Origin of the sequence: Sphaerisporangium sp. NPDC051017, from assembly GCF_040683095.1 — a bacterium.
Lineage (GTDB): Bacteria > Actinomycetota > Actinomycetes > Streptosporangiales > Streptosporangiaceae > Sphaerisporangium.
Genome location: NZ_JBFBCI010000055.1, coordinates 1 through 55,913, shown reverse-complemented (window position 1 = coordinate 55,913; position 55,913 = coordinate 1). Strand labels below are relative to the sequence as shown.

General features: G+C 72.1%; 55 protein-coding genes and 1 riboswitch. Of the genes, 36 read left to right on the top strand and 19 right to left on the bottom strand.

The features are described 5' to 3' along the window. Positions 1-120: 120 nt before the first annotated feature. Positions 121-2,172 carry a spermidine synthase gene (locus tag AB0M95_RS32085; RefSeq protein WP_363772685.1) on the bottom strand — a complete coding sequence of 684 codons (2,052 nt, stop codon included), beginning with the start codon at positions 2,170-2,172 and terminating at the stop codon, positions 121-123. A gap of 21 nt (positions 2,173-2,193) precedes the next feature. On the opposite strand from AB0M95_RS32085, the gene AB0M95_RS32080 reads away from it, so the two are divergent. The 3 genes from AB0M95_RS32080 (at position 2,194) to AB0M95_RS32070 (ending at position 4,057) form a co-directional block, all read left to right on the top strand. Then, the gene (locus AB0M95_RS32080) at positions 2,194-2,397 is read left to right on the top strand and encodes a hypothetical protein (protein ID WP_363772682.1); all 204 of its coding nucleotides are present in this window, start codon (positions 2,194-2,196) and stop codon (positions 2,395-2,397) included. Then, on the top strand, positions 2,385-3,749 hold the full coding sequence (locus AB0M95_RS32075; RefSeq protein ID WP_363772679.1) for a S8 family serine peptidase: 1,365 nt from the start codon (positions 2,385-2,387) through the stop codon (positions 3,747-3,749). Before AB0M95_RS32080 ends, AB0M95_RS32075 begins: the two co-directional genes overlap by 13 nt. Positions 3,750-3,823: 74 nt before the next feature. Further along, on the top strand, positions 3,824-4,057 hold the full coding sequence (locus AB0M95_RS32070) for a hypothetical protein (protein ID WP_363772676.1): 234 nt from the start codon (positions 3,824-3,826) through the stop codon (positions 4,055-4,057). Between the two features lie 38 nt (positions 4,058-4,095). Here the strand turns inward: AB0M95_RS32070 and AB0M95_RS32065 are convergent, their stop codons facing one another. Beyond that, positions 4,096-4,524 carry a histidine kinase dimerization/phospho-acceptor domain-containing protein gene (locus tag AB0M95_RS32065; protein WP_363772703.1) on the bottom strand — a complete coding sequence of 143 codons (429 nt, stop codon included), beginning with the start codon at positions 4,522-4,524 and terminating at the stop codon, positions 4,096-4,098. Positions 4,525-4,861: 337 nt separating this feature from the next. Here AB0M95_RS32065 and AB0M95_RS32060 point away from each other — a divergent pair, with 337 nt between their 5' ends. The 15 genes from AB0M95_RS32060 to AB0M95_RS31990 all read left to right on the top strand — a co-directional run bounded on the left by AB0M95_RS32060 (position 4,862) and on the right by AB0M95_RS31990 (position 18,048). Beyond that, on the top strand, positions 4,862-5,536 hold the full coding sequence (locus tag AB0M95_RS32060; protein ID WP_363772674.1) for a hypothetical protein: 675 nt from the start codon (positions 4,862-4,864) through the stop codon (positions 5,534-5,536). Then, positions 5,533-5,715 carry a MerR family transcriptional regulator gene (locus AB0M95_RS32055; protein WP_363772671.1) on the top strand — a complete coding sequence of 61 codons (183 nt, stop codon included), beginning with the start codon at positions 5,533-5,535 and terminating at the stop codon, positions 5,713-5,715. Before AB0M95_RS32060 ends, AB0M95_RS32055 begins: the two co-directional genes overlap by 4 nt. 463 nt (positions 5,716-6,178) lie before the next feature. Further along, the gene (locus AB0M95_RS32050; protein WP_358514707.1) at positions 6,179-6,430 is read left to right on the top strand and encodes an acyl carrier protein; all 252 of its coding nucleotides are present in this window, start codon (positions 6,179-6,181) and stop codon (positions 6,428-6,430) included. Between the two features lie 46 nt (positions 6,431-6,476). Beyond that, positions 6,477-6,851, top strand: coding sequence for an ectoine synthase (locus AB0M95_RS32045; RefSeq protein ID WP_363772668.1), 375 nt, complete (start codon positions 6,477-6,479; stop codon positions 6,849-6,851). Between the two features lie 112 nt (positions 6,852-6,963). Further along, complete coding sequence (locus tag AB0M95_RS32040; protein ID WP_363772665.1) at positions 6,964-7,914, top strand: pseudouridine-5'-phosphate glycosidase; 951 nt, start codon at positions 6,964-6,966, stop codon at positions 7,912-7,914. Further along, positions 7,911-8,654 carry an HAD family hydrolase gene (locus AB0M95_RS32035; RefSeq protein WP_363772662.1) on the top strand — a complete coding sequence of 248 codons (744 nt, stop codon included), beginning with the start codon at positions 7,911-7,913 and terminating at the stop codon, positions 8,652-8,654. The genes AB0M95_RS32040 and AB0M95_RS32035 overlap by 4 nt, the downstream gene beginning before the upstream one ends. A 45-nt stretch (positions 8,655-8,699) precedes the next feature. Continuing rightward, complete coding sequence (locus tag AB0M95_RS32030) at positions 8,700-10,124, top strand: MFS transporter (RefSeq protein WP_363772659.1); 1,425 nt, start codon at positions 8,700-8,702, stop codon at positions 10,122-10,124. After that, positions 10,121-10,951, top strand: a complete 831-nt coding sequence (locus AB0M95_RS32025) for a hypothetical protein (RefSeq protein WP_363772656.1) — start codon at positions 10,121-10,123, stop codon at positions 10,949-10,951. The genes AB0M95_RS32030 and AB0M95_RS32025 overlap by 4 nt, the downstream gene beginning before the upstream one ends. Before the next feature lie 93 nt (positions 10,952-11,044). Beyond that, positions 11,045-12,556, top strand: coding sequence for an AMP-binding protein (locus tag AB0M95_RS32020; RefSeq protein ID WP_363772653.1), 1,512 nt, complete (start codon positions 11,045-11,047; stop codon positions 12,554-12,556). Between the two features lie 40 nt (positions 12,557-12,596). After that, a complete protein-coding gene (locus tag AB0M95_RS32015; protein ID WP_363772650.1) occupies positions 12,597-13,733 on the top strand; it encodes an acyl-CoA dehydrogenase family protein in 1,137 nt (378 codons plus the stop codon). 26 nt (positions 13,734-13,759) lie between these two features. After that, entirely contained in the window at positions 13,760-14,536 is a 777-nt protein-coding gene (locus AB0M95_RS32010; RefSeq protein ID WP_363772647.1) for a transglutaminase-like domain-containing protein, read from the top strand. Beyond that, positions 14,533-15,315, top strand: coding sequence for a glycosyltransferase (locus AB0M95_RS32005; protein ID WP_363772644.1), 783 nt, complete (start codon positions 14,533-14,535; stop codon positions 15,313-15,315). Before AB0M95_RS32010 ends, AB0M95_RS32005 begins: the two co-directional genes overlap by 4 nt. Before the next feature lie 8 nt (positions 15,316-15,323). Next, entirely contained in the window at positions 15,324-16,304 is a 981-nt protein-coding gene (locus AB0M95_RS32000; RefSeq protein ID WP_363772641.1) for a glycosyltransferase family 4 protein, read from the top strand. Positions 16,305-16,306: 2 nt separating this feature from the next. Further along, positions 16,307-17,626 (top strand): glycosyltransferase 87 family protein, encoded by a 1,320-nt coding sequence (locus tag AB0M95_RS31995; protein WP_363772638.1) that lies wholly within the window; start codon positions 16,307-16,309, stop codon positions 17,624-17,626. Further along, on the top strand, positions 17,623-18,048 hold the full coding sequence (locus AB0M95_RS31990) for a GtrA family protein (protein ID WP_363772635.1): 426 nt from the start codon (positions 17,623-17,625) through the stop codon (positions 18,046-18,048). The genes AB0M95_RS31995 and AB0M95_RS31990 overlap by 4 nt, the downstream gene beginning before the upstream one ends. Positions 18,049-18,105: 57 nt before the next feature. Here AB0M95_RS31990 and rpsD read toward each other — a convergent pair whose 3' ends face one another. After that, complete coding sequence (rpsD, locus tag AB0M95_RS31985) at positions 18,106-18,720, bottom strand: 30S ribosomal protein S4 (protein ID WP_363772632.1); 615 nt, start codon at positions 18,718-18,720, stop codon at positions 18,106-18,108. Between the two features lie 94 nt (positions 18,721-18,814). On the opposite strand from rpsD, the gene AB0M95_RS31980 reads away from it, so the two are divergent. Then, positions 18,815-19,540, top strand: a complete 726-nt coding sequence (locus AB0M95_RS31980) for a DUF2470 domain-containing protein (RefSeq protein WP_363772629.1) — start codon at positions 18,815-18,817, stop codon at positions 19,538-19,540. On the opposite strand, the gene AB0M95_RS31975 is transcribed toward AB0M95_RS31980, so the two are convergent. Continuing rightward, on the bottom strand, positions 19,455-20,711 hold the full coding sequence (locus AB0M95_RS31975) for an ROK family transcriptional regulator (RefSeq protein WP_363772626.1): 1,257 nt from the start codon (positions 20,709-20,711) through the stop codon (positions 19,455-19,457). The two genes, AB0M95_RS31980 and AB0M95_RS31975, sit on opposite strands and share 86 nt — an antisense overlap. 237 nt (positions 20,712-20,948) lie before the next feature. On the opposite strand from AB0M95_RS31975, the gene zwf reads away from it, so the two are divergent. The 6 genes from zwf (at position 20,949) to AB0M95_RS31945 (ending at position 27,906) form a co-directional block, all read left to right on the top strand. Beyond that, positions 20,949-22,397: a glucose-6-phosphate dehydrogenase gene (zwf, locus tag AB0M95_RS31970; protein WP_363772700.1), complete on the top strand. Its 1,449-nt coding sequence runs from the start codon at positions 20,949-20,951 to the stop codon at positions 22,395-22,397. Continuing rightward, on the top strand, positions 22,394-24,310 hold the full coding sequence (gene edd, locus AB0M95_RS31965; protein WP_363772623.1) for a phosphogluconate dehydratase: 1,917 nt from the start codon (positions 22,394-22,396) through the stop codon (positions 24,308-24,310). The genes zwf and edd overlap by 4 nt, the downstream gene beginning before the upstream one ends. Further along, a complete protein-coding gene (locus tag AB0M95_RS31960; RefSeq protein WP_363772620.1) occupies positions 24,307-25,359 on the top strand; it encodes a glucokinase in 1,053 nt (350 codons plus the stop codon). Before edd ends, AB0M95_RS31960 begins: the two co-directional genes overlap by 4 nt. Next, a complete protein-coding gene (eda, locus tag AB0M95_RS31955; RefSeq protein WP_363772617.1) occupies positions 25,356-25,970 on the top strand; it encodes a bifunctional 4-hydroxy-2-oxoglutarate aldolase/2-dehydro-3-deoxy-phosphogluconate aldolase in 615 nt (204 codons plus the stop codon). Before AB0M95_RS31960 ends, eda begins: the two co-directional genes overlap by 4 nt. 437 nt (positions 25,971-26,407) lie before the next feature. Then, on the top strand, positions 26,408-27,289 hold the full coding sequence (locus AB0M95_RS31950; RefSeq protein WP_363772614.1) for an SDR family NAD(P)-dependent oxidoreductase: 882 nt from the start codon (positions 26,408-26,410) through the stop codon (positions 27,287-27,289). After that, positions 27,286-27,906: a TetR/AcrR family transcriptional regulator gene (locus AB0M95_RS31945; protein ID WP_363772611.1), complete on the top strand. Its 621-nt coding sequence runs from the start codon at positions 27,286-27,288 to the stop codon at positions 27,904-27,906. Before AB0M95_RS31950 ends, AB0M95_RS31945 begins: the two co-directional genes overlap by 4 nt. On the opposite strand, the gene AB0M95_RS31940 is transcribed toward AB0M95_RS31945, so the two are convergent. Continuing rightward, a complete protein-coding gene (locus AB0M95_RS31940) occupies positions 27,903-29,333 on the bottom strand; it encodes an MFS transporter (RefSeq protein ID WP_363772608.1) in 1,431 nt (476 codons plus the stop codon). The two genes, AB0M95_RS31945 and AB0M95_RS31940, sit on opposite strands and share 4 nt — an antisense overlap. Before the next feature lie 439 nt (positions 29,334-29,772). On the opposite strand from AB0M95_RS31940, the gene AB0M95_RS31935 reads away from it, so the two are divergent. From AB0M95_RS31935 to AB0M95_RS31925, 3 genes are all read left to right on the top strand, one after another. Beyond that, positions 29,773-30,393, top strand: coding sequence for a cyclodeaminase/cyclohydrolase family protein (locus tag AB0M95_RS31935; protein WP_363772605.1), 621 nt, complete (start codon positions 29,773-29,775; stop codon positions 30,391-30,393). Then, the gene (locus tag AB0M95_RS31930; RefSeq protein WP_363772602.1) at positions 30,390-31,232 is read left to right on the top strand and encodes a bifunctional 5,10-methylenetetrahydrofolate dehydrogenase/5,10-methenyltetrahydrofolate cyclohydrolase; all 843 of its coding nucleotides are present in this window, start codon (positions 30,390-30,392) and stop codon (positions 31,230-31,232) included. Before AB0M95_RS31935 ends, AB0M95_RS31930 begins: the two co-directional genes overlap by 4 nt. Before the next feature lie 83 nt (positions 31,233-31,315). After that, complete coding sequence (locus AB0M95_RS31925) at positions 31,316-31,576, top strand: nitroreductase family protein (RefSeq protein WP_363772697.1); 261 nt, start codon at positions 31,316-31,318, stop codon at positions 31,574-31,576. Here AB0M95_RS31925 and AB0M95_RS31920 read toward each other — a convergent pair. Both AB0M95_RS31920 and AB0M95_RS31915 read right to left on the bottom strand, forming a co-directional pair. Beyond that, positions 31,563-32,429 (bottom strand): hypothetical protein, encoded by an 867-nt coding sequence (locus tag AB0M95_RS31920; RefSeq protein WP_363772600.1) that lies wholly within the window; start codon positions 32,427-32,429, stop codon positions 31,563-31,565. The two genes, AB0M95_RS31925 and AB0M95_RS31920, sit on opposite strands and share 14 nt — an antisense overlap. Before the next feature lie 183 nt (positions 32,430-32,612). Continuing rightward, positions 32,613-33,443 (bottom strand): hypothetical protein, encoded by an 831-nt coding sequence (locus tag AB0M95_RS31915; RefSeq protein ID WP_363772597.1) that lies wholly within the window; start codon positions 33,441-33,443, stop codon positions 32,613-32,615. 230 nt (positions 33,444-33,673) lie between these two features. Between AB0M95_RS31915 and AB0M95_RS31910 the strand changes: the two genes are divergently transcribed. Next, positions 33,674-33,889, top strand: coding sequence for a hypothetical protein (locus AB0M95_RS31910; RefSeq protein WP_363772595.1), 216 nt, complete (start codon positions 33,674-33,676; stop codon positions 33,887-33,889). Between the two features lie 100 nt (positions 33,890-33,989). On the opposite strand, the gene AB0M95_RS31905 is transcribed toward AB0M95_RS31910, so the two are convergent. Both AB0M95_RS31905 and AB0M95_RS31900 read right to left on the bottom strand, forming a co-directional pair. Continuing rightward, positions 33,990-34,268 carry a hypothetical protein gene (locus tag AB0M95_RS31905; RefSeq protein ID WP_363772592.1) on the bottom strand — a complete coding sequence of 93 codons (279 nt, stop codon included), beginning with the start codon at positions 34,266-34,268 and terminating at the stop codon, positions 33,990-33,992. Next, positions 34,265-34,891 (bottom strand): superoxide dismutase, encoded by a 627-nt coding sequence (locus AB0M95_RS31900; RefSeq protein ID WP_363772589.1) that lies wholly within the window; start codon positions 34,889-34,891, stop codon positions 34,265-34,267. The genes AB0M95_RS31905 and AB0M95_RS31900 overlap by 4 nt, the downstream gene beginning before the upstream one ends. A gap of 211 nt (positions 34,892-35,102) precedes the next feature. Between AB0M95_RS31900 and AB0M95_RS31895 the strand changes: the two genes are divergently transcribed. Next, complete coding sequence (locus AB0M95_RS31895) at positions 35,103-35,720, top strand: helix-turn-helix domain-containing protein (protein WP_363772586.1); 618 nt, start codon at positions 35,103-35,105, stop codon at positions 35,718-35,720. On the opposite strand, the gene AB0M95_RS31890 is transcribed toward AB0M95_RS31895, so the two are convergent. From AB0M95_RS31890 to AB0M95_RS31865, 6 genes are all read right to left on the bottom strand, one after another. After that, positions 35,715-35,867, bottom strand: coding sequence for a hypothetical protein (locus tag AB0M95_RS31890; protein ID WP_363772584.1), 153 nt, complete (start codon positions 35,865-35,867; stop codon positions 35,715-35,717). The genes AB0M95_RS31895 and AB0M95_RS31890 overlap by 6 nt on opposite strands. 148 nt (positions 35,868-36,015) lie before the next feature. Continuing rightward, positions 36,016-37,041: a LacI family DNA-binding transcriptional regulator gene (locus tag AB0M95_RS31885; protein ID WP_363772581.1), complete on the bottom strand. Its 1,026-nt coding sequence runs from the start codon at positions 37,039-37,041 to the stop codon at positions 36,016-36,018. A 10-nt stretch (positions 37,042-37,051) separates the two neighbouring features. Then, on the bottom strand, positions 37,052-38,668 hold the full coding sequence (locus AB0M95_RS31880) for a glycoside hydrolase family 13 protein (RefSeq protein ID WP_363772578.1): 1,617 nt from the start codon (positions 38,666-38,668) through the stop codon (positions 37,052-37,054). A gap of 48 nt (positions 38,669-38,716) precedes the next feature. Further along, complete coding sequence (locus AB0M95_RS31875; RefSeq protein WP_363772575.1) at positions 38,717-39,595, bottom strand: carbohydrate ABC transporter permease; 879 nt, start codon at positions 39,593-39,595, stop codon at positions 38,717-38,719. Then, positions 39,592-40,587 carry a sugar ABC transporter permease gene (locus AB0M95_RS31870; protein ID WP_363772572.1) on the bottom strand — a complete coding sequence of 332 codons (996 nt, stop codon included), beginning with the start codon at positions 40,585-40,587 and terminating at the stop codon, positions 39,592-39,594. Before AB0M95_RS31870 ends, AB0M95_RS31875 begins: the two co-directional genes overlap by 4 nt. A 3-nt stretch (positions 40,588-40,590) precedes the next feature. Beyond that, the gene (locus tag AB0M95_RS31865; RefSeq protein ID WP_363772569.1) at positions 40,591-41,901 is read right to left on the bottom strand and encodes an extracellular solute-binding protein; all 1,311 of its coding nucleotides are present in this window, start codon (positions 41,899-41,901) and stop codon (positions 40,591-40,593) included. A 418-nt stretch (positions 41,902-42,319) separates the two neighbouring features. On the opposite strand from AB0M95_RS31865, the gene AB0M95_RS31860 reads away from it, so the two are divergent. Beyond that, positions 42,320-43,609: an ATP-binding cassette domain-containing protein gene (locus AB0M95_RS31860; RefSeq protein WP_363772566.1), complete on the top strand. Its 1,290-nt coding sequence runs from the start codon at positions 42,320-42,322 to the stop codon at positions 43,607-43,609. Positions 43,610-43,617: 8 nt separating this feature from the next. Here the strand turns inward: AB0M95_RS31860 and AB0M95_RS31855 are convergent, their stop codons facing one another. Both AB0M95_RS31855 and AB0M95_RS31850 read right to left on the bottom strand, forming a co-directional pair. Beyond that, positions 43,618-44,247, bottom strand: coding sequence for an amino acid-binding protein (locus tag AB0M95_RS31855; protein WP_363772563.1), 630 nt, complete (start codon positions 44,245-44,247; stop codon positions 43,618-43,620). Positions 44,248-44,398: 151 nt separating this feature from the next. Beyond that, positions 44,399-45,694: a right-handed parallel beta-helix repeat-containing protein gene (locus AB0M95_RS31850; protein WP_363772560.1), complete on the bottom strand. Its 1,296-nt coding sequence runs from the start codon at positions 45,692-45,694 to the stop codon at positions 44,399-44,401. Positions 45,695-45,850: 156 nt separating this feature from the next. On the opposite strand from AB0M95_RS31850, the gene AB0M95_RS31845 reads away from it, so the two are divergent. From AB0M95_RS31845 to AB0M95_RS31830, 4 genes are all read left to right on the top strand, one after another. Continuing rightward, positions 45,851-47,236, top strand: coding sequence for an ATP-binding protein (locus AB0M95_RS31845; RefSeq protein ID WP_363772557.1), 1,386 nt, complete (start codon positions 45,851-45,853; stop codon positions 47,234-47,236). A gap of 60 nt (positions 47,237-47,296) precedes the next feature. Then, positions 47,297-49,429, top strand: coding sequence for an N-acetylneuraminate synthase family protein (locus AB0M95_RS31840; RefSeq protein WP_363772554.1), 2,133 nt, complete (start codon positions 47,297-47,299; stop codon positions 49,427-49,429). A gap of 76 nt (positions 49,430-49,505) precedes the next feature. Beyond that, positions 49,506-50,444, top strand: coding sequence for a glycosyltransferase family 2 protein (locus tag AB0M95_RS31835; protein ID WP_363772551.1), 939 nt, complete (start codon positions 49,506-49,508; stop codon positions 50,442-50,444). 17 nt (positions 50,445-50,461) lie between these two features. Continuing rightward, the gene (locus AB0M95_RS31830) at positions 50,462-51,739 is read left to right on the top strand and encodes a polysialyltransferase family glycosyltransferase (RefSeq protein WP_363772548.1); all 1,278 of its coding nucleotides are present in this window, start codon (positions 50,462-50,464) and stop codon (positions 51,737-51,739) included. Positions 51,740-51,812: 73 nt separating this feature from the next. Here AB0M95_RS31830 and AB0M95_RS31825 read toward each other — a convergent pair whose 3' ends face one another. Then, positions 51,813-53,048: a DUF6716 putative glycosyltransferase gene (locus AB0M95_RS31825; RefSeq protein WP_358514627.1), complete on the bottom strand. Its 1,236-nt coding sequence runs from the start codon at positions 53,046-53,048 to the stop codon at positions 51,813-51,815. Between the two features lie 14 nt (positions 53,049-53,062). Further along, the gene (locus AB0M95_RS31820) at positions 53,063-54,052 is read right to left on the bottom strand and encodes a hypothetical protein (RefSeq protein WP_358514625.1); all 990 of its coding nucleotides are present in this window, start codon (positions 54,050-54,052) and stop codon (positions 53,063-53,065) included. 739 nt (positions 54,053-54,791) lie between these two features. Continuing rightward, a riboswitch (cyclic di-AMP (ydaO/yuaA leader) is annotated at positions 54,792-54,944 on the top strand. Positions 54,945-54,958: 14 nt separating this feature from the next. Between AB0M95_RS31820 and AB0M95_RS31815 the strand changes: the two genes are divergently transcribed. Continuing rightward, on the top strand, positions 54,959-55,651 hold the full coding sequence (locus AB0M95_RS31815) for a CHAP domain-containing protein (protein ID WP_363772694.1): 693 nt from the start codon (positions 54,959-54,961) through the stop codon (positions 55,649-55,651). The last annotated feature ends 262 nt before the right edge of the window (positions 55,652-55,913 follow it).

Here is a 55,913-nt window from a genome sequence, read left to right as displayed (position 1 = left end):
CCGCACGATCATTGCCGCCCGATTTTCCGCGACCCGGCCCGCGCAGCCCGACCTCACGAAAATCGAGGGACGAGGCGCTGACCTGGGCTTACGCAATGGGGTAACGGCCAAACTCGAGTCTTATAGAGCCCTTGCCGTGCGGGGTAGGAGGGCGAAGGCGGCCAGGTACAACAGGCCGGCGACGACCAGGAGGCCCTCGTAGCCGATGATCAGGCTGAGGTACTCCAGGCAGCCGCCGAGGATCGCGCCCAGCAGGTTCGCGCCGAAGGAGACCGTGGCGTCGGCGGTGTCGGCGAAGCGTTTGGCGAACACGACGTTCGCCGCGAAGATCGGCAGGAAGGCGATCACCACCGCGCACACCAGCCGCAGTGGCAGCGGCAGCGAGAGCAGCCACGAGTTGGGCACGACGGCGGCGAGCACGAGGCCGCCGAGCAGGATGGCGTACATCACCGGCAGGGACGGCGTGCGGAAGCGCCGTGTCACCTCCACCGCGGCCAGCACGGCCACCAGCACTCCGGCGAACACGACCGCGTTGACCACCCACGTCGTGCCGAACAGCAGCGCGAAGCCGGTGACGTTCTTGGTCTCCAGCAGCAGGAACGAGACGCCGAGCAGGAACAGGTCGGCGTAGGGGCGCATGCGCCGGAACGGCCCGGCCACGGCGCGCACCGCGACGATGCTGACCAGCAGCACGAGCCCGAGCGTGATGAGGTAGATGGACGGGATGTCGCGACCGTGCAGGTAGAGGAACGGGCGGTCGTCCACGGCCGGGGGCGGCGTGTCGGCCTTGGCGCCCGCCCACTCGGACACGCAGCGCTGCGCGTCGGCGGTGACCCCGGCCGTGATCACGGCCTGCTGCCCGCCGCCGACCTCGTCCACGCAGGGCTTGTGCCCGAAGGCGGCCTGGGCGGTGGAGGCGAGCCGGTCGACCAGCCACTGCTCGCGGTAGTAGTTGTACATCGAGAAGGCGCCGCCCGGCTTGAGGTGGTCGTGGGCGGCCTGCATGGCCTGCTCGGTGAACAGGTAGCTCTCCAGCCGCAGCGAGCTGGCTCCCGAGACCAGGGTGAGCGAGTCGGGCAGCGCGAACAGGATGAGGTCGTACTTCTTGTCGGTGCGCTCCAGGTAGGCGCGGCCGTCGGTGATGTGCGTGGTGACGCGCGGGTCGCGGTAGGGCTGGTCGGGGTGGTAGAGGCCGCCGAGCTCGCGCAGCTTGGGGTCGATCTCGACGGCGTCGACGTGCTTGGCGCCCTTGGACAGCGCGATGGCGACGTCGGTGCCGCTGCCCGCGCCGACGATGAGCACGTCGTCGAGCCGTCCGGCGGCGGTCACGGCCCGCTCGTACGGCACGGCGTACTGGCGTTCGTACTGGAGGCGGGCGGCGGCGGGGACGGCCTGCTGGTGCGGGATGCCGTTGACCGAAATGGTCAGGGCCGGGGCGGTGCCGTAACTCTCATGCTTGTAGGTGACCTTGTAGTACGGCGACCAGAGCGCGCCTGCGGTGAGGGTCTCGGAGCCGAGGGCTGCGACCACCACCAGCGAGGGCAGGGTGACCAGCAGCAGGTAGTTGCTGAGCTTGCGCGGCTGGAGCAGCACTCCGTAGGCGACGGCGGCGATGACGCCCCAGACCATGGGCGGGGCGCCGGCGAACGACAGCAGCGAGAACGCGGCGATGCCGGTGAGGCTGCCGATCAGGTCGTAGCGGTAGGCCTCCAGGCGCGGCAACTCGGGGAAGCACCGGCCGACCAGCTCGGCGGGGCCCATCAGGACGAGCGCCGCCGCGAGGAACACCACGGGCAGGATCGCCCACGCGGGCGGCCCGCTGGTGCTCAGGCTGGTGAAGTACAGCACGCCCTCGGTCTCGCGGTTGACCGTCACCGGGAAGAACAGGACGACCAGGACCAGCAGGGCGAGGACGATCGGCGAGTAGTACGGCTGGGCCTTGCTGCGGCCGACCCGCAGGAAGCCCAGGCCGATGCCGAGGAACGAGCCGAGCAGCACGAAGTTCGTGAAGTAGCTGAGGTGGACGATGTTCGAACCCGTCCAGCGGATCAGCGCCAGCTCGAGGAAGAGCATGAAGGCGCTGGCGGCCACCAGCCTGGGGCGTACCGGGAGCCATTGCTCGACTCCCGTTCCGGACTCTGGACGTGACGGCATGTCGACCTCGGCGATCATGTGTCACAACGTAGCCAAACGATGCCGCTGACGGAAGTCTTCGCACGAGACCGGCTCGGCGCTGGAACGTCCCGAAAAAATTTGGCGCGTTCTTTCGCGGTATCTCGCGACGATTTGGCGACCGACGCCACATTTCTGCTGGTGGACGCGCTGAACGCGATGGAGCAACGTTTGACGCGTTCCTTCCTCGCGCTTCTCAAGGTGGTGTCCTCATGCGGGTCCTGATCCAGCTCCGTCCCTCCCCCGACGTCGTCGCGGCCGTCGCGGCCCCCGGCCTCACCGCGACCACCGCGGACGTCACCGGCGAACTCCCCGGCGTCGCGCTCGACCACTCCTACGCACCGGTCGCCCTCCCCCGCGCCCACCCCGCGTCCGGCGGCGACCCGCTGTCCCTCAACCAGCCGCTGAACTTCTCCATGGCGCCCGAGGAGGCGTCGGTGCTGGTCAGGGGCGAGATCTCCGACGACGAGACCTCCACGCGCATGGCCCTGCTGCCCGGTCGGCACAGCGGCGTGGTGGCGGTCTACGCCGACCCGGTGATCGAGACGAGCCTCACCTGCGGCGGCACCCCGCCCGTCGGCACCTGGCAAGACGTCGAGCGGCTGCTGGCCGTGCCGGAGCTCCAGGCCGAGGGGTACGACGGCCACGACGTCGCGCTCGCGATCTGCGACACCGGGATCAACTCCGCGCACATCACCCGCGCCCTCGGCCGGAGCTTCACGATCGACGCGCGCCGCAGTTGGAATCCCTCGGGCGTCTCCGGGGCCGCCGGGCGGTTCCCCGTCGACCACGGCACGATGTGCGCCTTCGACGCGCTCATCGCGGCTCCCAAGGCGTCGATCCTCGACGTCCCGGTGCTGCTGTCCCGGCGGCAGGGCGACACGGTCATGGACGGCCTGCTGTCGGACGCGATCGCCGCGTTCGCCCACCTGCGCACGGTGCTCGACGACCAGCCCGCGGCCACCCGCTCGCTGGTGGTGAGCAACAGCTGGGGCTCGTTCTCCCCGTCGTGGGACCTGGCACCCGGCCAGCCGGGCAACTACTCCGACAACGCCGCCCACCCGTTCAACATCATCGTGGGCAGCCTGGAACGTGCCGGGGCCGACATCCTGTTCGCGGCGGGCAACTGCGGGACCGAGTGCAAGGACCGCCGGTGCGCGTTCCCCTCCCGGCCGATCGTCGGGGCCAACTCCCACCCGCAGGTGCTGTCGATCGGCGGGGTGGACACCAACGGCGTGCGCGTCGGCTACTCCTCGCAGGGGCCGGGGCGGCTGAGCGACCGCAAGCCCGACGTCTGCTCCTACACCCACTTCGCCGGGTCCGGCGCGTTCGGGGCGGGCACCCCCGATTCGGGCACCTCGGCGGCCTGCCCGGTCGCCGCGGGGCTGGTGGCCGCCATCCGGACCCGCTGGCCCGCCTCGGTGATCTCCCCCGCCCAGCTTCGCACGCTGCTCCACCGCACCGCCGACGACCGCAGCGACGTCGGGTTCGACTACGACTACGGGTACGGCATCGCGGACACGGCGGGCCTGCTGGCGTCGTTGAAGCGGCGGACCGCCAGAACCGCCGCGGTGTGAGGCGCCCCCGTTGACCGGCCCGCCGGTCGGCGCGGTGCCCCGCCGGCCGCGCCGGGACGCGTAACGTGGGGGCCATGGTCCTGGTCACGGTGCGGCTCCCGGCGGGGGCGACGCTGGAAGAAGCCCTGCGGCGGCTCGGCCTGACCGAGGACGACGCCGACACGGCCTACGGCCTGGTGCCGCTCGACCCCGAACAGGGCCTGTACGCGCTGCGCGTCACCGAGGACGCCGGTCGCCGGGTCGGCCAGGCGGGGGGCGGCGGCCCGTTCGCCGACCCGCCGATCGAGCCCTACGGCCCGCCGAGCTGACCGGGGCTTGCCGGACGAGCCCCCGTCCTCGGGGCCGGTCAGCTCACCCGGGCGCCAGGGCCCACAGGTCGAGGCGCGCGTCGGCGGCGAGCGTGCGCAGGTCCATCGGCGCGAGGTCCATGGGCGGCGCGTCGCCGCCCTCGTCGAGGCGGGCGAGCAGCAGCAGGTCGTCGACCAGGCGGGCGAGCCGGGCCGACTCGCTCGATGCGGGCCGTCGCCGGGCCCGCGTCCGGCAGGCCGCCCATGCGGTACAGCTCGGAGAAGCCCGTTATACCGACGAGCGGGGTGCGCAGCTCGTGGCCGACGTCGGCGACGAAGCGCCGCAGCCGCGCCTCCGACTCGGTGCGCGCGGCGAAGGCCCGCTCGATCGGGCCGAGCATGCCGTTGAGCGAGGCCGACAGGCGCCCGACCTCGGTGCCGGGGTCCTCGGGGCCGGGCACCCTGCGGCCGAGGTCGCCGGACGCGATGGCGGAGGCGGTCTCCTCGATGCGCCGCAGCGGGCGCAGCCAGGCGCGGATCGCGAACCGGCACCAGGTTTACCAGAGCATTCGAAGTCCCGTCCGGGGCCGGCGGCGGGCGCCGGCCACGGGAGATGACGGACCGTGACGCCGCGCGCACGCGGAAAGCCCGCCCACGGGCCGTCCGAATAACTTTTATCGGCCGCGAATAATGGTTCGAAAGCGGTTTGACAGGGGTGTACCCCAGATTTGTCCACGAGTAAGTCACGCGAATAGAGCCTGTGATAACGGCCCCTCCCTCAATCCGGCGCCCACGAGCGCGCCGGCCCGCCAAGAGGAGAACAGCATGACGAACTACCCGTGTGAGGCACCCCTGTGCCACCGGCCCGCCTCCGGCGACGCGCGTCCACCCGCGCTGCCGGGCCTGCGGGTCTGCGCCGCGTGCCGCGCGTCCGCGCGCCGTGGGCTGCTGGCGCTGCCGGACCTGCACGAGGCGTGCGCCGAGGCGCTGACCTCCGGCCCGCGGTCCTTCACCGAACGGGTGAGCGGCAGACGGCCCTCGGGGATCAGCCTGAACGAGGACGCGGTGTCCGCGCGCGGAGACGTGGTCGCCTTCCTGGCGTGCTGGACGGCGCTCGTCGCCGACGAGCGCGGGACGCCGGGGCCTCGATCCTCGCAGGTCACGCGGCTGGCCGCTTTCCTGGGCGAGCACCTGGACTGGCTGCTCGGGCACCCGGCGGCGTGTTCGCTGACCGAGGAGATCGCGGAGGTCGCCGCCGCCGCGCGGGCCGCGCTGGAGCCCCGGGACGGGTCCCGGCGTGAGATCGGATCGTGCGCGAACCCCGGATGCTCGCTGTCCCTGTACGCCGAGAGCGGCCCGGGGCGGGCGTCCGAGGTGAGCTGCGAGGCCGGTCACGCGTGGCACCCGCGGGAGTGGCTGCTGATGGGCAGACCGCTGGACCGGGCCCTGCTCGACGGGGCCACCGGCGCCGACCCGGTGCCCGCCGGGGACGCGCTGTGAGCCCCGCGCCGAGGCGGCGGACCGTGCCGACCGACCTCGCCGCCCTGGCGGCCGGGGTGTCGCAGGCGACGATCCGCAAATGGGCGAGCCGGGGAAAGCTGACCCGCTACGGCAGTCCGGGGCGCGCCGAATACGACCTGGACGAGCTACGCCTTCTCGTGGCGCGTGTCAACCCCTGATCCCGCTATCGGGTCCTTTCCGCGCACCCGCCGCGTTCCCCCCGTGAACCGAGGTCCTTCAACGGCGAAGGGCCTCATTCGCATGTCGCCGAACATCCGGCGAGCACGCTCACGAAACCGGTAAGCGAGTTTTCCCGCAGAGGTTGACTCGCGGCCGTACGGGATGTCACGCTTTTCCCACGGCACCGCTGTGCCCGGCGCCGGATCACCGCCCGGCCCTTTTCCAGGGCCTCCCGCGCGAATACCCGCACTTAAAGGCCGGCCTCCTCCCGTCATGCCGGAGGCATTCACCCGGCCGCGCGCACGCGGTATCCGAATGACCCGCGAGAATCGCGTTTTCCAGCCATTTCAGGGAACGGCCGCGCCCCCGCGCGCGGCCGTTCCCGGCGCTGCCGCGCCTCGGCGAGGACGCGCGGGCACAGCGGTGCCGGAACCCCGTCAGAACCCCTGGAAGGAGTGGCCCATGTCCATGGAAGCCGAGATCAAGCAGTTCATCGTGACGAACTTCGCCCCCGACGTGCCCGCCGACGAACTGCCGGCCGATCTGGACCTTCTGGACAAGGGGGTGGTCGACAGCCTCGGCCTGCTGCGCCTCATCGCGTGGGTGGGCGACAGGTTCGACATTCCCCTCGGGGAGGCGAACATCTCCCCCGCGCAGTTCAGCTCGGTGGAATCCATCGAGGGATTCGTCCGGGAAACCCGCAGTCTCGTCTGAACCGCTTCATATCCACGTCATAGATACTAAGGAAAGGTGCAGTGAAATGATCGTTCGCGACAGGTCCGAGGTGAAGTGCGTCGAATGGGGAAACGGCCTCAGCTACCGGTTTCTCCTCCAGACGGACAACATGGGGTTCACGGTCGCCCATACGGTGGTCCGGGCCGGGTCGAAGTCCCCGCTGCACTACCGCAGGCACCTTGAGGCCTGCTACTGCATCGCCGGCAGCGGCCAGGTGATCGCCTCCGACGGGACCGTCCACGAGATCCGCCCGGGCGTGATCTACGCGCTGGACCGGCATGACGAGCACTTCCTGATCGCCGACCCGGGCGGCGACATGGAACTCATCAGCGTCTTCAACCCCCCGTTACAGGGCGACGAGCGGCACAGCTTCGACAGCGACGAGTTCTCGCACTACTGACGGGGCCGTTCCCGGGGGGCGGCGGGCCGTGCCGCACTCGGGGGCGCGACGACCCCCCGGGCCCTTGACGATCCGATCCACGACCTTGACCACGTCAACGGAGGAACTGCCCATGTCCTTTCATGACCGGACGAGCCTGTACTCGATCTCCGAGGAGGTCGCCGACGCCCTCGCCTCGGGACTGCCCGTGGTGGCCCTGGAGTCCTCGGGCATCGTGCAGGGCCTGAAGTACCCCATGAACCTCGAGACCGCCCTTGGCATGGAGAAGACGATCCGGGCGAACGGCGCCGTCCCCGCGCGCACCGGCATCGTGGACGGCCGGTTCGTGATCGGCATGTCCGAGCGGGACATCGAGCTGTTCGCGACCACGCCCACGATCCCCAAGGTCGGCTCCCGCGACCTCGGGCCCGTCCTCGCCTCCGGCGGCCACGGAGGCACGACGGTCTCGGCCGCGCTGGTCGCCGCCGGGTACGCCGGGATCGGCGTCTTCGCGGTCGCGGGCATCGGCGGCGTCCACTTCGACGCGCAGCGGACCTTCGACATCTCGGCCGACCTCGTGGAGTTCACGCGGCACCGCGTGGCGGTGGTCTGCGCGGGGGCCAAGTCGCTGCTGGACCCGGCGCTGACGCTCGAATACCTGGAGACCCAAGGCGTCCCGGTGGTTGGCTACCGCTGCGACGACTTCCCCGCTTACTACAGCGTCTCCAGCGGGCGGCGCAACCCGCGGCGCATCGACGACATGCGAGAGCTGTCCACGGCGATCCGCACGCACTGGCAGGTCGGCAACCGCGGCGCCTTCGTGGTCACCCACCCGATCGCCGCGCACGACGCGCTGCCGTCAGAGGAGATCTACGCGCTCATCCACGAGAAGCAGGCCGAGGCCGAGCGCGCCGGGGTCAGCGGGCCGTCGATGACGCCGCACATCCTCAAGGCGGTGTCCGCGGCCACCGACGGGCGCACCGGGGAGGCCAACCGGTCGGTGCTGCTGTCCACCAGCGCGCTCGCCGCCGAGGTCGCCGCCGCCATGGCCGGGCGCTGGACGCCGGGGGAGAGCGCCGCGTGAACGGCGGCCCCGGGGATTCCGTGGACCCTGCGGACGGTGTGGACGCTGTGGACGCGGTCCTGTTCGACCTGGACGGCACCCTGGTCGACACGCCGGGCGGCATGCTGACGGTGCTGCGTGCGGTCCTCGCGGAGGCCGGGCGCGAGGCGGACGGCGAGCGGCTGCGCGTCACCATCGGCAGGCCGCTGGCGCCCTCGTTCGCCGTCCTGCTGGGCCTGCCCGAGGAGCACCCGGAGGTGACCCGCGCCGTCGCCCGCGCCCGCGAGCTGTTCACCGAGCTGGTCATCCCCCACGCCGCCCGGCTGGTGTACCCGGGCGTCCCGGAGCTCCTGGCCGCGCTGCGGGCGGGAGGACGGGCGCTGGCCGTCGTCACCAGCAAGGTCAGGCCCAGCACCGAGGAGCTGCTCGCGGCCGCCGGGCTGCTCGGCGCCTTCGACACGCTGTCCTGCCACGGCATGACCGAGCGGGGCAAGCCGTACCCCGACCTCGCCCTGCTCGCGGCCGGCGCGCTCGGCGTGCCGCCCGGGCGGTGCGTCGTGGCCGGCGACGCGGTGGACGACATGCGCATGGCCCGCGCCGCGGGAATGGACGGCTACGGGGTCGGCTGCGGCGTCGCCACCGCCGAGCAGCTCCGGCACGCGGGGGCGCGCGCCGTGCTCGGCTCCACGGCCGAGCTGGCCGGCGTCCTCGGCGTTCCCGTCGTCCCGGGTTCCCTGCCGCTCCACCCGTCCCTCACCTGACCCATCCCGACGACCATCCCCCTCGATCTCACACAGGTGATCTTCATGACCCCATCGGCCACCGGTACCGCCGCGCGGCGCCGGTCGGCGGGCGGCGCCCTCGCCGTCCTCGCCGTGGCGCAGTTCCTGATCGCACTCGACTACTCCATCGTCTACATCGCGCTGCCGAGCATCGGCCACGACCTCGCGCTGAGCCAGAGCTCCGTGCAGTGGGTGGTCAGCGGGTACGCCGTGTTCTTCGCCGGCTTCCTCATCGTCGGGGGGCGGGCGTCGGACCGGTTCGGGCCGCGCACGCTGTTCGTCATCGCGATGCTGCTGTTCGGCGTCGCCTCGCTGGCGGGCGGCCTGGCCCCGGGCGCCGCGCCGCTGCTGGTGGCCCGCGCCGTGCAGGGCGTCGCCGCCGCCGTCCTGCAACCGGCGGTGATCGCGCTGATCAATACCTCCTTCGCCACGGGACCGGCCCGCAACCGGGCGCTGTCGGTGTGGGGCACGGTCGGCGCGTCGGGCCTGGCGGCCGGCGTCATCATCGGAGGGCTCCTCACCACGATGTCGTGGCGCTGGGTCTTCCTCATCAACCTGCCGCTCGCCGTCGTCTGCGCGCTGGCCGCGCCGAAGCTGCTGCCGGAGGGCGACCGGGCCACGCGCCGGCGTTCGCCGCTGAACGTCCCGAGCGGGGTGCTGTGCACCGGCACCGTCCTGTCCGCCGCGCTGGCGCTGACCCAGGCCTCGACGATGGGCTGGACGCACGCGGGCACGCTCGCCGCGTTCGGCGCGGCCGCCGTCCTGCTGGTGGCGTTCGTCCTGCAGGAGAGGCGCAGCCCGCAGCCGCTGGTCGACCCGCTGCTGCGCCGCACGCGGTCGCTGCTGGTCGGGTGCGGTTCCACCGCGTTCTACATGGCCAGCGTCGGCAACCAGTTCTTCGTCGTGACCCTGCTGGTCCAGCAGCTGCGCGGGTACGGCCCGCTCGCGGCGGGGCTGGCGTTCCTGCCGATGGCGGTGGCGATCGCGGTGGCCAACGCGGTGTCGGCGCGCATCGTCGCCGCGGTCGGCGTGCGGCTCGCGCTCACGCTGGCGTTCGCCGCCGACGCGGCGGGGCTGCTGCTGCTCGCCGCGCAGGTGCACGGGGACGGGTACGTGCTCAACCTGCTGCCGGGCCTGCTGCTGACCGGCTTCGGGCACGGCGTCACCTACGTGTCGATGTTCATCGCGGGGACCGCCGACATCGCCGACCGCAACCAGGGCGTCGGCAGCGCGATGATGACGACCGCCCAGTACATGAGCGGCGCGCTCGGCGTGGCGATCCTGGTCCTGGTGCTCGGCCCGAACCCGGGGGCGGGCGACTTCGGCTGGGCCTTCGCCACCACGGCGGCGGCCGCGGGCATCGGCGCCGTCCTGAGCTGGACGGGCCTGGCCCGGGGACGGTCCCGCCGGACGGCCCCGGCCGCGGACCTCGCAGAGGCGCCGTCATGAACGCGGACATGAAGGGGCACGAGGGCGCGCCGAACGCGTGGTCGTGGGTGGCGCGGCTCGGGGTGCTGGTCATCCACAACGACCCGGTGGTCGAGGCGGAGCTGTGGGGCATGGCCCCGCCGGGCACCACCGTCCACGCGGCGCGGTTCGAGAGCCCGACGTCCGGGGGCGCCGAGTACACCGGCACGCCGTGGCACGAGGTGATCGAGTCGCCGGACGTGCGGCGCGGGCTGGCGCAGCTCGGCCAGATGGACCTGTCGGCGATCTGCTTCTGCTTCGGCTCGGCCAGCTTCTTCGGCGGGCCGGCGTTCGACGACGGGTTCTCGGCGGCGGCGACCGCCCTCGCCGGCGGCACCCCGGTCTACACCGCCGGGCAGGCGATCCGCCTGGCCCTGGCGGCGACCGGCGTGCGCAGGCCGCTCGTGGTCGTGCCGCCGTGGTTCACCGCGCCGACGTTCGCCGCCACGCGCGGCTATCTGGCGGCGACGGGGTTCGAGGTGGCGGGCCTGCTGCAGTTCGAGCTCGGCGCCCGCTGGCAGGGCGTCCGCAGGCACCGGCTCTTCGACCGGGGAGGCCGCTTCGAGGTGGACCCCGAGGAGGTGCACCGCCAGGTGGCGGCCGCGTTCCCGCCGGACGCCGACGGCGTGCTGATCCCGGGCAGCGGCTTCCGCTCCTGGGAGGCCATCGACAGCCTGGAGCGGCACCTGTCCGTCCCGGTGGTCACCTCGAACCAGGCGTGCCTGTGGCGTCTGCTCGACCTGACGGGCGTCCGGACGCCCGTCCCGGGGGCGGGACGGCTGCTGGCCCCCCGGACGCGGGCCGCCTGACACCCCGTCCCGCACGTTCCGGCCCGCCCGGGCGCCCGCCGGCGGGCTTCGTCATGCCGCCCCATGGCGGCCTTTCGCTTGCAAGGAGTCCTCATGCCATCCAGTTCGTTCGTGGCCGCGTTCGCCCGGCGGACGAGAGAACGGCCGGACGCGCCCGCGCTCTCGTGGGGGGAGCGCGTCGTCGGATACGGGGAGCTCGCCGGCATGTCCGAGCGCGCGTACGCGGCGCTCGACGCGGCGGGCGTCCCCGAAGGAGCGCCCGTCTGCGTGCCGGCGCGCAAGTCGCCGGAGACGATCGCCCTGCTCATCGCCTGCGTCCGCGCCGGCAGGCGGGTGCTGCTGCCCTCGGAGGGGCTCGGGCCGATGGCGCTGGCCGAGCTGTGTGTGCGGGTCGGGTGCACGCACGTGCTGGAGGCCGGGGGCGACGACCCGCTCGCGTTCCGCGCCACGGCGCGCGCGGCGTCCGAGCTCGGCGGCGGGTCCGACCCCGCCGCGCCGGCGGGCTCACCGGCGACCGGTGCCCTGTCCGAGCCGGGACTGCTGCTCACCACCTCCGGGTCGACGGGCCTGCCCAAGATCGTCGTGCTGTCCGCCGGCGGCGTCGACCGGTTCATGGAGTGGGCGGCGGGCCGGTTCGGCATCGGGCCCGGCGCCCGGGTGCTCAACTACGCGCCGCTGAACTTCGACCTGTGCCTGCTGGACGTGTGGGCGTCGCTGTCGGCGGGGGCGTGCGTGGAGCTGGTCGACCCCGGCCGCGCCGCCGACGGCTCCTACCTCGCCGGGCTGTGCGCGGAGCGCGAGCCGGACGTGATCCAGGCCGTCCCCATGTTCTTCCGCCTGGCCACCGAGGCCGCGAGCCGCGCCGGCCGGGTGTTCCCCGGCGTGCGGGAGGTGATGTTCACCGGGGACGTCATGCCGCTCGCGCTGCTGGAGCGCACCGCGGCCACCTTCCCGAACGCCCGCATGTGGAACATCTACGGCTGCACCGAGACCAACGACAGCTTCCTGCACGAGGTGACGCTGGAGGAGGCCCGGGAGCTCGGCGTCGTGCCGATCGGACGGCCGATCGAGGGCGTGCACGCCACGATCGTCGACGAGTCGGGCCAGGTGGTGACCGGCGCGGGCGCGGGCGAGCTGGTGGTCGCCACGCCGTTCCAGTCGCGCGGGTACTCCGAGCCGAGGCTGGACCGCGAGCGGTGGCGCGACGGCCACTTCCGCACCGGCGACCTCGTCCGCCGCGACGAGCGCGGGCTGGTGTTCCTGACCGGGCGCAACGACCACCAGGTGAAGGTGCGCGGCGTGCGGACGAACCTGCAGGAGGTCGAGCGGGTCGTCCTCGCCCACCCCGAGGTGCTGGAGGCCGCGGTCGTCGCGGTCCCGGACGAGGCGGCGGGCAACGTCCTGCACGCGGTCGTCCGCCGCCGGCCCGGCTCCGGCATGAACGGCCTGCGGCTGCGCGTGCACTGCGCGGCCGGTCTGCCGAGGACGGCGATCCCGGGTGTGATCGAGATCGTCGACCAGGCGCTCCCCCGCACGTCCACCGGGAAGATCGACCGCACCTCGGTGCGGCGGCGCCGGATGGCGTTCACCCCTGTGACGGCCTGACCGCCCGCGGTCGGCCACCCCTGACGAAGGTTCGAGGATCATGGTGTGGAATGAGGATCAGCGCGCGCTGCGCGCGGCCATCGAGGGTCTCGGCGACGTGCTCAGCAAGGAGCATGTCGAGCGCGACGCCGTCGCCGGATTCCCCGGCGAGGGCTGGGCGCGCCTGCGCGAGACCGGCCTGTTCGGGTTGCCGTTCGACCCCGCGTGGGGAGGGCTCGGCCAGGACCTGCTGACCACGATGTACGTGCTGGAGGGGCTGGGGTACGCCTGCCGGGACGGCGGGCTGAGCTTCTCGGTGTCGACGCACATGGTGAGCACCGGCGTCCCGTTGCAGCGGTTCGGGTCGCCCGCGATCAAGGACCGCTACCTGCGGCGCGTCTGCGACGGCTCGGTGATCGGCGCGCACGCCATCACCGAGCCGGAAGGCGGCTCCGATGTCATGGCGATGCGCACGTCGGCCGTCCTGGACGGCGACGCGTACGTCCTCAACGGGGCCAAGTCGTTCGTCAGCAACGGCCCGGTGGCCGGCGTCTTCGTCATCTACGCGCGCACCGGCAGGCGCGGCAGCCCCGCCGCGATCACGGCGCTGCTGGTGGACCGGGACACGCCGGGGCTGACCGTGGGCAGGCCCGTCGCGAAGATGGGCCTGCGCACCTCGCCGCTGTGCGAACTGTTCTTCGACGACTGCCGGGTGCCGGCGGCGAACGTCGTCGGGTCCCCCGGCGCCGGGTTCCTGATCATGGACCACGTGATGAAGTGGGAGATCCTCTGCTCCTTCATCGTCAACGTCGGCGAGATGCAGCACCGCCTGGAGCGCTGCGCCGGGTACGCGCGGACGCGCACGCAGTTCGGCAGGCCGATCGGCGCCTACCAGTCGATCGCGAACAAGATCGTCGAGATGAAGATCGCGACGGAGACCGCGCGCAAGTGGCTGTACGACACCGCCGCCAAGCTGCGCGACGGCGAGAACGTCACCGTGGACATCGCCATCAGCAAGCTACTCGCCAGCGAGGGGAACGTGACCTCCGCGCTGGCCGCCGTCCAGGTGTTCGGCGGCTACGGCTACACGGCCGAGTACGGCCTGGAGAAGGACCTGCGCAACGCGGTCGGCGGGACCATCTACTCCGGCACCTCCGACATCCAGCGCCAGCGCATCGCCAGCATGATCGGCCTTTGACACAGACGCGAGGAAGAGAGCCAACGATGACCATGCCATCGACGCCATCGACGCACCCCGTCACCCCCGTCGGCCCGGCCGGGACCGCCGGCGCCCCCGGTGACGACCTCCTGCGCGTCACCGAGTTCCTCGACCACGACAGCGAGATCGTCCAGGACTTCGTCGCCAAGGCCCTGCCGGGCGGCGGCGCGGGCATGACCGACGTCGAGCGGGCGTGCGCGCTGTACTACGCGGTCCGGGACGGCATCCACTACGAGGTGTACGGCGCCGACCTGTCCCGCGACGGCCTGAGGGCCAGTTCGACCATCCGGCGCGGGATGGGCTTTTGCGTGCACAAGTCGATCGTGTACGCGGCGGCCGTCCGGTCGGTCGGCATACCGAGCAGGATCTACTACGGCGACGTCCGCAACCACCTGGCCTCCCCCCGGCTGGAGGCGCTGATGGGCGGCAACGTGTTCTGCTTCCACAGCCTCACCACGGTGTTCCTGGAGGGCAGGTGGGTGAAGGCGACGCCGGTGTTCAACAAGATGCTGTGCACCCTCTACAAGATCAAGCCGCTGGAGTTCGACGGCCGCGCCGACAGCATGTACCACCCGTACGACGAGGACGGCCGGCGGCACATGGAGTTCCTGCGCGCGCACGGCGACTTCGACGACGTCCCGTATGACATGGTGGTCGGCGGGATCCGCCGGGCGCACCCGCGGTTGTTCGAGAGCGGCGACAGGACGGCGGCCGGTTCGCTGGTCGCCGACGCGACCGGGCCCGGCACCTCGGACGCGGCGTTACGGACCGGTGCGTCGTGACGGGCGGGCCGGCCGGCGCCACGGCGGGCCCGCGCGCCGGGCGCAGGCCCCCCACCAGGACCGCCGTGGACCTGGAGCTGATCGTGCCCGCCTTCAACGAGGCGGGCCGCCTCCCGGAGACGCTGCGCGCGCTGACCTCGTTCCTCGGTGAGCAGCCGTGGCGGTCGCGGGTCGTGGTGGTCGACAACGGCAGCACCGACGACACGACCGCCGTGGTGGGGGCCGCGGACGGGGGCCTGGTGGAGTCCGGGGTGGAAACGGTGGCCATCGGCTGTTCGCGTCCCGGCAAGGGCGCGGCGGTGCGCCGGGGCCTCGCGGGCAGCGGCGCGCGGTTCGCGGGCTTCGTGGACGCCGACCTGTCCACCCCGGTGCGGACGCTGATCCGGGCGATGGCCGAGCTGCGGGACGGGGCCGCCGCCGCCATCGCCTCCCGGCACGCGCCCGGCGCCCGGTTCGTCCACCCGCAGCCGCTGCGGCGCAGGGCCGGCGGCGCGGTGTTCCGCATGCTCGCCCGTCCTCTGCTGCCGGGCGTCCACGACACCCAGTGCGGGTTCAAGATATTCGAGCGGCGCGCGGTGCAGGACGCGCTGGCCCGGTGCCGCGTGAGCGGGTTCGCGTTCGACGTCGAGCTGCTCCGGCGGATCCGCCAGGCCGGGGGCCGCATCGTGGAGGTCCCGGTGGAGTGGACCGACGACACGCGCTCGACGTTCCGGCCGCTGCACGACGGCGTGCCCGCGTTCACCGACCTGCTGCGCCTGTACCGGGCGGACGCGCGATGAGCACGGAGATGAGCACGGAGATGAGCACGGACCGGCCCCTCGGCGGGCGTCATGTGCTGATCGTGAGCCGGCGCGACGTCGGGCACCCGCAGGCCGGGGCGGCGGAACGCTACCTGCACCGGATCGCCCGGCTCTGGGTGATGTGGGGCACGCACGTCACCTGGGCCGCCACCCGCCCACCAGGGGCGGCGGCCCACGAGGTCATCGACGGCATCGAGGTGCTGCGCTCCGGCGAGGCGCTCGGCATGTACCCGCGCACGGTGCTGCGCCTGCTGCGCCGGGGCGAGCGCTTCGACGCCGTCGTCGACTGCACGAGCCGCATGGCGTTCGCCGTGGCGATGATCAGCGGGCGGCGGGTGCCGGTCGTGCAGGTCGTCCACGACGACAGCCGCCCTCCGGCCCCCGCTGGGCGGTTCTGGCCGGCGGCGGCGCTGGAGGGCTTCCTGGCCGGGCCGCTCGCCCGGTGGAGCCGCCGCGGCCGGGCCGTCGCCGCGCCGTCGGCGTCCTTCCGGCACGAGCTGCGGCGCCGGCGCGGCTTCCGCGGGCCGATCTTCGTGGTCCCGGCCGGCGCCGACCAGGGATCCCCCGAGCCGGGCGAGCGGTGGGAGCGCAGCGCCCGGCTGCTGGCGGGCGTGGTAGCCCACCAGCTCGGCGGCGACCGGTCCCGGCGGCGCGGCACACCCGACCGCCGGTACGCGCGGTCCGACCTCGCGACGCTGGTCCGCTACACCGCCGGTCCCGTCCCGGCGCCCGGCGCCGAGCTGCGCGCGTCCGACGAGGTCGGCGTCTGCGGCGGGACGGTGAGCCTGCTGCTCAACGGCTGCGACGAGTACGACGCGCTCGGCGTGCTCGACCGGCTCGGCGTCGAGGACGCGCTGATCCGGGTCGCCACCTGGGAGGACCTGCTCGCGGGCCCCCAGGGCCCCTCCCCCGCCGCACCATCCGGCCCGGACTACGGCCGGCCGTTCACCGGCACATCGAGAGGATGACCATGTCCACCCCCCAGATATCCGCCACGCGCCTCCCGCTCCGGGTGATCACCTGGTCCGCGGTCGCGGTCACCTCGGTGGTGCTCGCGCTGATCGCCGCGTACGTCTACCGGCACGACTCGTACTGGAGCCAGCGGTGGACGGTCGACCTGACCGTCTACCTGGCCAGCGGCCACACCGTGCGCGACGGCCAGTCGCTGTACGACCTGGTGGTGATGAGCCCGCTGTACGGCCCGATGCCGTACCTGTACCCGCCGCTCACGGCGATCCTGTTCTTCGTCCCGCTGTCGTTCCTGCCCGCCGCGACGGCAAGCCTGGTGTGGAACGCCGTCTCGCTGATGGCGCTCGGCGCCGTGGTCTGGATGACGCTGGGCATCGCCGGCGTCCGCGACGGCCGGGTCAGGGCCGTGCTGACGATCGCCGGGCTGATCCTGACGGCCTGGCTGCTGCCGGTGCGGGTGCAGCTCGTCGCCGGACAGATCAACATGTTCCTGCTGCTGCTCGTGCTCATGGACTTCCGCAGGCCGGAGGGCCGTTGGAAGGGCATCGGCATCGGCATCGCCGCCGGGCTCAAGGTCACTCCGCTGATCTTCATCCTCTACCTGCTGCTCACCCGCCGGTGGGGCGCGGCGCGCAACGCGACCCTGGCGTTCCTCGGCACGGCGGCCATCGGCTTCCTGGTGCGTCCGGCCGACTCGCTGACGTACTGGGGCGGCCTGGTGTTCCACTCCTCCCGCGCGGGCGGGGTGTTCGACACGCCGAACCAGTCGCTCGCGGGCATGCTGGCGCGGGTGCTGGCCAGCGACGCGTTCTCGCAGTGGTGGCTGGTCGTGATGGTGGCCGTCGGGGCGTACGGCCTGGCGGTCGCCGCGTACGCGTTCCGCAGGGGCGCCGACTTCCTCGGCTTCTCGGCGACCGCGATCACCGGGCTGCTGATCTCCCCGGTGAGCTGGGAGCACCACTGGGTGTACGTGATCCCGCTGCTGATCTGGCTGGCGATCTGGGCGTACACCAAGCGGGCCGTGGGGGTGGCGATCGGCACGGCGCTGCTGGCGGCGATCTTCACCGTGCGGGTGTTCATGATCGTCGGCATCCAGGAGGCGCCGCCCGCGCCCATGGACCTGGCGCTGTGGCAGCAGGTGGTCGCGAACATGTTCCCGCTGACCGGCCTGGCTCTGTTGGTGCTGGGCCCGCTGTGGGTGCGGCGGCACTTCCGCGGCGCGCCCGTCGCGGCCGCCGCGCCGCCGGTCCCGGGGCCGGCGCCCACGGGACGCGAGGCGCTGCCCGCGATGCGGTTCGCGCCCGAGCCCGAGACCCGGTGAGCGGGTCACACGAACGGCGGGCCGCCCTGGCGGGCGAGGTCGCGAAGTTCGGGGCCGTCGGTGTCGTCGCCACCCTGGTCGACACCGGCGGCTTCAACCTCCTGCACTACGCCCTCGGCTGGGGACCGCCGGCGGCCAAGGTGGCGGGCACGGTGGCCGCGACGACGTTCGCCTACCTCGCCAACCGGCACTGGACCTGGCACGACCGCGCGCGTGGCGGCATGGGCCGGGAGTACGTGCTGTTCTTCCTGCTGAACGGCCTGGCGCTGCTGGCCGGGCTCGCGTGCATCGCGTTCGCCGAGCACGTCCTCGGGCTGCGCGACCCGGTGAGCCTCAACCTCGCCAACCTGGCCGGATACGTCCTCGGGACCCTCTTCCGGTTCTGGTCGTACCGCAAGTGGGTCTTCCTGGCGCCGGCCTGACGCGGCCCGCCGGGGTGCGCGCCCCGGCGTGGCCGCGTCAGGCCGGCCGGGGCGCGCTCAGCGCGAGTAGTGCTCGACGACGAGCTGCTCGTCCACCAGGACGGGGATCTGCGTCCGCTCCGGCCTGCCGACCAGCGTGAACCGCAGGTCGCGGAGGTCGACGTCGAGGTAGGGCGCGGTGATCTCGTCGGCGTAGATGCCCTCGGCCGCCGCGACGAAGGGCTGCATGGCCCGTGACCTCTGCCGGACGGCGACGGTCTGCCCGGGGCGCACCAGATAGCTGGGGATGTCGACCTTGCGGCCGTCGACGGTGATGTGGCCGTGGTTGACGTACTGGCGCGCCGCGTAGATGGACGGGGCCAGCCCGGCGCGCATCACCAGGGACGCCAGGCGGCTCTCCAGGATGGTGAGCAGCTCGGCCCCGGAGCGGCCGGGACGGCGTAGCGCCAGGTCCCAGTACCTGCGCATCTGCTTCTCTGAGACGTCGTAGTACCAGCGGAGCTTCTGCTTCTCCAGCCGGCGGACGCCGTAGTCGCCCGCGGTGCGCCGGCTGGTGGAGCGGCCGTGCACGCCGGGCGGGTACGGCCGCCTCTCGAAGTAGCGGACGGCCTTTCGCGTCAGCGGCGTCCCCGCCCGCCGGGACAGCCGCACCTTGGGTCCTGTGTAGCGCACGATGACCTCGCTGTGATTAGGTAAGCCTAAGTAAGGGAAGCCTAACCTTAATTACACGCGCGACGCGAACTCGAACGACACCAGGAGCCACGCCATGCCTGTGACGGTCCCCCCCACCTCCGAACGTATCCGCGGCCTGGCGTCGGCCGCCGCCCCGACCCACGTCTCACTCGCCGGTTCGGCCCACGTGGCGCGCGGCGGGGTGGACCGCGCCGGGCGCCCGTTGCTGCTGGTCAAGCCCGGTGAGCCGCTGCACGCCGTCCCGGCGTCCGAGGACGTCGTCGTGACCGTCGACCTCGCCGCGACCCGCAGCCTCGGCGGGGTGGACCACCCGCGCGGCCTGCTCAAGATGCAGGGCTGGGCGCAGGCGGTGCCCGCCGCGGACGTCCGGGAGGCGGCCGTCACCGTGGCCGGGCGCTGCCCCGACGAGGCGCTGTTCGCCGCCGTGGAGGGCCGCCCCGGCGGTCCCCGCCTGTTCCGCGTCGACGTCGGGTTCGTCATCTACCTGACAGGGGACGAGTCCGGCATGCTGGACGCCGACGACTACCTCGGTACCGAGCCCGACCCGATCATGGACGCCGCCGAGAGCATGCTGCGGCACGTGAACGAGGCCCACCGCGAGGCGCTCCGCCGGGCCGTCGAGGCGCTGACCGGCGAGCCCGCCCCGGACGCGTGGCTGTGGGAGCTGGACCGCTACGGCGCGACCGTGCGCGCGGGCGGCGAGTCGCCCACGCTCATCCGAATCCCCTGGCCGGTACCGGCCGCCGGGCCGCGTGACCTGGAACGGGCCCTGGGCCACCTGATGGGCTCGTGCCGCTGACCCCGAGCGAGGCGTCGACCGCCTCGGGGGCCAGGATGTGGTCGATCACCATCAGCGCGCAACCGGTGATGCCCGCGCCTGGCCCGAGCCGGCTGCGCTCGATGCGCAGGCTGCGCGTGGACAGCGCCGTCGAGCGCCGGTAGACCACCTCGTGCACGCCGGAGACCAGCGGCTGGAACTTCTCGGCGACGTCGCCGCCGAGCACCACGACCGACGGGTTGAGCAGGTTGACGGCGCTGGCGATCACTTCGCCGAGCAGGCGGCCGGCCCGGCGCACGATCGTCATCGTCTCGGCGTCGCCCGCGCGGACCAGCGTCACGACGTCCGCCAGCGAGCCGACCTCGCGGCCCCGCGCCCGCAGGTCGCGCAGGATGGCCGTGCCGCTCGCCACCGAGTCGACGCAGTCGATGTTGCCGCACCGGCACAGCACCCCGCCGCCGTCGCGGACGGGGATGTGGCCGATCTCGCCGGCCGCGCCGAGCGCGCCGCGCAGGATCTCGCCCCCGGCGATCACCCCGGCGCCGATGCGCGTCGAGACCTTCACGAACAGCAGGTCGGCCACCTCGCGCGCGTACGCCGCGCGGTACTCGCCCATCGCGACGACGTTGACGTCGTTGTCCACGAACACCGGCACGGGGTAGCGCGCGGAGATCAGCGGTGGGATCACCACGCCCGTCCAGCTCGCCATCACCCGGGCGCTCTCGGTGCGGCCCGCGGCGAACTCGACGGTGGCGGGCACGCCGAGGCCGGCGCCGCGCACCGAGGACATCGGCCGGCCGTCCAGCAGGTCCTCCCAGATGTCCATCAGCATGGGCAGCACCACGCCGGGGCCGCGCTCGACGTCGATCTCCAGGTCGGTGCGGGCCAGCTCGGCCCCGGCGAGGTCGCACAGCGCGACCTGGGTGCGGCTCGCGCCGAGCGAGGCGACCAGCACGACGCCCCCGGCGGCGTTGAACGCGAGACGCGCGGGTGGGCGGCCGCCGGTGGAGGGGCCCTCGGTGTCCTCGACGACCAGGCCGCGTTCCAGCAGCTCACCGACGCGCAGCGCCACCGCGGGACGCGAGAGGCCGGTCACCCTGCCGATGTCGGCACGCGTCACCGCCTCGCCGCTGCGGATGAGGTGGAGCACCTCACCGCTCGTGGCGAGCGCGGGGCCTGATCGTCGAACCATCGACCAAGTCTAATCACACCCTCTTTTGTAACTCAACGTTCCTAAGTTCCTCACCTGAAAATGCAAAACCGTGCTTGTGCACAGCCAAAGTTCGGGTTACTGTCCGATCTGTCCTAGTTGACGGAACGACGGAGCACCCCCGTGCCTGAGCCATCGACAGCGCCCCCGCCGCCCGCCGCCACCGCCGCGGCCGGAGCGGCCCCCGAGCGCCCCACGGCGCACGCCGCCGACCTCGTCGTGTTCGGCGGCACCGGCGACCTCTCCATGCGGAAGCTGCTCCCGGCCCTCTATCACAGCGACCGCGACGGGCGGCTCGCGCCGGAGACCCGCATCATCGCCCTGTCCCGCGCCGGGCTCGACGACGCCGACTTCCGCGGCAAGGTCGAGGCCGAGGTGCGGCCCGGCCTGCACGCCGACGACGCCGAGGGATGGGATCGTTTCCTCGGCCGCCTGCACCACGTCACGGCCGACGTCACCGCCGACACCCAGACCCACCCCGGATGGGGCCGGCTCACCCGCATGCTCGCCGGGCGCGAGGGCTCCGACAGGATCTTCTACCTGGCCAGCCCGCCGATGACGTTCGGCGCGTTCTGCCGCGCCGTGCACGCCGCGGGCCTGGTGACCCCCTGCTCCCGCGTGGTGCTCGAGAAGCCCCTCGGCCGCGACCTCGAGGGCGCGCGGCGCATCAACGACGAGGTCGGCGCCATCTTCGAGGAGCGCCAGATCTTTCGCATCGACCACTACCTGGGCAAGGAGACGGTCCAGAACCTGCTCGTGCTGCGGTTCGCGAACGCGTTCCTGGAGCCGATCTGGAACTCCCTGTGGATCGACCACGTGCAGATCACCGCCGCCGAGTCGGTGGGCACGCCCGGGCGGCGCGGCTACTACGACCACGCGGGCGCGCTGCGCGACATGGTGCAGAACCACCTGCTGCAACTGCTGTGCCTGGTCGCGATGGAACCGCCCTCGCGGGGCGACCGCGAGTCGATCCGCGACGAGAAGGTCAAGGTGCTCCAGGCGCTGCGGCCGATCAGCGGCACCGAGGCCGACCGGTTCACCGTCCGCGGCCAGTACGCGGCCGGCGAGGTGGACGGGCGCGCCGTCCCCGGCTACCTGGACGAGCCGGACAAGACCCCACCGACCGACGCCTCGCGGCACGTGGAGACGTTCACCGCGATCCGCGCCGAGGTGAAGAACTGGCGCTGGGCCGGCGTGCCGTTCTACCTGCGCACCGGCAAGCGCATGCCCTACCGCCGCTCGGAGATCGTCGTCCAGTTCAAGGACGTCCCGCACTCGATCTTCCCCGGTGGCAGCCCCAACCGGCTGGTGCTGCGTCTGCAGCCCAGCGAGGGCATCCACCTGCACATCATGGCCAAGGAGCCCGGCGCCGGGGACGTCATCCCGCGCCCGGTCCCGCTCAGCCTCAGCTTCGCCGACACCTTCCGCGCCCGCGTGCCCGAGGCGTACGAACGGCTGCTGATGGACGTGCTCGCCGGCAACCCCACGCTGTTCATGCGCCGCGACGAGGTCGAGGCCGCCTGGAGCTGGATCGACCCGATCATCGCCACGTGGGAGTCGCGCGACGCCCTCCCCGAGCCCTACACCGCCGGCACCAGCGGCCCCGCGGCGGCCCGCGAACTGCTCGGCCGCAGCGGCCGTGCCTGGCACGAGGAGGACCTGCCGTGAACCGCACCGTCCAGGAGGTCACCGAGCGCCTCGCCGAGCGCAGCGCCCGCACCCGCGACGTCTACCTCGCCCGGGTCGGCGAGGCCGCCCGCGAGGCGAAGCGGCGCGGCACGGCCCGCACGGCGCTCGGCTGCGCCAACCTCGCCCACGGGTTCGCCGCCTGCTCCCCCGCCGACAAGCTGGTCCTGCGCGGCGCCGAGCGTCCGGGCGTGGCGATCGTGACTGCGTACAACGACATGCTGTCGGCGCACCAGCCGTACGAGACCTACCCGGCCATCCTCAAGGAGGCCGTGCGCGAGGCGGGCGGCGTGGCGCACGTCGCGGGCGGGGTGCCCGCGATGTGCGACGGCGTCACCCAGGGCCGCGCCGGGATGGAGCTGTCGCTCTACAGCCGCGAGGTCATCGCGATGGCCACGGCGATCGCGCTGTCGCACGACATGTTCGACGCCTCGCTGCTGCTCGGCGTCTGCGACAAGATCGTGCCGGGGCTGCTCATCGGCGCGCTGCACTTCGGCCACCTGCCCGCCGTCTTCGTGCCCGCGGGGCCCATGCCGTCCGGACTGCCCAACAAGGTCAAGGCGCGCACCCGCCAGCTCTTCGCCGAGGGCAAGATCGGGCGCGGCGAGATGCTGGACGCGGAGGCCAAGTCCTACCACTCCCCCGGCACCTGCACGTTCTACGGCACCGCGAACTCCAACCAGGTGCTCATGGAGGTCATGGGCCTGCACCTGCCGGGCTCCACCTTCGTCAACCCGGGCACCGAGCTGCGCGACGGCCTCACGCGGGCCGCGGCCCGGCGCGCCGTCGAGATCACCGCGCACGGGCCCGAGTACACCCCCGTGGCCGAGGTGGTCGACGAGAAGGCGCTGGTCAACGCCGCCGTGGCGCTGCTGGCCACCGGCGGGTCGACCAACCACACCATGCACCTGGTCGCCATCGCCGCCGCGGCGGGCGTCGAACTGCTGTGGGACGACCTGGCCGCGCTGTCCAAGGCCGTCCCCCTGCTCACCCGCATGTACCCCAACGGCCAGGCCGACGTGAACCACTTCCACGCGGCGGGCGGCATGCAGGCGCTGATAGGCGACCTGCTGGACTCCGGCCTGCTGCACGAGGACGTGCTCACCATCGCCGGGCGCGGGCTCGGCCACTACCGAAGCGCGCCCGCGCTCACCGGCGCCGGCGTCGCCTGGGAGGAACGGGCGCCCGTCAGCGCCGACCCGGACGTCCTGCGGCCGGTCGCCGACCCGTTCTCGGCCGACGGCGGCATCCACATGCTCAGCGGCAACCTCGGCCGCGCGGTGAGCAAGGTGTCGGCCGTCAGGCCCGAGCACCTGGTGATCGAGGCCCCGGCCAAGGTGTTCGACGACCAGTCCGAGCTGCTCGCCGCGTTCGAGGCCGGGGAGCTGGACGGCCAGGACTTCGTCGCGGTGATCCGCTACCAGGGGCCGAGCGCCAACGGCATGCCCGAGCTGCACAAGCTCACCCCGCCGCTGGCCGTGCTGCTGGACCGGGGCCAGCGCGTGGCGATCGTCACCGACGGGCGCATGTCGGGCGCGTCGGGCAAGGTCCCGGCCGCCATCCACCTGTCGCCCGAGGCGGCGGACGGCGGGCCGATCGCGCTGGTGCGCGAGGGCGACCGGGTCCGGCTGGACTCCGGCGCGGGCACGCTCGACGTCCTGCTCCCCGAGGGCGAGCTGGCCTCGCGCACCCCCGAGGGCCGGCCGCTGCGCGACGACGAGTGGGTGGGCACCGGGCGCGAGCTGTTCGCCGCGTTCCGCCGCGCGGCGGGACCGGCCGAGCGGGGCGCCGGGATCTTCGCCGTGAGCGGCGCGGAGGGCGGCGCGAACGGCCTCGACGCGGAGGCGGCGCGGGCCGCGGCGCTCGTGACGGCCGGCGGGGAGGGACGGGCGTGAGCGGCTCGCCCACGCCGGAGGCCCCCTGGCTGGTCGCCGACGTCGGCGGTACCAACGCCCGGTTCGGCCTGGTCACCCGGCCCGGCGGGCGGCCCGAGAAGATCGTCGTGCTCGCGGTGGCCGAGTTCGACGGGCTGCCGCAGGCGGTGGACGCCTACCTCGGCGACCACGCCGGAGGGGTGCGGGCCGCCGCGGCGAGCCTGGCCATCGCCGGGCCGGTCGCCGGCGACCGCTACCGCCTCACCAACGCGGGCTGGTCCGGCTCGGTGTCCGCCCTCGGCATCCCGCACGTGGAGTTGCTGAACGACTTCGAGGCGCTGGCCCTGGCCCTGCCACATCTGGAGGGCGGCGACCTGGCGTCCCTGGGCGGCCCCGCCCCCGCCCCGGACATGGTGAAGGCCGTGCTCGGGCCGGGCACCGGCCTCGGCGTGGCCGGGCTCGTCCCCGCCCGCTACGGCTGGGTCCCGGTGCCCGGGGAGGGCGGCCACGTCACGGCGCCCGCCGTCACCGACCTGGAGTACGAGATCGTGCGGGCGCTGCGGGCGGACGGGATGGCGTTCGTGGACGCCGAGCACCTGCTGTCCGGCCCCGGGCTGACGCGCCTGCGTCACGGGCTCGCGCTGGTGAACGGCACGCCGGTCGCGCCGCTTCCCGCGTCCGAGATCGTGGCCCGCGTGGATGATTCGCTGTGCGCGCGTACGGTAGACGTATTCTGCGGGCTTCTGGGAAGCTTCGCGGCGAACGTCGCCCTTACGCTGGGTGCGCGAGGCGGTATCTATCTCGGAGGGGGGATCGTGCCGAGGATCGCCGACCGGATCCGCGCGAGCGACTTCCGCCGCCGGTTCGAGGCCAACCTCGTCCTGTCCGGCTACCTGACGGGCATCGCGACCTCGGCGATCGTCGCCGAGCAGCCCGCGCTCACCGGCGCGGCGGCCTGGCTCGCCCAGCGGACGGACCCGTCCCCCGCCGCCACGGCGCACCGTGCCCGCCCCGGATCCCCGGAGGCCCACCCATTCCACGCACAGCAAGCAAGGAGCGCGACCACGTGAGCATCCTCGACCTCGCCCCCGTGATCCCCGTGGTCGTCATCGACGACGCGGAGACGGCCGTCCCGCTGGCACGGGCGCTGGTGACGGGCGGCCTGCCGGTCATCGAGGTGACGCTCCGCACCCCGGCCGCCCTCGGCGCCATCGAGCGGATCGCGGCCGAGGTCCCCGAGGCGATGATCGGCGCGGGCACCGTACGGACCCCCGCCGACGTGCGGGCCTCGGTGGACGCGGGCGCGAAGTTCCTGGTCAGCCCCGGCACCACCCCCGCACTGGCCGACGCGATGCAGGGCGGCGGGCTGCCGTTCCTGCCGGGCGCGGCGACCGCCTCCGAGGTGCTCGCGCTCGCCGAGCGGGGCCTGACCGAGCTGAAGTTCTTCCCGGCCGGTCCGGCGGGAGGGGTCGCGTACCTCAAGGCGCTGGCCGGGCCGATCCCCGAGGTGCGGTTCTGCCCCACGGGCGGCATCCGCCCGGACAACGCGCGGGAGTACCTGGCGCTGCCCAACGTCGGCTGCGTCGGCGGCACCTGGCTCACGCCCCCGGACGCGCTCTCCTCCGGCGACTGGGCCCGTGTCGAGAAGCTCGCCGCCGAGGCCGCCGCCCTCCGCGCCTGACCAGGGTCCCGGGCCCCGGCCCAGACCAGGCCTCAGCCCCTGACGCGAGGCCGCCGCCCCTCCGCGCAGGGGACAATCAACGGCAGGTTCACCCGTAGCGCGATATTTACGGCATGCCCTGGTATGCGGGGATACCCGCCCGTAGCCGGTACGGTGGCTACCTGATGATCATGTCCGTGACCGCCGCTTGGCCGGGCCGACCCGCCGGTGGCCGGCATCGCCGGGGCCATTCCTGCCAAGCCGGCCACGACCTCGTCCGCGCCCACTCCTCCCTCGGGCGCCGGGCGAACGACCATGGAGGTCGCCGCGACCCGATGCGACGTTCATGGATCCCGGGCCCGCGGCCGCCTCACCCGGCGCCCGCGGGCCCCTCTTTTACCGCCATTTTTAGAGAGATCCTCTAGAGACCGTCTCTGGATTATCCTAAACTCCGGGGCATGGACGAAGGCGATCGGCCGGGAACAGCCGGGACGGCTGTGGTGACCGGGGGCAATCGGGGCATCGGGCATGCCGTGGCCGCCGAGTTGGCGCGGCGCGGGTGTGACGTGGTCCTGGTGGCGCGGGACAGGGCGCGCGGGGAGGCCGCGCGGGCGTCCCTCGCGGGCCTCGGCGGGGCGCGGGTACGGGTCGTCACCGGCGATCTGTCCTGCGTGCGGACCACCCGAGAGACCGCGGAGGCGCTTCGCCAGGCGTGCCCGCGCATCGACGTCCTGGTGCACAACGCCGGGCGGTGGCCGAGCCGGCACGCGCTCAACGAGGACGGCCTGGAACAGGCGTTCGCCACCAACCACCTGGCCCCGTTCCTGCTCAACCTCGAACTGGAACCCCTGCTGATCTCCTCCCGGGCCAGAGTGGTCCAGGTCAGCGCCGGCCTGTACGTCAAGGGGCGTGCGGATCCAGAGCGGACGCCGACCGGCATGGACTTCCACCCGATGCGCACCTACGCCGACACCAAGCTGTGCAACCTGCTCCTGGTGCCGCTGTTCGCCGGGCGCTGGAAGGATCGCGGGGTGACCGTCAACGCCGTGCACCCCGGAGTGATCCGCACCGGCCTGGGCGACCGCGGCGGGCTCGCCGGGCACGCGCTCAGAGTGGTGAAGCTGCTGTGGAAGGGCCCGGAGGAGGGGGCGCGGCCCGTCGTCCGGCTGGCGCTGTCACCCGAGGCCGCCGGGTGGACCGGCCGCTATTTCCACCTGGAGGACGAGACGCCCCTCGCCGCGGTCGCCGCGGACACGGCGCGCGCGGAGGCGCTGTGGGCGCAGGCGCTGGACCTGACCGGCATCGCGGCCGCCCCATCGCCGTCCCCCGAACCGCGATGATGTCCCCCAAGCAGTCCAGGGGCGAGGCGACGGCCGAGAAGGCCCTGCGCGCCGCGCTCGATCTCTACGCCGCCAAGGGGCACGCCGGCCTGACGATGACCGCGCTGATCGCCGAGACCGGCATCAGCAGCGGCAGCCTCTACCATCACTTCGGCGGCGTCGACGGGCTCGCGGCGGCCCTCTACGCCCGCTGCGTGTCCGCCCTGATGGAGGCGCTCGTCGCCGCGCTCGAGGACTCCGCGACGGCGCGGGACGGGGTGCGCGCGCTCGTCGAGGCGTACCTGCGGTTCGTCCAGGAGAACCGGGCGGCGGCGCACTTCGTCCACGCCTCCTCATACGCGGACTTCCTGCCCGCCCACGCCGAGGCGCTCGCGGCGGCGAAGGCCCCCCACATGCGGCGCATCGGCGAATGGCTCCGCCCGCACGTCGAATCCGGCCGGCTCGCCGACCTTCCCGACCCGCTCACCGAGATGCTCGTGATCGGCCCGGTCGCCGAGATCTCCCGCCGGTGGCTCGCCGGGGCGCCCGGCGCCGACCTCACGGCGGCGACCCGCCTGCTCCCCGAACGCATCTGGCGGTCGATCCGCGGCGACGATGCCGGTTCCGGTGGCGGCTAGGCGAGGTCGCGCGCTGACAAGGGGCTGGTGACGTCCTCCAGGGATTTGCGCTCGGCGTCCACCGCGAGGGCGAGAGCGACCAGGCCCGCGGCGATCATCATGGCCGCTGCGAGCAGGTAGCCGTAGAACAGGCGGGACGGGTCGGTGTGGCCGCGTTCGCCGATCAGCGCACCGAAGACGGCCGGGCCGACCGCCCCGAAGGCCTGCGCGACCGAGAAGAACAGCGCGATGACCAGCGCGCGGATCTCCAGCGGGAACAGCTCGCTGACCGTCAGGTAGCCGGAGCTGGCCGCGGCCGAGGCGATGAAGAAGATCACCGACCAGAGCAGGGTCTGGGTGGTCGCGTCCAGCGCCCCCTCCCTGAACAGCCAGCCGGTGATCGCGAGCAGCACCCCCGAGACGATGTACGTGCCGGAGATCATCACCCTGCGGCCGAGCGTGTCGAACAGGTGCCCGAGCACCAGCGGCCCCGCGAGGTTGCCCAGCGCGAAGGCGAACAGGTACTTCGAGGCGTCGTGCGGCGAGACCCCGTAGTACGCGCCGAGAACGAGCACGTAGGTGAAGAAGATCGCGTTGTAGAGGAACGACTGGCTGATCATCAGCGTCGCGCCGAGCGCCGTGCGCCCCGGGTAGTCCCGCAGCAGCACCCGCGCGATCTCGCGGTAGGACGGGGCGCCGTACGGGCGGATCTCCAGAACCTTGCCCGCGTCCACCGGCGGCAGCGGGCGCCCGGCCTCGGCGACGGCCGCCTCGACCGTGCGCGCGGCCTCCTCGGCCTCCACGTGACGGCCGTGCATGAGCAGCCAGCGCGGGCTCTCGGGAAGGGTGCGGCGCAGCACCCAGATCGCCGCGCCCAGCACGGGACCGATCAGCAGGCCGATGCGCCAGCCGACGTTGACGGGCAATACGTCCGGATTTAGTAGGACATATGTGCTCGCTGTGCCGATCATCGCGCCGAGCCAGTACGTCCCGCTCACCGCGAGATCCACCCGGCCCCGGTAACGCGCGGGGATCAGCTCGTCGATCGCCGAGTGGATCGCCGCGTATTCGCCGCCGATGCCCGCCCCGGCGAAGAACCGGAAGAACAGCAGGAACGCCAGATTCGGCGACAGCGCCGTGACGCCGTTCGCCGCCAGGTACAAGCCGAGCGTGAGGATGAACAGCTTGCGCCGCCCGAACCGATCCGACAGCCGCCCGAACACCAGCGCCCCCGCCACCTCGCCGATCAGGTACACCGTCGCGGTGAAACCCACCTCGACGGCGGACAGCCCGAGCGTGCGCCGGTCCTGGAGCACCGACCCGACCGCCCCGGCGATCGTGATCTCCATGCCGTCCAGCACCCACGCCACGCCGAGCGCGAGCACCAGCCGCGTGTGGAACCCCGACCACGGCAGCCGATCCAACCGCGCCGGCACCAGACTCCGCACGACCCGAGACATGGTGACCCAGCGTAGCGACACATGGCGGACGGTGGACATGGATGAACGTCGCCGCGCTCGCCCCTACGGGGAGACCGGGAGACGGGTGCCGCTCACGGCCCCGGCACGCCCGCGAGGCGTAGCGTGCTGTTGAGGGTCTCGCACGTCACGAGCCCGATCAGATGGGGACGATCACCGGGGTGATCGGCGAGGCCCCACCCGGAAGCGCAGGCGGCCCGGGGAGCGCCCACGAGCATGCTCGCCCGCTACCAGCACGATCCGCCGGACCGCCCTACGGTCGTGTGGCTGACCGCCCTGTGATCAGCCCGAGAAGGAGGCAGGCCCGCCTCCTTCTCGGGCCTCAGCGGGTTCAAGGCCGGGCGTGCAGCCGGTCCGTGGGAGGATTTTGGAGCACGCCGTGACCCCACCGACCGGAGGACGAGCGCTCATGCGTGACGAGAAGATCAGTGACTTCCTGGAACGGCTCGCCGACCGTGTGCCGGCCCCGGGCGGGGGTGCGTCGGCGGCTCTGCACGCCGCCCAGGCCGCGGCTCTGCTGGGCATGGTCGCCCGCTACACCACCGGCGAGAAGTACGCCGAACACAAGACGAACATCGAGCGGATCATCGCCCAGACCGACGAACTACGGCTCACCGCTCTACAGCTCGCCAAGGATGACGCGGTGGCGTTCACGGCCGTCGCCGACGCCTACAAGCTGCCCAAGGACACCGACGAGGCAAAGGCCGCCCGCTCGGCCGCCATCGCCAAGACGCTGGTCGGGGCGGCGAAGCCGCCGGCCGAGGTCATCGCTGCGGCCTTGGCCGCGGTCCAGGTCGCCGAGGAACTGCTGCCGATCGGCAACCGCAACGTCATCACCGACGTCGCCGCCGCCGCCGAGGCCGCCCGGGCGGCGGCCGCCATCGCCCGGGTGAACGTAGAAGTCAACCTCGGCGGCATCAAGGATGAAGGTGCCCGCGCCGAACTGGCGGCCGAGGCCGCCAAGGCCGACGACATCGCCGCCCGCGCCGAGAAGGTCACCGCCTCCGTCCGCAAGGAGATCACCACGTGAGTGCCACCGTCTTGTCCGGCAAGGAGCTGGCCGCCGCGATCCGCACGCAGACCGCGGCCAAGGCCGCCGAACTCAGCGCGGCCGGCACCCCGCCGAAACTCGCGGTCGTCGTCGCCACTGCGGATGAGTCCAGCGCCTGGTATGTCCGATCGATCGCCAAGGCTGCCGAGAAGGTCAGCATCACCTGCGACATCTTCGACCTCGGCCCCGATGCGGCCGACACCGACATCCGTCACACGCTGGACGCGCTGTGCGCCGATGAGTCCGTACACGGGATCATCTTGCAGACCCCGCTTCCCGACGGCGTCAACGCCCAAGAGGTGGCCCTTTCGATCTGCTTCGACAAGGATATCGACGGAGCCAACCCGCTCTCCCTCGGCCGCCTGGCCGCGGGCCTTCCCGCGTTCGCCCCGGCAACCGCCGAGGCCGTCGTCCGCATCCTGGACTATCACAAGGTCGAGCTCAGCGGACAGCACGTCGCCATGGTCGGCCGGTCCACCGTGGTCGGCAAACCCGCCGCCCACCTACTCCTGGACAAGAACGCCACCGTCACCGTGTGCCACTCGCGGACGAAGGACCTGGCCGCCGTCACCTCCACCGCCGACATCGTGGTGGCCGCGGTGGGCCGGGCCGGTCTGATCACCGCCGAGCACGTCGCCCCCGGAGCGGTGGTGGTGGATGTGGGCACCAACCCGACCGACGACGGCGGCCTGGTCGGCGACGTGGATGCCGCTTCCGTCAACGAGAGAGCCGGGGCCCTGACGCCGGTGCCGGGCGGGGTGGGACCGGTGACAACCGCGCTGCTTCTGCATCACACCATCCAGGCCGCCACCCGCTGACCGGCCGGTGGACATCGACCCTGAGGCCACCGACCGGCTGCTGACCCGGACGCGGTCGGTACGGAGGCGCCTAGTACGGGTCGATCTATCCGGCGGTATGGAGCTTCCAACTCGCTGCCAGGTCGCGCGGCCTGGGCAGTTGCTTCGTCGCCGCCCATCTACGGTACGCGGATGAGGTGGCGCAACTGCTCGGCCTGCCCGAACAGATCGGGCAGGCCGGAATGGTCGCCGTTGCCCTTGTGAAGGGGGACGGCTTCCGTCCGGCCCGCCGGCCGCCGCTCGATCAGGTGGTGCATCAGGACCGGTGGCAGGCGGACCGCCAGCGTGAGGTCAAGCCGCCGTGACGCTGCGACTGGCCGCGTAGCCGAGGAACCGAGCGATGGGCGATTCCAGTTCGCGGTAACAGGCCGAGTCGACCACCGCCCAGCCCGAGGCCCGCGGATACTGCAGGGCCGGCTCCACACCGGCCGTGCAGCATGCCTGTTCCAGCTCCCGCACCCGCGCCAGTTCCTCATCGAGCCGTCCCCGCGCGGCAGCGACATTCAGGCTCAGCCGTCCGCTGCCGCCGAGCGTGACCGCGCCGACCTTGACCAGCAAGACCAGCAGTTGGCGGGCGGCGATCGCATCGACCTGCGCGTGCGGACGCCGCAGCCATGCCTCGCGGACGATCCGGTCTGCGACCAGGACCTTCGCCGTCGCCGCAGCCTTGTCATCGGGATTGTCCAGCAGCATAACCAGCGCATCGAGATCCGCGTGCAGTTCGCTGATGACCGCGACCAAGCAGCGCCTTCGGGTCAGAACCGCAGCCTCCAGGTCGGCGCCTTGAAGATGGCCCCACTCGTGAGCGAGAAAGGCACGGCGCCGCAGCTCACCCAGCTCCTTTCGCTCGGCGGCGGTGAAGGTGTGCTCCTCCATCACCGGCAGGACCCGGGTGAGGAAGAGCTGATGCAGCCGGTCGAGGAAGACCACCCCAAATGCTTGGCGAGTGGAGCGGACATCCACCGACAGTTGTTCGGGGAAGAGCACCACGCCGGAGCCGTCCCGATAGCCACGGGAAGCCGCCAGCAGTTGCCCGAAGTGCAGGGAAACGTCGCTGCGAGCCGGCGGATATGAGGCGGGCATCACCGCCGGGTGGCTGCGGAAGATGGCGGCCTCTAGGCCGAAGTGCCCTGGCCAGGGGCCGCCGGGCACGGTCATCCTCGCCACCAGCACGTTCAGCCCACCAACATCGAAGTGGGGGTGAAGTGCTGGGCGACGCAGTCCGACCGCAATGCGCCCAGCGGTCGGCCCTCCGCTCGGGTGAGATCTTCCAGGGCCAGCCGGGCCTGCGACCCGACTTCGCCGGGGGCGACACGCAACACCCCGCAGGTCGCGGCGTTCTCACACCTCAACCCGTCGGTGGTGTTGTCGCTGTCCACGGCGTTCACCAGGTTCTCCACCCAGGCGGCGACGACAGGGGCGATCTCGGGCACCGTTCCTCCCCTCCTTGTGCTCACGCGAGCGTGGACTGGGCGTCGTAGTGGGCGGCCATCGTCTGCAGCGTCCGCACCGCTCGCCGTTGTAGGCGGGGCCGTGCATGCACGCCAGCATCCGGGGCCGAAGGTCGGCGAGTTTGCGCAGGACCGGCGGAAGGTGGGCGGAGACGGTGAAATGCTGCAGGCGGCGCTCGAAGTCCAGCGCGGGAGCGATCAGGTCGGCGTCGGAGACCGGTGGCGGATTGCCCTCCACGGTGAACAGGTCACCACAGAACAACACGTGCTCCCGCTCGTCCAGCAGGACTCCAGCCTCCCAGAACGGGACGTGCGCGGTGGCGAGGAACCGCACCGTGCGGTCGCCCAGGTCCAGCACCTCACCGTTCGCCAGGGCCCTGGCCGGACGGTCGACCATATGCCGCAGGCACACGTTCACCGCGACCTTTCCGGCCACCACTTCGGCGTTCGGGGCGGCGGCCAGAAAGTCGTTGACCGACCCGAACTCGTCCGGCCGCGAAGCGTGAGCCCCGCTGATCCACCGCAGGTCCTCCAGCTTGACGAGGCTGCGGACGGCCTCGGCGACATCGGGGAAGATCGTACGCATGCCGGTGTGCATCAGGAGCGGCTGCTCGGCCCGAATGAGGAACTGGTTGTAGACCAGGCCCTCCGCCAGCCCATCGGGGCGGTGGGTGCAGATCCGGAAGATGCCATCGGCGATTTCGTCCACGCGTGGGGCCATGTACCCAGCTCCCTTGAGACGGAGGAGATGGCCGAGAGCCTTTTCCCGGCCCGTGTACCGGTGGGTGCGTGAGCTGTCCGCCTCGGAGCGGAGAGGGTCGGCACGTCCAGTGAGTTCCCGGGCCCGATCCTCGCTGTGGGTGGCGAGGAACCAGGTGATCGGCGCGACACCGCTCGCCCCTGGCCCGCGGGGGATGCGGACGCCATGGTCGGCGTCCGGTGAAAAGCGGCGTGGTGCGAATAGGCGGCGAGCTCGCGCAGAACTTCTCCTTCGACGTCACCGGCAGGAGTTCGGCCGCCATGGGATACGTGCGCAAGAAGGTGACCTTCGTCGCCACCGGCCTGTCCACGACCGTCGAATTCCTCAGCACCGCCCCCGGCGCCTACGGCCCGGTGATCGACGACATCACCGTGAAAAGCTGCCTGGTCATCATCTGCCACCTGTGACGGCACCGGCGATTACCGAGCGCCCACCGAACGCGAGCCCCCCGGCGGGCCCGCGCCCAAGGCCGAGCGTCGACGCCCTGGGCACGGGACGGCGGACATCTCAGGGACTCGCTGCCTCCGGGGGCGGCTCCAGCACGATGGCGGCCATGCGCAACGTCAGCTCCTGCACTAACTCGTCCATGTTCTGGCCGGTCTGCGCCCGTACCAGCGACAGGGCCAGCTCGGCGAGCAGGCAGAATCCGCGGACGCGGGCCGCGTCGTCGGGAAAGGCGCCCAGCAGCGCCTCGGCGCCGGCGAGGTCACCGCGGTGTTTGGCCGCGATGACCCCCGCCGCGCGCTGGGCGTGCCCGAAGAGCTGCTCGGCCTGTGTCCGGTTCATCCCAACCCGGGGATCGCCGGGCCGGCGGCGCGGGCGGCCTCGAACCGGGCGGCGACGTCGGCCCAGTCGACCAGACCCCACAGACGGTCCACGTAGTCCGGGCGCACGTTGCGGTACTGCAGGTAGTAGGCGTGCTCCCAGGCGTCGAACACCAGCAGCGGCGTCGAGCCCTGCCCGACGTTGCCGTGGTGGTCGTACACCTGCTCCACGATCAGCCGCCGGCCCAGCGGCTCCCAGGCGAGCACTCCCCAGCCCGAGCCCTGTACGGTCTTGGTCGCCGTGGAGAGCTGCGCCGCGAACGCGTCGAACGTGCCGAAGTGCTCGTCGATGGCGGCGGCCAGCTCCCCTTCGGGCCGGTCGCCACCGTCGGGTGAGAGGTTCCTCCAGAAGATCGAGTGCAGGACGTGCCCCGACAGGTTGAAGGCCAGGGTCTTCTCCAGCCCGACCAGGGCTCCGTAGTCGCCCTTGTCCCGGGCCTCGGCGAGTTGGTCGAGCGCGTCGTTGCCGCCCTTCACGTAGGCGGCGTGGTGCTTGCTGTGGTGCAACTGCAGGATCTCCCCGGACATGGCCGGTTCCAGCGCGCCGTAGTCGTACGGCATGTCGGGAAGGACGTAGGCGGCCATCAGGCACCTCACTTACTGCTTTAGATTCGCTGTTGCGACTATTATGCAATAAGTACGCGGACGAGATCAGCCCCTCACGGCCCCCCGCGGCGTCCCCTTCATCGCCTGGTGCATGTGGGCATCGAGCGTCCTCCTGACCCTGGATGGAAAGTTACTTGTGGTAGTCTACTATCAGTAAGTTGCTGGTAGTAGATACCGTCGAGGAGTCGGAATGAGTGACCTCCCCGTCGCGGCCACGCGTCGGCGGCTGTCGAAGCAGGAGCGTCACACCCAGCTCTTGGATGTCGCACGTGAGCTCATCCGGGATGCGGGTACGGACGAGTTCACCCTCGGACGGCTCGCGGAGCGGGCTGGGGTGACCAAGCCTCTGGTCTATGACCACTTCGGCGACAGGGCCGGGGTCCTCGCCGAGTTGTATCGCGAGTTTGAGGCACGTCAGCGGGAGATGCTCGTTCTCGCGCTCGATGACGCGGAGCTGGAACTGCCGGCGGTGGCGAGCGTCGTCGCGGGGGCGTACATCGACTGCTGCATCGCGGAGGGGCGCGAACTGGCCGATGTCGTCGCCGCGCTCGCGGGCTCGTCGACCCTCAGCCGGTTACGGCAAGAGGCCGAGGACGCCTACCTCGCCATGTGCCGCGAGGCGCTTGAGCCGCTCACTGGTCCGATCGACGCGGCGGGACTGCACGCGGTCATCGGCGCAGGCGATGCTCTGGCCCGAAGTGCGCTCGCCGACCGGATCAGCGCCGAGCGCGCACGCAGCGCGCTCGCCCGCGTCATCATCTCCATCGCCACCGACGAACGACGCGACACGACGCAGGCGACCTCATGACGGGAAGTCGAGCGCCTGCGAGAGAGGTTGCGCGCCGTCGACGCCGAGCCGGTTCGACGGTTCCGGCGCTTGCGTGACGGTGACTACCAGGGAACTCGGGCCCTGCGCGCGGATCTCCTGCCCGGCCGCACCGATCTCGGCATCCACGTGGCCGGCCCCCTGGGGAACACAGCCCGAGCCGTAGGCGAGGACCTTTCATAGTGTCGGCTTAGGAGGCCCGGCTGACGTCGTTCGCCTCACCGCCGCTCGTGGCCTCGTCCGGGTGCATCCGTTCTCTCCCAGTGATCGCCGATCGTCAGCGGGTGAGGCGGGGGCCGGAGCCGGTGCTGCCTCTTACCACCAGTTCGGGCTGGAAGACGAGTTCCATGTTCTTGGGGGCGGCGCCGTTGATCTCTTCGAGGAGGGTCTGGACGGCGGCGGTGGCCATGGCGCCGATCGGCTTGCGGACCGTGGTGAGGGGCGGGTCGGTGAAGGCGATGAGCGGGGAGTCGTCGAAGCCGACCACCGAGACCTCGCCGGGCACCGGCAGGCCGCGCTCGCGGGCCGCGCGGATCGCGCCGAGCGCCATGAGGTCGCTCGCGCAGACGATGCCCGTGCAGCCGCGCCCGATGAGCGCGCTCGCCGCGGCCTGGCCGCCCTCGACGGAGAACAGCGAGTGCTGGATCAGCGGCTCGCAGTCGGTGACGCCGAGGAGCTGCGACATGGCCTGCGTGAAGCCCTCGATCTTCCTGATGACCGGGACGAACCGCCGCTGGCCGAGCGCGAGGCCGATGCGTTCGTGACCGAGGTCGGCCAGGTGCTGGACGGCGAGGCGCGCCGCCAGCCGGTCGTCGGGAGAGATGAAGGGCGCCTGGATGTGCTCGCTGTAGCCGTCGACCAGCACGATGGGCAGGCCCCGGTCGGTGAGCCGGGTGTAGCGGTCCATTCTCGCGGTGGTGTCGGCGTGCAGGCCGGAGACGAAGATGATGCCGCTGACGTCGCGTTCGAGCAGCAGCTCGGTGAACTCGTCCTCGGGGGCGCCGCCGGGGCTCTGGGTGCACAGCACGGGTGTGTACCCGTTCTGGGTGAGCGACCTCTCGATGGCCTGGGCGAAGGCAGGGAAGATGGGGTTGTCGAGCTCGGGGGTGACGAGCCCGATGAGCCCGTTGCTGCGCTGGCGCAGGCGCTGCGGGCGTTCGTACCCCATCAGGTCGAGCGCGGTGAGGACGAGCTGGCGCGTGCCGGCGGACACGCCCGACTTGCCGTTCAGCACGCGGCTGACCGTGGCCTCGCTCACGCCGGCCTGGGCCGCGATGTCGGAGAGCCGGGCGTTACCGTTCATGGCCGCTACTTTACGCATCACCGGATGCCCACCACGCGCAGGAATCGGCGGCGAGCCGGACGACGCCGTCCTGTTCGGCCACGGGTGCGCTGGACAGGAGCAGGCGGCCGGGCGAGGGCAGCTCGACGGGGTCCGCCGAGGTGTTGACGGTGCAGACGAACCGCCCGCCCCGGGAGAAGATCAGCGTGCCCGAGGGTGCTTCCTCCCAGGTGAGCTCGCCGTCGCCGAGGGACGGGTGCTCGCGGCGCAGCCGCAGGGCCTCGCGGTACAGCGTCAGGGTGGAGGCGGGGTCGGCGAGCTGTGACTCCACGCTGAGCGGCCCCCAGGCGGCCGGGACGGGCAGCCAGGTGTCCTCGATGCCGGGCGGGCTGAACCCGAACGGCGGCTCGGAGTGCGCCCACGGGATGGGGACGCGGCAGCCGTCGCGCCCCGCCTCAGGGTCGCGCAGCCGCTGCGGGTCCTGGCAGACCTCCTCGGGCAGGTCGAGCACCTCGGGGAGGCCGAGCTCCTCGCCCTGGTAGATGTACGCGGACCCGGGCAGGGAGAACATCAGCAGCGAGGCGGCGCGGGCCCTGCGCAGGCCGAGGTCGCCGCCGCCGTAGCGGGTGACGTGCCGCCGGACGTCGTGGTTGGACAGCACCCAGGTGGTGGGCGCGCCGACGGGGGCGACGGTGGCCAGGGACTCGTCGATGACGGCGCGCAGCATCTCCGCGTCCCACGGGGTCTTCAGGAAATGGAAGTTGAAGGCCTGATGCAGCTCGTCGGGCCGTACGTAGCGGGCGAGGCGCTCCTGGGACGGCGCCCAGGCCTCGGCGACACCGATGCGCTCGCCGGGGTAGGAGTCGAGGACGCGGCGCCAGGCGCGGTGGATCTCGTGCACGCCGTCCTGGTCGAAGTAGGGCAGGACGGCGGTGCCGAGCATCTCGGCCTGGCCGGCGGAGCCGATGTCGGGGAGCCCCGCCTCCTTGACCATGCCGTGGGCGACGTCGACGCGGAAGCCGTCGACGCCGAGGTCGAGCCAGAAGCGCATGATCGCCTCGAACTCGGCGTGGACCTCGGGGTCGTCCCAGTTGAGGTCGGGCTGGGCGGGGGCGAACAGGTGGAGGTACCACTCGTCGCCGGGCAGCCGCGTCCACGCCGGTCCCCCGAAGACCGACTCCCAGTCGTTGGGGGGCAGTTCCCCGTCCTCGCCGCGGCCGGGGCGGAAGATGTACCGCTCGCGCTCGGGGCTGCCGGGGCCGGCCTGGACGGCGGCCTGGAACCAGGCGTGCCGGTCGGAGGTGTGGTTGGGCACGACGTCGGTGATGACCTTCAGCCCGTGGCGGTGCGCGTCCTCGATGAGGGCCTTGGCGTCGGCGAGGGTGCCGAAGATCGGGTCGACGTCGCGGTAGTCGGCGACGTCGTACCCGAAGTCGGCCATGGGAGAGGTGTAGAAGGGCGTGAGCCAGATGGCGTCCACGCCGAGCTCGGCCAGGTAGCCGAGCCGGCTGCGGGCGCCGAGCAGGTCGCCGACGCCGTCGCCGTTGCCGTCGGCGAACGAGCGGACGTAGACCTGGTAGATCACCGCGTCTCGCCACCAGCGGGTGGCCGCGCGCGCCTCATGGACTTCGCGAACGGCGTCGGTCATTACAAATCCCCGATTCTCTGAAGTGTCAGGACAGATACCACGGACGTGTCACGACTTCGTGGCACCGGCGGTCAGCCCGGTGACGAGATGGCGCTGGACGAGCAGGAAGACGGCCGCCGCGGGCACCGCGATCAGCACCGAGGACGCGGTGAGCAGGCCCCACTCGGCCTTGTGCTGGCCGACGAACTGCCCGAGACCCACGGCCAGCGTGTACTTGTCGTCGCCGGTCATGAACGCCGTCGCGTACGCGACCTCCGCCCACGCGGTGATGAAGGAGTAGAACGCCGCGACCGCGAGCCCCGGCCTGGACAGCGGGAGGATGAGCCGCCAGAACGTGCCGAACGGCGTCAGTCCGTCCACCCGCCCCGCCTCGTCGATCTCGACGGGCACGGTGTCGAAGTAGCCCTTCATCATCCAGGCGCAGAACGGCACCGTGGAGGTGAGGTAGGCGATCACCAGGCCCGGGAACTGGTTGATCAGCCCGAGGCCGGCGAGCAGGTTGTAGATGGGGACGATGAGGATCGCCACCGGGAACATCTGCGTGACCAGCAGCATCCACATGATCGAGCGGAAGCCGGGGAACCGGAAGCGGCTGACCGCGTACCCGGTGGTCGCCGACAGCACCACGCCGAGGACGGTGGTCATGGCCGCGACGAGCAGCGAGTTGAACAGCCAGCGCGGGAACGCCGTGTCCCCCAGCACCTGCGCGTAGTTGGCGAGGCTCGGGTCGTCGAACAACCGCACGGTGGTGGACTGCCAGGCGTCCCTCGGCTTGAGGGAGGTCAGCACGAGCCAGGCCACCGGGAAGACCGCGACCAGACTGGCCACGACCAGCGTCGCGTGCAGGGCCAGGGACGCGCCCGCGCTCCGCGAGCCGCGCCCGTCGGTCGCCGGGATCACGGCGCCCGCCGTGTCGGTCGCACTCACCACGCCTCCCCTTGCCTGCGCAACGCCCGCCGGTAGACGACGGCCATGACGATGAGCAGCACGAGGATCAGCACGCCCCACGCCGCCGAGCCCGAATAGTTGCGGATGCCCTCGAACGCCTGCCGGTAGGCGTAGGTCACGAGGATCTCGCTGGACCCGCCCGGCCCGCCCCGGGTGACCAGGAAGATCACCGGGAACTGGTTGAAGGTCCAGATCGTGCCGAGCAGCACCACCGTGCTGGAGACCGGCCTCAGTCCAGGCAGGGTGATGTGCCTGAAGCGCTGCCAGGGCGTCGCGCCGTCGACCTCGGCCGCCTCGTGGAGCTCGCGCGGGATGGCCTGGAGGCCGCCGAGCAGCGCGAGCATCATGAACGGCACGCCGAGCCAGACGTTCACCGCGATGACCGACACCTTCGCCCAGAAGGGGTCGTCCAGCCAGTCCAGCCCGCCGAGCCCCGCGGCGCGCAGCATCGCGTTGACGACGCCGAACTCGCCGTTGAGCAGGTACCGCCAGATGAAGGCCGAGACGAACGCGGGCACGGCCCAGGGCAGCACGAGCAGCATGCGGTACAGCGAGCGCAGGCGCAGCGGCCGGTTGAGCAGCAGCGCGAGGCCGAGCCCGATGCCGTAGTGCAGCGCGACGCAGACGACCGTCCAGGTGATCGTCCAGGCGAGCCGGGACAGGAATTCGCCGGAGGTGACGATCGCGGTGTAGTTGGAGAGCCCGACGAACTCGTACGTCGAGGGGATGGTGTTCATCCCGATCGTCCGGCCCATGTTGGCCTCGGTCGCGTCGGTGAGCGACAGGTAGACGCCGCGCACCAGTGGGTAGCCGATCAGCACGAGCGTCACGATGACCACCGGCGCGCACATGGCCCACGCGTACCAGTGCCGGGAGAGCAACCCGCCGGCCTTCCCCCGGGATCTCGGGCCGCGGGCACGGCCGCGGGCGGTTGCGCCCGCGGCCGTCCCGTCAACGACCTGCGTCGTCATCGGTCACAGGCTCCAGCCCTTGAGCAGGCCCTGGTACGCCTTGGCCACGTCCTGGGCCATGGCGTCGCTGGTGGTGCCCCCGGTGGCGAGCTTCTGGTAGCCCTCGACGAGCGGCTGGAAGAGCTGGCCGGCCTCGGGGATCCAGGGACGCTCGACGGCGGCGCCCATGGGCTCCATCCAACGGCCGATCATCGCGTTGCCCTGGGCCTCGGGCATGTCGTAGGCGGACTTGCGGGTGGGCAGCAGGCCGAGCTTGCCGGCGATCTTGGCCTGGCTCTCCGCGGAGTCCATGAACTGCACGAACAGGTACGAGGCGTCCAGGTTCTTGGAGCCGGCGTAGACGGTGTAGTCGTGGCCGCCGGTCGGGGCGCCCGCCTTGACCGAGCCGGAGGGCACCGGGGCGATGCCGAAGTTATCGGGGTTGTCCTTGAAGACCTTGCCGCCGAGGTTGTCGGTGTTCGACCACGGGCCGTTGAAAATCATCGCGACCTTGCCTTCCTTGAAGGCGGTCTCCGCGTTGGTGTAGCTGTCCTGGATCGCGGGCTTGGCCGCGGCGCCCGACTTGATGAGGTCCTCGACGACCTTGAGGCCGGCCACCGACTGCGGCGAGGCGACGGTGATCTTCTTCGTGGTGACGTCGAGGAGGTCGCCGCCCTCGCCGTAGATGAACGGCAGCAGGAAGTAGGCGTCGACGTTGAGGGCGAGGCCGTCGGCTCCCGCCTTGGACTTCACGTCCTGGGCGAACGTCTTGAGCTCCTGGAAGGTCTTCGGCGGGGCGTCGTGGCCGGCCTTGTTCAGCAGCTCCTTGTTGTACAGCAGGCCGAGGGTGTCGGTGACCTGCGGGACGCCGTACGTCTTGTCGTTGTACTTGCCGCTGCCGGCGGGGCTCGGCAGGAAGTCCTCGGGCTTGTCCAGAGCCGGGGTGCCGTCGAGGGGCGCGAGGTAGCCGAGGGAGGCGAACTCGGCGACCCAGCCGACGTCGGCGCGCAGCACGTCCGGTGCGCCCGACCCGCTCTGCGCGGCGGTCTTGAACTTGTTCTGCGCGTCGGCGAAGGGGACGTTGACGTAGTTGACCTTGATCTTCGGGTACTTGGCCTCGAAGTCGGCGATGACCTCCTTGAAGACGGGACCCTCGTTGGTCGCGTCGGAGGTGTCCCACCACGTCACCTCTCCGGAGACGGCGGCGGGGCCGGACGGGGCGGGGCCGGACGGGGCGGGGGCGGCCGACTGTTGGGGGGTGTCCTCGCCACCGCAGGCGGATACCGCCAGCGCCAGCGCCGCGGCTGCCGCCGCGACCGAGATGCCTCGCCGCATGTTGTGCACTCCTTGCTCAGCTTCGTTGCCAGAGGAACGGCGGAGGCCGCCCGCGTCCCCGAAGGCGAGCGGCATCACCGGGGTACGCGGAACGTAACAGTCAGATGAACCGAGATGAAAGACCTTTCGGAAACTTTCTGCAATTTGTGACACGACCGTCACGGCGACGCCGTCAACTGCACCGGGCACGCGCCACGCGACCCGTTTCGCGCACGGCGGCCCGCGAGCCGCGACACTTTGCGTTTGCGCCTGTCCTGACCTCAAAGAACAGCCAATGGTCAAGTAGCCAGCAGATAAGCGATTTCTTACCCATGTATGGACAATGTATGGACACGGCGCCCCGCGACGCGATGTACTACCTCATCAATCACAATGACGGCTGGATCCGGGTTTCAATGCCCGGGAGGAACGAGTGACGATGAGTACCGTCGTTCTCGACAGCGTGACAAAGGTGTACCCCGGGGGACATCTCGCGGTCGATCGCATGAGTCTGCGCGCCGAAGAGGGAGAACTTCTCGTCCTGCTCGGGCCCTCCGGCTGTGGCAAGTCCACGCTGCTGCGCATGATCGCCGGCCTGGAGGAGATCACCTCCGGCGACCTCTACCTCGACGGGCGCATCGCCAACGAACTCGCCCCGCGCGACCGCGACGTCGCGATGGTGTTCCAGAACGGCGCCCTGTACCCCCACCGCACCGTCCGCGGCAACCTTTCCTTCCCGCTGGAGATCGCCAAGGCCGACCCGGCCATGGTCAGGGAGCGGGTGGTGGAACTCTCCCGGGCGCTGCACATCGACGAGACGCTCGACCGCCGTCCGGGAACGCTCTCGGGTGGTCAGCGGCAACGGGTCGCGATGGGACGGGCCATCGTCCGCCAGCCGTCGCTGTTCCTGATGGACGAGCCGCTGTCCAACCTGGACGCGGGCATGCGCACGGAGTTACGCATGGAGATCTCGTCCCTGGTGCGCGCCCTGGGCGTCACGACGATCTACGTGACGCACGACCAGGTCGAGGCCCTGACGCTGGCCGACCGCATCGCCATCATGAACCGCGGCGTCCTGCAGGACGTCGGCACCCCCGGCCAGATCTACAACGACCCCGCGACGGCGTTCGTGGCGGCGTTCCTCAGCTCGCAGCAGCTCAACCTGCTGTCGGCGACGGTGCGGACCCCGCAGAACCAGTACATCCTGCTGGACTTCGGGCTCCACCAGATCACGATGCCGTGGACCGACCCGCGCGCGTACGCGCTGTCCCAGCACACCGGGAGCCAGATCATCGTCGGCATCCGCCCGGACGGGCTGACCCCGGTCGGCGAGGGCACCGACGGGCCGTTCTTCAGCGGCCGGGTGCGGACGCTGGAGTACCACGGCCACGAGTGGCTCGCGTACCTGGAGGTCGGCATCCCCGCGGTGCCCGCCCCCGAGCCCGACGTGGCCAGGGCCCACGGACACGCCACCGCGGGCGGCGGGGGCGGCGGCGCGGGCGGCCTGATCCGCTCGATGATGCGCCGCCTGATGTCCACGGGCGACGAACCGTCCGAGCTGCAGGAGCCGCCGTCCGGCAGCGGTCACCACCGCCGGGCCGACCTGGTCGTGCGGCTCGGCGCGCGCCCGGTCTGGCGGGCCGGGGAGCACGGCCGCGTCGCCGTGGACCTCAGCCGGCTCATGCTGTTCACCCTGGAGGGCAACCGCATCGACCCGCCCCGCCGCTGACACGGGACTCACGCCACGGTGCGGTCCACCGTCGAGGCGGCGAGCTGGGAGACGACCTCCACCAGCCGCACGATCTTGTCCAGCTCCACCTGGTGGAACGCGGGGCCCTCCGAGCGCGCGACGACCAGGTGCAGGCCCGCCTCCTTCAAGGGCAGGCTCAGCAGGTGCAGCGGGCCCTCGCTGAACGCCGCCGGCCGCAGCGGCGTGAGGTCGGGCATCTCGTCCACGCCGGGCGCCTGCCAGCTTCCGTGGACGACGGCGCCGGTCCGGGAGTCGACCGCGACCGCCCACTCGGCGCTGACCAGGTCGGGGACCGCGTCGACCAGGGTGACGTACGCGCGCTCGGCGTCGGAGGCTACGTGGCCGAGCAGGTCGTAGTCGGGGCTGACGCCCGGGACCTCGCGGGTGGGCCACACGCCGTCGATGCGCACGCCGGGCACGATCGACAGGCGCTCGCGCAGTTCGTCGGCGGCGAACCCGCCCGGCCAGGAGAGCGTGAAGTCGTCGATCGCCCGGCCGCCCTCCCGTTCGAGCACCGTGACCTGGAGAATGTCCGCCCCGAGGACACCGAAGGCCCGGGCCACCTGCCCGAGGACGCCCGGACGGTCGGGCAGCGAGACTCGAACCCGCAGCGCCATCGTCACCACCTCTGTTCGCGCACGTACATCTGCGGCCGATCCCTCAATGCGGGCCGACCTGGTATTTCTTTCATCTACGAGACCACGCCACACAGCCTGCTCGACGCAGGTTTCACGGATGTTCCGAAGTAATGTCCGAAATAATTCCAAATCAGTATTGATACGCACCCGCGTCCGGGTTCGTCGATCGCGGGATGGGCCGCCCCGCCGCGTCGACCGCCGGCGCCGCGCCGCCGTACCACCAGGGCCCGAGCGGCACCCCTCTGCCGATCGCCGGGGAGCCGGGACGCAGCCGCAGGTCGTGGCGCGACCTGAACCTCGGATCCGCGCGAACCGACCCGCGCCCGGGCGAGAACCGCCCCCGCCGGCCGTCGTAGACGCCGCCCGCGTCGTCGATCCCCTTGCCGTCCTCGAAGCCGACCGGCCCTCCGACCTTGATGACGTTGTTGCGCAGCGTCAGGATGTCCCCCGAGCAGCCGTCGGCGCACGAGACGCCGATCGTGTGCCGGCCGGTGAGATACACCGAGTTGCCGACGGCCACCGTCCCCTCGACCGGCCCCACCCCGTGCCCCGGGCCGCGGGTGATGAGGAACGATCCCCGCCGGTGCGAGGAGATCACCACGTTGGTCGCGAACAGGTTGCCCTCGGCTGTGCCGCCCGGCCCGTGGCCGAGCTCGGTGAAGGTCTCGTTGTCGCGGGCCATGTTGCGCGCGACGACGTTGCGGTCCCCGTCGTACACCTCCACGGCCGCGCCGTCGTAGACGTAGTCGTGGCTCGGCGCGTAACTTCCGGCGATCAGGTTGCCGATCACGCGGTTGTCGTCGCCGTTCAGCAGCACGCCGAACGCGCCGGAGTCGTTGTCGGCCACGTCGTCGTTCACGCTCATCCGGTCATTGCCGGTGATCCGGCTGTTGCGGATCATGTTGTGCGCGCCGCGCTCGGTCACCCACACGCCCGCCACGTTGCCGTCGGCGTACACGTCCCGCAGATCGTTGTGGCGGCCGTCGACACGGAAGCCCGCCCAGCCGCAGTCGTGGGCCCGCAGGTCCGAGACGCGCGTCCGGGAGCCCGCGACGACCACGCAGTCGCCCGCGCGCCCGCTGATCATCGGCCGGGCGCCCTCGCCGTAGGCGCCGACGGTGATGGGACGCGCGGCGGTGCCCGCGCCCTTGAGCGTCAGCGTGCCCTTCCACCTGCCGCCCCGCCGAAGCAGCAGCGCGTCGCCGGGGCCGAGGTGGGCGCGGCTCGCCCGCGCGAGCGAGCGCCAGGCCCTGCCCGGGGCGGCCCCGGACGCGTCGTCGTCGCCCTCGCGCGCGTCCACGTAGTACACCCTGCCGGCCCCGAGGGGCCCCACGGGGGACACTCCGGACGCCGTCGCCGCGGGGGTGGCGAGCAGCGCGAGGACAAGCGGCGACGACAGGCCCGCCCGCCAGAAGAACGGCGTCATGTATCCACACCCGGTAATCGGTTGATCGCTGCCGCACACCGTAGCGGCCTCGATCCCCGGCCGGGAGTCCCGTGGCCGCGCGAGTTTGCCATCCCATGGCCACCTCTTTCCCCGCTCGCGGATCTTGACGGAGATCCACGCGGATAGCCTTTGCCAATGTCCCTCCGCCGGGCCGCCGTATGGCCTCGATCCATCCGGGGGCGGGTCACCCTCCTCGCCCTCGTGCTGGCGGCCGTGTTCCTCATCCCGCTCGCTGTCGCGGCCGGCACCGTCATCAGGAACGCCGTCGCCGCGTCCCTGACGCGGGAGACCAGGGAGGCCGCCTCCCACACAGCCGTCGCCTACCGTGAGGGCACACTGCGCGACCCGATCCCGCCCGTCGTCCGCGACGAGGACGTGATCCAGCTGATCGGGCCGGGCGGGCACGTCCTGGCCTCCACCGAGAACGCCCGCGGCATGCCGCCGGTCGGCGACGTGCGCCCCGCGTCGCCGCAGCGCATGACGGACTTCAGCACCTGCCGGGGCGTCTCCGTGCGCTGCCACCAGGTGACGGCCTTCTCCACCGGGACGGACCCCGGCGCCGTCGTCGTGTACGCCGCCGAGCGGATGCCGGTGCTCATCTCGACCCACGCCCTGGAGGCGGCGATCGCCCTGCAGACGGCGGCCCTGGCGGCGCTGATCGGGTGGATCACCTGGAAGGGGGCGGACCGGGGGCTGCGGACGATCGACAACATCCAGGCCGAGCTCGCCCACATCACCGTGAGCGACCTGTCGCGCCGGGTGCGGGAGCCTCCCGGGGAGGACGAGATCGCCGGCCTCGCCCGCACCGTCAACGCCACGCTGGCCCGCCTGGAGCACTCGGTGGAGCAGCAGCGCCGGTTCGCCGCCGACGCCTCCCACGAGCTGCGCACCCCCATCGCCGGCCTGCGCGCCCAGCTGGAGGAGGCGCGGCTGCACCCCGAGCACACCGACCTCGGCATGCTGGTGAACGGCGCCCTGCGCGACACCGACCGGCTGCAGACCATCATCACCGACCTGCTGTTCATGGCCCGGCTGGGCTGCGGCGGCCCCGCGGCGCAGGAGCGCGTCGACCTGGGCCGCCTGGCCGCCGAGGAGATCGAGCGCCGCCCCGGCCGGGTCCCGGTGAACACCTCCATCCAGCGGGACGTGGTCGTGCTCGGCGTCAGCACGCAGCTCTTCCGCCTGATCGGGAACCTGCTGGACAACGCGCAGCGGCACGCGTCCACCCTGATCAGGATGGAGGTCCACGCGTCGCGCGGCACCGCCGTGCTCACCCTCACCAACGACGGCGACCGCATCCCCGAGGCCGACCGCGAGCGCGTCTTCCAGCGGTTCGCCCGGGTCGACGAGTCCCGCAGCAGGGACCGGGGAGGAACGGGCCTCGGCCTGTCCATCGCCCGCGACGTCGCCATCGCCCACGGCGGGACGCTGCACGTCGAGGACGTCCCCGAGGGCACGCGCTTCGTACTCAAACTCCCCGCGGCCGAAGAGATCCGAACAGATCCGGTTTCCAAGTGTTAACACGAGCGTCGTCATGCGTTCAGCTCACGCACCCCTTTCGGGGCAGTGGTGGTGGCTAGCGTGCCTGAGCATCCCCCCGCGCGCGACCCGCCGACCGGCGGGCGTCGTCTCGTCGTCCATCAGGGAGTCATCTTGCGAGTCCTGGCCGTCGTCCCCGCCCGTGGAGGTTCTGCGGGCGTCCCGCTCAAGAACCTGGCCAAGGTGGGCGGCACGCCCCTGGTCGCCCGCGCGGTGGCCTCCTGCGCGGGAGCCGGGCTCATCGACGAGGTCATCGTCAGCACCGACCACGAGGAGATCGCCGCCGCGGCCGAGGCCGCCGGCGCCCGCGTCGTCCGCCGCCCCGACGAGCTGAGCGGCGCCACCGCCTCCAGCGAGTCGGCCCTGCTGCACACCCTCGACCAGCTCGACGCCGACCCCGAGGTCGTCCTCCTCGTCCAGTGCACCAGCGCGTTCATCGACCCGGCCGACCTGGACGCCGCGGTCGCCAAGGTGCTGGACGGCACCGCCGACGTGGTCTTCTCGGGCCTGGAGACCCACGAGTTCGTGTGGGCGGTCCGCGACGGCGGCGCACAGGGCGTCAACCACGACCCGGCCCACCGCCCCCGCCGCCAGGACCGCGAGCCCGACTTCCGCGAGACCGGGGCGTTCTACGCGATCCGCACCGCGGGGCTGCGCGAGCACGGCCACCGGTTCTTCGGCACCGTCGCCGTCCAGCCCGTCCCCTCCCGCACCGCCGTCGAGATCGACACCCCCGAGGACCTGCAGATCGTGCGGGCGCTCGCGCCGCTCGTGGACCGTCCCGGGCCGATCGACGTGGACGCCGTGGTCACCGACTTCGACGGCGTGCACACCGACGACAGCGTGCACGTCGACCAGGACGGCCGTGAGACGGTCACCGTCAGCCGTTCCGACGGCCTCGGGATCTCCCTGCTCAAGCGGGCCGGGGTCAAGGTGCTGATCCTGTCCACCGAGCGCAACCCCGTGGTGGCCGCCCGGGCCCGCAAGCTCGGCGTCCCCGTCCTGCAGGGCCTGGCCTCCAAGCGGACCGCGCTCAGCGAGTGGCTGAGCGTCGAGGGTCTGGACGCCTCCCGCGTCGCCTACATCGGCAACGACGTCAACGACCTCGGCTGCATGGACCTGGTCGGCTGGCCGGTGACCGTGGAGAACGCCGACCCGCGCATCCGGGCCGCCGCCCGCGTCGTGCTCGCCCGCGAGGGCGGCGCCGGCGCCGTCCGCGAGCTGTGCGACCGCGTGCTCGACGCCCGGCCCGCCGCCGAGGAGCCCGCCGTCTCCGGCCCGCGCGCCACCCTGCGCGCCAAGGGTACGCCGGTGCGCGTCGGCGAGTCGCTGGTCGGCCCCGGCCAGCCGGTGTACGTGATCGGCGAGATCGGCATCAACCACAACGGCGACCTGGACATCGCGCGCCGCCTCATCGACGTCGCCGCCGACGCCGGCTGCCAGGCCGTGAAGTTCCAGAAGCGCACGCCCGAGATCGCCGTGCCGGTCCACCAGCGCGACCAGATCCGGCAGACGCCGTGGGGCGAGATGACCTACCTGGAGTACAAGTACCGGGTGGAGTTCGAACTCGACGAGTACACGCAGATCGCCAAGTACTGCGCCGAGCGCGGCCTCGACTGGTTCGCCTCGCCCTGGGATGTCCCGTCGGTGGACTTCCTGGAGGGGATGAACGTCGTCACGCACAAGGTGGCCTCGGCGAGCGTGACCGACCACGAGATGCTGCGCCGCCTCGCCGCCACGAACAAGCCGATCTTCCTGTCGACCGGTATGTCGACGCTGGAGGAGATCGACGCGGCCGTGGACATCCTCGGCACGTCCAAGCTCGTGATGATGCACGCCACCTCCACCTACCCGCTGCCGCCGGAGGAGGCCAACCTCCGCACGATCATCACGCTCCAGGACAGGTACGGCGTCCCGGTCGGATATTCCGGTCACGAGCGCGGTCTGCAGATCTCGCTCGCGGCCGTTACACTCGGCGCGGTGACCGTGGAGCGGCACATCACGCTCGACCGCACGATGTGGGGGTCCGACCACGCCGCATCGCTGGAGCCGAGCGGCCTGGAGCACCTCGTCCGCGACATCCGCATCATCGAGTCCGCCCTCGGCGACGGCGTCAAGCGGGTGTTCCCCGGCGAGGAGGCCCCCAAGGCCAGGCTCCGTCGCGTCACCGCCTGACCGGGGCGTCACCGGTCACCCGCGCCCGCCTGAGGACCAGGAGAAGCCCAGCAGTGACGCACGCCGAGGACCGCCCGTGATCACGCTGTCCGTCGTGGTGCCCGTACGGGACGCCGAACCGTTCATCGCCGACGCACTCACGTCGCTGCGGCTCAACGCCCGGCCCGACTTCGAGTTCATCGTCGTCGACGACGGCTCGGTGGACGCGACCCCGCGGATCATCGACGACTTCCGCGACGAGCTGCCGGGCCTCACGGTCCTGCGCAACGCCACCGCCGTGGGCCTCGCCGACGCCCGCAACAAGGGCCTGTCCCTCGCCTCCGGCCGGTACGTCACCTTCCTCGACGGTGACGACTGGCTGGGGCGGGGGTACCTCGCCGACCTGGTGGCCGCGATCGACGGCCTCGGCTGCGACTTCGTCCGCGTGGACCACGTCCAGGTGGAGGGGCGCAAGCGGGCGATCCACCGGGCGCCCGAGGCGCGGCGCGGGGTGGTGCTCAAGCCGAGGGACCGCATCCTCCCGGCCGGGTCCAAGACCATGGTCGACTACCCGTACGCCTGGGCGGGCATCTACCGGCGCGAGCTCGGCGACCTGCTGACCTTCCCCGGCCACCTGCACACCGCCGAGGACCGGCCGTGGATCTGGCGGCTGCACCGCGAGGCGCGGTCGTTCGCGGTGGTCTCGCTGGCCGGGGTGTTCTACCGCAGACTGGTCTCCTCGTCGCTGACCCAGGTCGGCGACGAGCGCCAGCTCCACTTCTTCAACGCCTTCGAGCTGGTCTTCGAGCAGGTGGTGAACGAGCCCGACCTGCTGCCGAAGGCGGTGCGCACCTTCTGCGCCCTGCTGGCGCACCACCTGGAGCTGAGCGAGCGCTTCTCGCCCCCGCTGCTGGCCCGCTTCCACGCCCGCGCGCGCGAGGTTCTCGCGTCGCTGCCGCAGGGCATGGTGGACGACGCGGGGCTCGAACCCGAGCGCGCCGCCCTCCTGCGCCCGCTGCTCCCCCACCGCGGATGACCCGAAGGAGCGCCTCCGTGACCCAGGTGTTCTACAGCTCCACGCTCTTCGGGGCGATGACGCTGGCCGCCGCGATGGACGCCGGCAGGTTCGGCGCCCACGACCGCCGCAGGCTTCTTCTGGTGTCCAACAACGCCGCCATCCCGGAGATCACTCCGCCCCTGGACGAGGCGCCGGGCTTCGCCGCGCTGCGGTCGCGCTTCGACGAGATCCGCTCCTGGAACGAGCTGATCGCGCCCCTGCACCCCTCGGACTGGAAGGCGCGGGTCATCGAGGGGCCGATGCTGTCGCGCATGATCGCCACGCAGCTCGGCCTCGAGGACGGCGTCTCCGAGCTGGTCGTGGAGTCGGTCGCCGTGCCGCCCGCGCGCACCATCGCCGGGCTGACGCGCGATTGCCCGATCACGGTCTACTCCGACGGGCTGATGAGCTACGGGCCCACGCGCGACCCGCTGCCGCTGGAGATCTCCGGCCGTGTCACCCGCCTGCTGCACCTGGCGCTGGTGCCCGAGCTGACCCCGCTGCTGCTCCGCGAGGTCGGCGTCGAGCCCGACGCGCTGCCGGACGCCGCGTTCACCGGCGTGCTCGACACGCTTCCCGCGCCCGAAGGCCTGTCGGGCCGGGCGGTCATCCTCGGCCAGTACCTGTCGGCCCTGGACATCGTCACCGCGGAGGAGGAAGCCGAGCTGCACGCCTCGATGCTGCGGGCCCTCGCCGCGCGCGGCTTCACCGACGTGCTGTTCAAGCCCCACCCGGCCGCAGGCCGCCGCCACGCCCAGCAGCTCCGCGACGTCGCCGACGGGCTCGGCGTGAAGCTGAGCGTCGCCGGCGAGACCGTCCCCGCCGAGCTGTGCTTCCGCGCGCTGCGGCCGGAGCTCGTGGTCGGCTGCTTCTCGACCGCGCTGATGACCGCGCACCGGTTCTACGGCATCCCGGTGGCCAGTATGGGCTGCGAGCTGGTCCTCCAGCGGCTGGCTCCGTACGAGAACAGCAACCGGATCCCGCTCACCATCGTGGACGCGATCGTGCCGCGGCTGGCCGAGGACGGGTCGATCACCGACCCGCCACCGGTGGACCTGCCCGCGCTGATCCAGGCGGTCGGCTACTGCATGCAGAGCGATCACTACCCCGATCTGCGCGAGGCGGCCGCGAAGTACATCGAGACGCACGGCGCCGAGGCGCGATACTTCAAGAACCGCCGCCTCAGTTCGGTGGGGCTGCTTCCCCCCGGCGGCACCTCCCGCGCCCAGAAGCCGAGCGCCCTCGGCCGCCTGCGCCGCGCCCTGTCCCGCTGATCACACGTTCAGGCCCGCGCGGTCCCCGGGAATCGAGGACCGCGCGGGCCTGTTCGCGTCCGAAGGCGTCCGGCTAGCCGATGGCCTTGAGGTAGCGGCGGACGCGGCGGCTGGCGCGGTACCCGGCGCGCAGCACGTTCGGGGGCAGCTCGACGCGAAGGCGGGCGCGGCGGCGGGCGGCGGCGTGGGCCGGGCCGTCCAGCAGGGGACGGACCGGAGGCAGGCCGGTCGTGCGCGCCTGCTCCACCAGGGCCGTCAGCCGGACGATCCAGTCGCTGCTCGCCCGGTCGTGGAAGTAGTTGGCGTCGCACCACGCAGCCGTCGGACGCCGGAACTCGCCCTGAGCCAGGTCGTCCAGGGTGCCGAGGCAGCCGCTGTCCTCGAAGACGAGGTTGATCATCTCGGCGCTGACCCCGAAGTCGGAGAGCACCAGCAGCGGCACCTCGCCCGCGATGGCCTCCAGGGCCGCCGTCGAGCTGACCGTGACGAAGCCGGCCGCGTCGGCGAGGTGCTCATGCATGGCGCCCACCGCGAACCGCACGCCGCCGGGCCGCACCGTGCCTGCCGCCTCGAGCGAGGCCCACAGGCTCTCGTAGTGGTAGCGCTCGTTGTGGGTCTGCCGCTCGGTGGTGAGCGCCCGCAGTTTGACCACGACGTCCAGGTCCGGGCGCTGGGCGGCCAGCCGGTCCAGGGCGAACAGGATGCTCTCGCGGTCCTCGCGGCGTTTCGGCACCTTGGCCTGCGTCGCGAACACGACCCGCCGGCCGGTGGCCGGGTGCGCCGGGGCCTCGGTCGAGACGGTGTGCGCGGGGGCCGCGGACCTCAGGAGCCCGTCGAGGTAGGGCAGGCGGGCCAGGGCGGTCGTGCCCGCGGCCCCGAGCTCCTTGCCGATGCGGCCGAACTCCTCGACCTCCCGGCCGCTGTGCAGGACGAACAGGTCGCAGCCACCCCGGTACAGCCATGCCTTCTCGGTGGCGGGGATCGAGATGCCGGGCAGGCCCGACACGAAGACCGGGCGCGGCTTGAAACCGTCCAGCACGTCGCTGACCAGTACGTCCACGACGGGGCCCGTGCAGGCGACGAGAATGACGTCCGGCCTGAGGCGCTCGGCCAGCCGGCGCAGCGCCCGCGCGGAGATCACCGCCGGGGTCTCCCCCTGGGCCGCCCTTGTACCGCTGACCGCCGCCGAGATCTGCGCCGGGGAGGGCGCGATGGGGGTGCGCACGACGGCGAGCGTCGAGTTCCACTCCGCCGGCAACTGGTCGAGCAGGCCCGCCGCCCACTTGAGGTAGGAGTCGGAATCGGCCACAGCGAGAACCCGGCTCAAGGAGAAGCCCTTTCGTGCGCGAACATCTGGAGGTGTGATCGGAGGGAGACCGACGCGGAGGGCGTCCACCAGTCGTCGGGAACGTCCACCGTCTCGACGGGGACGCCACGTGCCGACAGCAGGACGCGCAGAGAGGTGACCGCTGTGGACGGCAGGCTGAGCACGCGCTGCCCGGGGCGCAGGTCCCGCAGGGTCATCTCGACCGGAACGCCGCCATCGTACACGGTCACACCGGGATGATCGCGGACGGCGGCGAGGTCGCCCGGGTCCTCGCGGCGGTGCGGGTAGTAGGCCAGCGGCCCCTTCAGCGCGAACAGCCAGGACAGGTAGCGGTCGCGGTGGATCAGCCCGTTGCGCACGAGCGAGGTGCCGAGCACGACCGTGTTCTCGCGGGGCCGGGGGTGCGCGGCGGCGGGCTGGGAGCGCAGCCAGGCGAAGTCGTGGGTCACCAGCTCGGCGCCGAGGGCCCGTACGGAGGCGGCCAGCTCGTCGGGGACGGGCAGCGCGGTGAACACCGTGAGGCGCCCGGCGTGGGCGGCGGCGCGCAGGCGCAGCGCGGCGGCGACGCCGAGGACGCGCCGCGAGGGCGTGGACTTGGCGCGGGCGCGCAGCAGCGCGGTGCCGGGGCGGGAGGTGAGCAACTCCAGCAGGCGGATCGTGGCGAGGCCGTCGTCCACCAGCACGATGCGGGCGGGGGCGGCGGTCAGCGAGGTGAGCTGGACGCGGCCGGAGAAGCCGTCCCCGAGCACCCAGGCGGCGCGGCGTCCCGGACGGGGCATGTGGCCGTCGGTCGCGGTCTCGATGCGCAGGCCCGGCGGCAGGTCGAGCGTGGCGAGCTCCCTGCGCGTGACCTTGAGCGCGGGCAGCTTCGCGCGGGTGACCACGCGCATCTCGGGCCCCGCGACCCCCGCGTGCCGTGCCTCGACCGCACACAGCAACTGGAGAGGCGACTCCACCCAGGCGACGGCCGACCCCTGCTCCCGCACGCGGCTTCGACCGTTCCTCTCCACGCCGGGGATTGACCCTTTCACGACGAAAGCAAAGTAGCCGCATGACGCGACACGTGAGGTAACAACCGGTGAACAAAGTCTTACGACCACCCGGCGAAGGCCCGTTCACCTGCTGGTGGAACGGCCTTCCGGCATCACACGCGCCTCCGGCGGCAGGAAGCGCCCTCGGCGCCCGGCACGCCCACCACCACCCGAACCACCCCGATCTCCCTACAAACGGCCTGAACCCCCTCCACGGCCCCGAACCGCTATGTCTGGGACATCGCAGTGAGCATCCACACTTCCTCCTCCGTGATAAGCGATCGCCCCTCTCCCGGCAACCCCCGATCGCGTCCACCCGAGACCACGGACGACCACGCCCGCCGGAGAGCTTGACACCGCCGGTGCCATCCGGCCCGAATAATGCTTTCCGGCCGTCCGGTCCCGACTGTCACACCGGCCCCACGAGCCCCGGCCGGCGATTCCCCCGAGCGCGGCGCGAGCACGTTCTCGCAGGTAAAGAGGGAGCCTGGAACCCGTTGACGATCACACCCCAGGCCCACTTGCCCTCCGGAAACCCTGCCACAGACCGGACATTTGTCGTATTTGCGGCTGTTTGTCCGATGTATTACTCTGATTGAACTCCGTGCGGGGGAAGTGCTCACCCGAGCGACTCCTATATGCCACGGAGATTGCATAGCGCGGCCGGTCCTCTGGGAGATCCCTCTCCCCCCGGGGCGCGCAACCGCCGAGTCCGCTTCGCGCGGAGCCGGGGACCCACCTCTCCCCGGGGTGAATCGGGGGCGCCGTCACCTGACGGACGCGCCCGTAGGGCGACTTCCACGCCCGAACCCGTCAGCTAACCCGGTAGGCGGCCGTGGAAGAAGGAGTTTCCCCTTGTCCATGTTGATACATCGGCTTCTGGATGCCCCGAAGAACCACTTGAAGGCCTTTGCCTTCGGCGGCCTGGTGGCCGCACAGCTCGTCGCCGGCGTCACCATGGCCGCGCACGCCGACAGCGGCCGGGACGGCGTCGTGAAGGTCGCCGGCTCCGAGGCCGCCGGCCTGTCGAAGGCGCTCGGCCTCCCGGAGGGCGCGCGGCACGTGTCCGCGCAGCAGCTCCTGAAGCTGGCCGAGAGCCAGATCGGCGTTTCCGAGAACAGCTTGGGCGGTGGCACGAAGTTCCACCGCTGGTACATGGAGAGCCCGCGGGCGCAGGAGACCGTCGCCCGCGACGGCGGCAAGATCTCCGACTACGCCAACGCCGCCTGGTGCGACATGTTCGTCTCCTGGGTCGGCAGCCGGCTCGGCATGGAGGACGCCGTCGGCATCGACGCCTGGACGGTCGCCCACGCCAAGTGGTTCGAGTCGCAGGGCCGCTGGGGCGAGACCCCCAGGCCCGGCGCGGTCGTCTTCTTCGCCTGGAACGGCAGCAAGGACGTGGACGCCATCGACCACGTGGGCTTCGTGATCCACGGCAACGGCGACGGCACGATCAAGACCGTCGAGGGCAACACCGACAACGGCAAGGTCCAAGTCCGCACCCGCTCGACCGACCAGGTCGTCGGCTACGGCTACCCGACCTACGCCGCCTGATCCACGCCGCCTGACGCGGCAGGTCTTTCCCAGGGCGCCCCTCCCACGGAGGGGCGCCCTTTTCCCGGGCGGCCGGCGTCCCGCGGCCGCCTCCCTGTCCCCGGGCGCCCACGCCTCCCCGCGGGCGCCCCTCCCCGGGGGGGGGGCCGCCCGCCGCCCCCCCCCCGGCCCCCCCCCCCCCCCCGGGCCCCCCCCCCCCCCCAGCCCGGCACACCGCGGAACCGCAACACAAAAAAACGCACCGCAGGACGGTGGGGGTCGG

Bases quoted from the DNA above. Each gene is read 5' to 3' on its own strand.
- AB0M95_RS32085 (WP_363772685.1), bottom strand. From the start codon at position 2,172: ATGATCGCCGAGGTCGACATGCCGTCACGTCCAGAGTCCGGAACGGGA.
- AB0M95_RS32080 (WP_363772682.1), top strand. From the start codon at position 2,194: ATGCCGCTGACGGAAGTCTTCGCACGAGACCGGCTCGGCGCTGGAACG.
- AB0M95_RS32075 (WP_363772679.1), top strand. From the start codon at position 2,385: ATGCGGGTCCTGATCCAGCTCCGTCCCTCCCCCGACGTCGTCGCGGCC.
- AB0M95_RS32070 (WP_363772676.1), top strand. From the start codon at position 3,824: ATGGTCCTGGTCACGGTGCGGCTCCCGGCGGGGGCGACGCTGGAAGAA.
- AB0M95_RS32060 (WP_363772674.1), top strand. From the start codon at position 4,862: ATGACGAACTACCCGTGTGAGGCACCCCTGTGCCACCGGCCCGCCTCC.
- AB0M95_RS32050 (WP_358514707.1), top strand. From the start codon at position 6,179: ATGTCCATGGAAGCCGAGATCAAGCAGTTCATCGTGACGAACTTCGCC.
- AB0M95_RS32045 (WP_363772668.1), top strand. From the start codon at position 6,477: ATGATCGTTCGCGACAGGTCCGAGGTGAAGTGCGTCGAATGGGGAAAC.
- AB0M95_RS32040 (WP_363772665.1), top strand. From the start codon at position 6,964: ATGTCCTTTCATGACCGGACGAGCCTGTACTCGATCTCCGAGGAGGTC.
- AB0M95_RS32030 (WP_363772659.1), top strand. From the start codon at position 8,700: ATGACCCCATCGGCCACCGGTACCGCCGCGCGGCGCCGGTCGGCGGGC.
- AB0M95_RS32025 (WP_363772656.1), top strand. From the start codon at position 10,121: ATGAACGCGGACATGAAGGGGCACGAGGGCGCGCCGAACGCGTGGTCG.
- AB0M95_RS32020 (WP_363772653.1), top strand. From the start codon at position 11,045: ATGCCATCCAGTTCGTTCGTGGCCGCGTTCGCCCGGCGGACGAGAGAA.
- AB0M95_RS32015 (WP_363772650.1), top strand. From the start codon at position 12,597: ATGGTGTGGAATGAGGATCAGCGCGCGCTGCGCGCGGCCATCGAGGGT.
- AB0M95_RS32010 (WP_363772647.1), top strand. From the start codon at position 13,760: ATGACCATGCCATCGACGCCATCGACGCACCCCGTCACCCCCGTCGGC.
- AB0M95_RS32000 (WP_363772641.1), top strand. From the start codon at position 15,324: ATGAGCACGGAGATGAGCACGGACCGGCCCCTCGGCGGGCGTCATGTG.
- AB0M95_RS31995 (WP_363772638.1), top strand. From the start codon at position 16,307: ATGTCCACCCCCCAGATATCCGCCACGCGCCTCCCGCTCCGGGTGATC.
- AB0M95_RS31980 (WP_363772629.1), top strand. From the start codon at position 18,815: ATGCCTGTGACGGTCCCCCCCACCTCCGAACGTATCCGCGGCCTGGCG.
- AB0M95_RS31975 (WP_363772626.1), bottom strand. From the start codon at position 20,711: ATGGTTCGACGATCAGGCCCCGCGCTCGCCACGAGCGGTGAGGTGCTC.
- AB0M95_RS31950 (WP_363772614.1), top strand. From the start codon at position 26,408: ATGGACGAAGGCGATCGGCCGGGAACAGCCGGGACGGCTGTGGTGACC.
- AB0M95_RS31945 (WP_363772611.1), top strand. From the start codon at position 27,286: ATGATGTCCCCCAAGCAGTCCAGGGGCGAGGCGACGGCCGAGAAGGCC.
- AB0M95_RS31935 (WP_363772605.1), top strand. From the start codon at position 29,773: ATGCGTGACGAGAAGATCAGTGACTTCCTGGAACGGCTCGCCGACCGT.
- AB0M95_RS31920 (WP_363772600.1), bottom strand. From the start codon at position 32,429: ATGACCGTGCCCGGCGGCCCCTGGCCAGGGCACTTCGGCCTAGAGGCC.
- AB0M95_RS31915 (WP_363772597.1), bottom strand. From the start codon at position 33,443: ATGGCCCCACGCGTGGACGAAATCGCCGATGGCATCTTCCGGATCTGC.
- AB0M95_RS31905 (WP_363772592.1), bottom strand. From the start codon at position 34,268: ATGAACCGGACACAGGCCGAGCAGCTCTTCGGGCACGCCCAGCGCGCG.
- AB0M95_RS31900 (WP_363772589.1), bottom strand. From the start codon at position 34,891: ATGGCCGCCTACGTCCTTCCCGACATGCCGTACGACTACGGCGCGCTG.
- AB0M95_RS31895 (WP_363772586.1), top strand. From the start codon at position 35,103: ATGAGTGACCTCCCCGTCGCGGCCACGCGTCGGCGGCTGTCGAAGCAG.
- AB0M95_RS31885 (WP_363772581.1), bottom strand. From the start codon at position 37,041: ATGAACGGTAACGCCCGGCTCTCCGACATCGCGGCCCAGGCCGGCGTG.
- AB0M95_RS31880 (WP_363772578.1), bottom strand. From the start codon at position 38,668: ATGACCGACGCCGTTCGCGAAGTCCATGAGGCGCGCGCGGCCACCCGC.
- AB0M95_RS31870 (WP_363772572.1), bottom strand. From the start codon at position 40,587: ATGACGACGCAGGTCGTTGACGGGACGGCCGCGGGCGCAACCGCCCGC.
- AB0M95_RS31865 (WP_363772569.1), bottom strand. From the start codon at position 41,901: ATGCGGCGAGGCATCTCGGTCGCGGCGGCAGCCGCGGCGCTGGCGCTG.
- AB0M95_RS31860 (WP_363772566.1), top strand. From the start codon at position 42,320: ATGAGTACCGTCGTTCTCGACAGCGTGACAAAGGTGTACCCCGGGGGA.
- AB0M95_RS31855 (WP_363772563.1), bottom strand. From the start codon at position 44,247: ATGGCGCTGCGGGTTCGAGTCTCGCTGCCCGACCGTCCGGGCGTCCTC.
- AB0M95_RS31850 (WP_363772560.1), bottom strand. From the start codon at position 45,694: ATGACGCCGTTCTTCTGGCGGGCGGGCCTGTCGTCGCCGCTTGTCCTC.
- AB0M95_RS31845 (WP_363772557.1), top strand. From the start codon at position 45,851: ATGTCCCTCCGCCGGGCCGCCGTATGGCCTCGATCCATCCGGGGGCGG.
- AB0M95_RS31815 (WP_363772694.1), top strand. From the start codon at position 54,959: ATGTTGATACATCGGCTTCTGGATGCCCCGAAGAACCACTTGAAGGCC.